The 53,825-nt window shown below is 69.0% G+C and carries 55 protein-coding genes (2 of these 55 cut by a window edge); 21 read left to right on the top strand and 34 right to left on the bottom strand.

The features are described from left to right. From AC07PA_RS03590 to AC07PA_RS03620, 7 genes are all read right to left on the bottom strand, one after another. A protein-coding gene (locus AC07PA_RS03590; RefSeq protein WP_494604215.1) for an alpha/beta fold hydrolase crosses the window boundary here: on the bottom strand, positions 1–469 show its 5' portion. Its footprint begins 281 nt before the window's first position; only the first 469 of its 750 coding nucleotides appear in the window; its start codon is at positions 467–469; the stop codon falls past the left edge of the window. Between the two features lie 53 nt (positions 470–522). Next, positions 523–1,647, bottom strand: coding sequence for a zinc-binding metallopeptidase family protein (locus tag AC07PA_RS03595; RefSeq protein ID WP_494604217.1), 1,125 nt, complete (start codon positions 1,645–1,647; stop codon positions 523–525). A gap of 295 nt (positions 1,648–1,942) precedes the next feature. Continuing rightward, complete coding sequence (locus AC07PA_RS03600) at positions 1,943–2,260, bottom strand: BON domain-containing protein (protein WP_494604219.1); 318 nt, start codon at positions 2,258–2,260, stop codon at positions 1,943–1,945. 123 nt (positions 2,261–2,383) lie between these two features. After that, complete coding sequence (locus AC07PA_RS03605) at positions 2,384–2,947, bottom strand: ferritin-like domain-containing protein (protein ID WP_494604221.1); 564 nt, start codon at positions 2,945–2,947, stop codon at positions 2,384–2,386. A 28-nt stretch (positions 2,948–2,975) separates the two neighbouring features. Continuing rightward, positions 2,976–3,365, bottom strand: a complete 390-nt coding sequence (locus tag AC07PA_RS03610) for a DUF883 domain-containing protein (RefSeq protein WP_145695635.1) — start codon at positions 3,363–3,365, stop codon at positions 2,976–2,978. Between the two features lie 55 nt (positions 3,366–3,420). After that, complete coding sequence (locus AC07PA_RS03615; RefSeq protein WP_007860309.1) at positions 3,421–3,585, bottom strand: DUF1328 domain-containing protein; 165 nt, start codon at positions 3,583–3,585, stop codon at positions 3,421–3,423. Positions 3,586–3,882: 297 nt separating this feature from the next. Continuing rightward, positions 3,883–5,247, bottom strand: a complete 1,365-nt coding sequence (locus tag AC07PA_RS03620) for a sensor histidine kinase (protein ID WP_494604224.1) — start codon at positions 5,245–5,247, stop codon at positions 3,883–3,885. Between the two features lie 123 nt (positions 5,248–5,370). On the opposite strand from AC07PA_RS03620, the gene AC07PA_RS03625 reads away from it, so the two are divergent. Then, entirely contained in the window at positions 5,371–6,003 is a 633-nt protein-coding gene (locus AC07PA_RS03625; RefSeq protein ID WP_007860319.1) for a response regulator, read from the top strand. A 118-nt stretch (positions 6,004–6,121) separates the two neighbouring features. Here the strand turns inward: AC07PA_RS03625 and AC07PA_RS03630 are convergent, their stop codons facing one another. The 4 genes from AC07PA_RS03630 to gpmA form a co-directional block, all read right to left on the bottom strand. Next, complete coding sequence (locus AC07PA_RS03630) at positions 6,122–6,538, bottom strand: response regulator (RefSeq protein ID WP_494604226.1); 417 nt, start codon at positions 6,536–6,538, stop codon at positions 6,122–6,124. A gap of 112 nt (positions 6,539–6,650) precedes the next feature. After that, positions 6,651–7,400 carry a HesA/MoeB/ThiF family protein gene (locus AC07PA_RS03635; protein WP_494604228.1) on the bottom strand — a complete coding sequence of 250 codons (750 nt, stop codon included), beginning with the start codon at positions 7,398–7,400 and terminating at the stop codon, positions 6,651–6,653. A gap of 143 nt (positions 7,401–7,543) precedes the next feature. Further along, on the bottom strand, positions 7,544–8,980 hold the full coding sequence (locus tag AC07PA_RS03640; protein WP_007860323.1) for a S41 family peptidase: 1,437 nt from the start codon (positions 8,978–8,980) through the stop codon (positions 7,544–7,546). 199 nt (positions 8,981–9,179) lie between these two features. Further along, positions 9,180–9,923 (bottom strand): 2,3-diphosphoglycerate-dependent phosphoglycerate mutase, encoded by a 744-nt coding sequence (gene gpmA / locus AC07PA_RS03645; RefSeq protein ID WP_007860325.1) that lies wholly within the window; start codon positions 9,921–9,923, stop codon positions 9,180–9,182. Between the two features lie 72 nt (positions 9,924–9,995). On the opposite strand from gpmA, the gene AC07PA_RS03650 reads away from it, so the two are divergent. The 4 genes from AC07PA_RS03650 to AC07PA_RS03665 all read left to right on the top strand — a co-directional run bounded on the left by AC07PA_RS03650 (position 9,996) and on the right by AC07PA_RS03665 (position 12,416). Continuing rightward, entirely contained in the window at positions 9,996–10,403 is a 408-nt protein-coding gene (locus tag AC07PA_RS03650; protein ID WP_145695631.1) for a rhodanese-like domain-containing protein, read from the top strand. Between the two features lie 90 nt (positions 10,404–10,493). Further along, positions 10,494–10,754 carry a glutaredoxin 3 gene (gene grxC, locus AC07PA_RS03655; protein WP_007860329.1) on the top strand — a complete coding sequence of 87 codons (261 nt, stop codon included), beginning with the start codon at positions 10,494–10,496 and terminating at the stop codon, positions 10,752–10,754. A 122-nt stretch (positions 10,755–10,876) separates the two neighbouring features. After that, positions 10,877–11,335 carry a protein-export chaperone SecB gene (gene secB / locus AC07PA_RS03660; protein ID WP_007860332.1) on the top strand — a complete coding sequence of 153 codons (459 nt, stop codon included), beginning with the start codon at positions 10,877–10,879 and terminating at the stop codon, positions 11,333–11,335. Positions 11,336–11,405: 70 nt separating this feature from the next. After that, positions 11,406–12,416, top strand: coding sequence for an NAD(P)H-dependent glycerol-3-phosphate dehydrogenase (locus tag AC07PA_RS03665; protein ID WP_007860334.1), 1,011 nt, complete (start codon positions 11,406–11,408; stop codon positions 12,414–12,416). Here AC07PA_RS03665 and AC07PA_RS03670 read toward each other — a convergent pair whose 3' ends face one another. Next, entirely contained in the window at positions 12,417–13,106 is a 690-nt protein-coding gene (locus AC07PA_RS03670) for an N-acyl amino acid synthase FeeM domain-containing protein (RefSeq protein ID WP_007860336.1), read from the bottom strand. 461 nt (positions 13,107–13,567) lie between these two features. Next, the gene (gene lysA / locus AC07PA_RS03675; protein WP_007860338.1) at positions 13,568–14,818 is read right to left on the bottom strand and encodes a diaminopimelate decarboxylase; all 1,251 of its coding nucleotides are present in this window, start codon (positions 14,816–14,818) and stop codon (positions 13,568–13,570) included. A gap of 108 nt (positions 14,819–14,926) precedes the next feature. Here lysA and AC07PA_RS03680 point away from each other — a divergent pair, with 108 nt between their 5' ends. Continuing rightward, on the top strand, positions 14,927–15,880 hold the full coding sequence (locus tag AC07PA_RS03680) for a LysR family transcriptional regulator (protein ID WP_494604233.1): 954 nt from the start codon (positions 14,927–14,929) through the stop codon (positions 15,878–15,880). Between the two features lie 388 nt (positions 15,881–16,268). Here the strand turns inward: AC07PA_RS03680 and panC are convergent, their stop codons facing one another. Both panC and panB read right to left on the bottom strand, forming a co-directional pair. Next, positions 16,269–17,111 carry a pantoate--beta-alanine ligase gene (gene panC / locus AC07PA_RS03685; protein WP_494604234.1) on the bottom strand — a complete coding sequence of 281 codons (843 nt, stop codon included), beginning with the start codon at positions 17,109–17,111 and terminating at the stop codon, positions 16,269–16,271. A gap of 73 nt (positions 17,112–17,184) precedes the next feature. Continuing rightward, complete coding sequence (gene panB, locus AC07PA_RS03690) at positions 17,185–18,066, bottom strand: 3-methyl-2-oxobutanoate hydroxymethyltransferase (RefSeq protein ID WP_007856408.1); 882 nt, start codon at positions 18,064–18,066, stop codon at positions 17,185–17,187. Positions 18,067–18,164: 98 nt separating this feature from the next. On the opposite strand from panB, the gene nadC reads away from it, so the two are divergent. The 4 genes from nadC (at position 18,165) to AC07PA_RS03710 (ending at position 23,349) form a co-directional block, all read left to right on the top strand. Next, positions 18,165–19,037, top strand: a complete 873-nt coding sequence (gene nadC / locus AC07PA_RS03695) for a carboxylating nicotinate-nucleotide diphosphorylase (protein ID WP_007856406.1) — start codon at positions 18,165–18,167, stop codon at positions 19,035–19,037. Then, on the top strand, positions 19,034–20,173 hold the full coding sequence (nadA, locus tag AC07PA_RS03700) for a quinolinate synthase NadA (protein ID WP_494604235.1): 1,140 nt from the start codon (positions 19,034–19,036) through the stop codon (positions 20,171–20,173). The genes nadC and nadA overlap by 4 nt, the downstream gene beginning before the upstream one ends. A 71-nt stretch (positions 20,174–20,244) precedes the next feature. Next, a complete protein-coding gene (locus AC07PA_RS03705; RefSeq protein WP_494604236.1) occupies positions 20,245–22,023 on the top strand; it encodes a chorismate-binding protein in 1,779 nt (592 codons plus the stop codon). 261 nt (positions 22,024–22,284) lie between these two features. Continuing rightward, positions 22,285–23,349: a porin gene (locus tag AC07PA_RS03710; RefSeq protein WP_494604237.1), complete on the top strand. Its 1,065-nt coding sequence runs from the start codon at positions 22,285–22,287 to the stop codon at positions 23,347–23,349. Positions 23,350–23,559: 210 nt separating this feature from the next. Here the strand turns inward: AC07PA_RS03710 and AC07PA_RS03715 are convergent, their stop codons facing one another. From AC07PA_RS03715 to AC07PA_RS03735, 5 genes are all read right to left on the bottom strand, one after another. Next, positions 23,560–23,919, bottom strand: coding sequence for a 5-carboxymethyl-2-hydroxymuconate Delta-isomerase (locus tag AC07PA_RS03715; RefSeq protein WP_494604238.1), 360 nt, complete (start codon positions 23,917–23,919; stop codon positions 23,560–23,562). A gap of 90 nt (positions 23,920–24,009) precedes the next feature. Continuing rightward, positions 24,010–24,942 carry an alpha/beta fold hydrolase gene (locus AC07PA_RS03720; RefSeq protein ID WP_494604239.1) on the bottom strand — a complete coding sequence of 311 codons (933 nt, stop codon included), beginning with the start codon at positions 24,940–24,942 and terminating at the stop codon, positions 24,010–24,012. Next, positions 24,930–25,325: an MAPEG family protein gene (locus AC07PA_RS03725; protein ID WP_494604240.1), complete on the bottom strand. Its 396-nt coding sequence runs from the start codon at positions 25,323–25,325 to the stop codon at positions 24,930–24,932. Before AC07PA_RS03725 ends, AC07PA_RS03720 begins: the two co-directional genes overlap by 13 nt. 115 nt (positions 25,326–25,440) lie before the next feature. Beyond that, a complete protein-coding gene (locus AC07PA_RS03730; RefSeq protein WP_494604241.1) occupies positions 25,441–27,228 on the bottom strand; it encodes an ATP-binding response regulator in 1,788 nt (595 codons plus the stop codon). Beyond that, positions 27,229–27,831 (bottom strand): response regulator transcription factor, encoded by a 603-nt coding sequence (locus AC07PA_RS03735; RefSeq protein ID WP_494604243.1) that lies wholly within the window; start codon positions 27,829–27,831, stop codon positions 27,229–27,231. 302 nt (positions 27,832–28,133) lie between these two features. Between AC07PA_RS03735 and AC07PA_RS03740 the strand changes: the two genes are divergently transcribed. Next, complete coding sequence (locus AC07PA_RS03740) at positions 28,134–28,892, top strand: carbonic anhydrase (protein WP_494604245.1); 759 nt, start codon at positions 28,134–28,136, stop codon at positions 28,890–28,892. Positions 28,893–28,948: 56 nt separating this feature from the next. Here the strand turns inward: AC07PA_RS03740 and bioF are convergent, their stop codons facing one another. The 9 genes from bioF to AC07PA_RS03785 form a co-directional block, all read right to left on the bottom strand. After that, positions 28,949–30,193 (bottom strand): 8-amino-7-oxononanoate synthase, encoded by a 1,245-nt coding sequence (gene bioF, locus AC07PA_RS03745; RefSeq protein WP_494604247.1) that lies wholly within the window; start codon positions 30,191–30,193, stop codon positions 28,949–28,951. Then, entirely contained in the window at positions 30,190–30,864 is a 675-nt protein-coding gene (gene bioD / locus AC07PA_RS03750; protein WP_494604249.1) for a dethiobiotin synthase, read from the bottom strand. Before bioD ends, bioF begins: the two co-directional genes overlap by 4 nt. Beyond that, positions 30,864–32,207, bottom strand: coding sequence for an adenosylmethionine--8-amino-7-oxononanoate transaminase (gene bioA / locus AC07PA_RS03755; RefSeq protein ID WP_494604720.1), 1,344 nt, complete (start codon positions 32,205–32,207; stop codon positions 30,864–30,866). Before bioA ends, bioD begins: the two co-directional genes overlap by 1 nt. Positions 32,208–32,212: 5 nt before the next feature. Beyond that, on the bottom strand, positions 32,213–32,593 hold the full coding sequence (gene panD, locus AC07PA_RS03760) for an aspartate 1-decarboxylase (protein ID WP_494604251.1): 381 nt from the start codon (positions 32,591–32,593) through the stop codon (positions 32,213–32,215). A 70-nt stretch (positions 32,594–32,663) separates the two neighbouring features. Beyond that, on the bottom strand, positions 32,664–33,038 hold the full coding sequence (locus AC07PA_RS03765) for a 6-carboxytetrahydropterin synthase (protein WP_007856389.1): 375 nt from the start codon (positions 33,036–33,038) through the stop codon (positions 32,664–32,666). Positions 33,039–33,062: 24 nt separating this feature from the next. Beyond that, a complete protein-coding gene (gene queE / locus AC07PA_RS03770; RefSeq protein ID WP_494604253.1) occupies positions 33,063–33,701 on the bottom strand; it encodes a 7-carboxy-7-deazaguanine synthase in 639 nt (212 codons plus the stop codon). Positions 33,702–33,713: 12 nt separating this feature from the next. After that, a complete protein-coding gene (gene nadB, locus AC07PA_RS03775; protein ID WP_494604255.1) occupies positions 33,714–35,303 on the bottom strand; it encodes an L-aspartate oxidase in 1,590 nt (529 codons plus the stop codon). A 64-nt stretch (positions 35,304–35,367) separates the two neighbouring features. Then, on the bottom strand, positions 35,368–36,213 hold the full coding sequence (locus AC07PA_RS03780; RefSeq protein ID WP_494604257.1) for a segregation and condensation protein A: 846 nt from the start codon (positions 36,211–36,213) through the stop codon (positions 35,368–35,370). 75 nt (positions 36,214–36,288) lie between these two features. Beyond that, entirely contained in the window at positions 36,289–36,495 is a 207-nt protein-coding gene (locus AC07PA_RS03785; protein WP_007861239.1) for a DUF3460 family protein, read from the bottom strand. Positions 36,496–36,537: 42 nt separating this feature from the next. Here AC07PA_RS03785 and AC07PA_RS03790 point away from each other — a divergent pair, with 42 nt between their 5' ends. Then, on the top strand, positions 36,538–37,050 hold the full coding sequence (locus AC07PA_RS03790; protein WP_007861248.1) for a hypothetical protein: 513 nt from the start codon (positions 36,538–36,540) through the stop codon (positions 37,048–37,050). A 7-nt stretch (positions 37,051–37,057) separates the two neighbouring features. Here the strand turns inward: AC07PA_RS03790 and AC07PA_RS03795 are convergent, their stop codons facing one another. Further along, a complete protein-coding gene (locus AC07PA_RS03795) occupies positions 37,058–38,716 on the bottom strand; it encodes a SulP family inorganic anion transporter (RefSeq protein WP_494604259.1) in 1,659 nt (552 codons plus the stop codon). 196 nt (positions 38,717–38,912) lie between these two features. Between AC07PA_RS03795 and AC07PA_RS03800 the strand changes: the two genes are divergently transcribed. Beyond that, positions 38,913–39,554 carry a YitT family protein gene (locus tag AC07PA_RS03800; RefSeq protein ID WP_494604261.1) on the top strand — a complete coding sequence of 214 codons (642 nt, stop codon included), beginning with the start codon at positions 38,913–38,915 and terminating at the stop codon, positions 39,552–39,554. 49 nt (positions 39,555–39,603) lie between these two features. On the opposite strand, the gene AC07PA_RS03805 is transcribed toward AC07PA_RS03800, so the two are convergent. After that, complete coding sequence (locus AC07PA_RS03805; protein WP_494604263.1) at positions 39,604–40,377, bottom strand: MipA/OmpV family protein; 774 nt, start codon at positions 40,375–40,377, stop codon at positions 39,604–39,606. A gap of 210 nt (positions 40,378–40,587) precedes the next feature. Here AC07PA_RS03805 and AC07PA_RS03810 point away from each other — a divergent pair, with 210 nt between their 5' ends. Genes AC07PA_RS03810 through AC07PA_RS03820 form a run of 3 tightly spaced genes read left to right on the top strand, consistent with a single transcriptional unit; the run spans position 40,588 to position 43,364 of the window. Continuing rightward, positions 40,588–41,247, top strand: a complete 660-nt coding sequence (locus AC07PA_RS03810) for a response regulator (protein WP_007861256.1) — start codon at positions 40,588–40,590, stop codon at positions 41,245–41,247. Next, positions 41,244–42,662, top strand: a complete 1,419-nt coding sequence (locus AC07PA_RS03815) for a sensor histidine kinase (RefSeq protein ID WP_494604265.1) — start codon at positions 41,244–41,246, stop codon at positions 42,660–42,662. The genes AC07PA_RS03810 and AC07PA_RS03815 overlap by 4 nt, the downstream gene beginning before the upstream one ends. Before the next feature lie 60 nt (positions 42,663–42,722). Beyond that, entirely contained in the window at positions 42,723–43,364 is a 642-nt protein-coding gene (locus AC07PA_RS03820) for a DUF2306 domain-containing protein (protein WP_494604267.1), read from the top strand. 3 nt (positions 43,365–43,367) lie between these two features. Here the strand turns inward: AC07PA_RS03820 and metG are convergent, their stop codons facing one another. Continuing rightward, complete coding sequence (gene metG / locus AC07PA_RS03825; RefSeq protein WP_145695600.1) at positions 43,368–45,473, bottom strand: methionine--tRNA ligase; 2,106 nt, start codon at positions 45,471–45,473, stop codon at positions 43,368–43,370. 111 nt (positions 45,474–45,584) lie between these two features. Here metG and AC07PA_RS03830 point away from each other — a divergent pair, with 111 nt between their 5' ends. Next, on the top strand, positions 45,585–46,724 hold the full coding sequence (locus AC07PA_RS03830) for an SMP-30/gluconolactonase/LRE family protein (protein WP_494604270.1): 1,140 nt from the start codon (positions 45,585–45,587) through the stop codon (positions 46,722–46,724). A gap of 31 nt (positions 46,725–46,755) precedes the next feature. Here AC07PA_RS03830 and AC07PA_RS03835 read toward each other — a convergent pair whose 3' ends face one another. Next, positions 46,756–48,006 carry a patatin-like phospholipase family protein gene (locus tag AC07PA_RS03835; RefSeq protein ID WP_494604272.1) on the bottom strand — a complete coding sequence of 417 codons (1,251 nt, stop codon included), beginning with the start codon at positions 48,004–48,006 and terminating at the stop codon, positions 46,756–46,758. 92 nt (positions 48,007–48,098) lie between these two features. Continuing rightward, entirely contained in the window at positions 48,099–48,674 is a 576-nt protein-coding gene (locus tag AC07PA_RS03840; RefSeq protein WP_494604274.1) for a restriction endonuclease, read from the bottom strand. A gap of 110 nt (positions 48,675–48,784) precedes the next feature. Between AC07PA_RS03840 and apbC the strand changes: the two genes are divergently transcribed. The 4 genes from apbC to AC07PA_RS03860 all read left to right on the top strand — a co-directional run. Continuing rightward, positions 48,785–49,876 (top strand): iron-sulfur cluster carrier protein ApbC, encoded by a 1,092-nt coding sequence (gene apbC, locus AC07PA_RS03845; RefSeq protein ID WP_494604276.1) that lies wholly within the window; start codon positions 48,785–48,787, stop codon positions 49,874–49,876. Between the two features lie 52 nt (positions 49,877–49,928). Then, on the top strand, positions 49,929–50,873 hold the full coding sequence (locus AC07PA_RS03850; protein WP_494604278.1) for a LysR substrate-binding domain-containing protein: 945 nt from the start codon (positions 49,929–49,931) through the stop codon (positions 50,871–50,873). A 196-nt stretch (positions 50,874–51,069) separates the two neighbouring features. Continuing rightward, a complete protein-coding gene (locus AC07PA_RS03855; protein ID WP_494604280.1) occupies positions 51,070–52,746 on the top strand; it encodes an OFA family MFS transporter in 1,677 nt (558 codons plus the stop codon). A gap of 136 nt (positions 52,747–52,882) precedes the next feature. Continuing rightward, positions 52,883–53,825, top strand: partial view of an FdhF/YdeP family oxidoreductase gene (locus AC07PA_RS03860; RefSeq protein ID WP_494604282.1) — the start only. It continues 1,394 nt past the right edge of the window; only the first 943 of its 2,337 coding nucleotides appear in the window; its start codon is at positions 52,883–52,885; its stop codon lies beyond the right edge, outside the window.

Below are 53,825 nucleotides of genomic sequence, written 5' to 3' on the forward strand. Positions count from 1 at the left end.
GCACGAAATCGAGGTAGTCCTGCACCAGGTCGGCGCGCGCTGCGCTCGTGGGGTGGAAGGCGAAGGCCACGTTGGGCTCGATCACCTCGCGCACGCGCCCCTGCTCGAACAGTGCGATCGCCGCTTCGCGCAGCGCCTGCATCTCGGCCGTCTCCGGCCGGGCCGTGGTGCCCAGCAAAGCCAGCCCGAGGACGCGGCCCGGGGCCTGCCGTGCGGCTTCCATGGCGACCATGCCACCCATCGAGGCGCCGCACAGCAGCAGGAAGCCGGGGTATTGTTCCAGCAGCAGGGCCGCCATGGCTTGCACGGTCGTGGCCTCGGGCCGGGTGTGCACCTCGGTGATCTCCGGGCGCAGGGCCGCAGGCAGTACAGCGCTCTGGAAGCGCCACATCGTCGCATCCCCCGCCAGGCCGGGAATGAGCAAAAGTTGCGGTGCGGGGCTGGGCGGTGGATTGCGGGTCATCGTCATCGTCTTCGGGTCGGTCTTCAGGTCGTCAGCGTCGGTGTGGCTTGGTCCGCGGGTCACTCCAGCGCACTGGTGGCCAGGTGGGGCGCACCGCTGTCGGCAGGCTGCTGCGCCTCCTGCACCAGGTCGTGCACGAAGCGCAGCTTGACCATGGCGCCGGACGACAGGGCAAACGGGTAGGCGTCGTCCTGCCCCAGGCTGCGGTTCAGGCTGTTGAGCAGCAAGGTCAGCGGCACCCATTGGCGCACCAGGTCCTGGAAGTCCGGATGGCTGGCTGCGAACGGGTCGGTCACGTGGTGGCGCAGGGCCATGTGGGGGTCGGGCACGGTCACGGCGGTCTGGTAGCTGGCGGCGGTCTCCAGCAGGTCCACCATGTGCAGGTAGTGGGCCCAGGTCTCGGCCCAGTCTTCCCACGGGTGGGCGGCGGCGTAGGCACTGACGTGGTTCAGGAACCAGTCGTTGCCGTTGCTGCCCTTGGCATAGTGCGCGTCGAGCGCTGCGGCATAGTCCTGGCGCTCGTCGCCGAACAGGTTGCGGAAGGCGTCGAGCCGCTGCCCGTCGCGCACCAGTTGGTCCCAGTAGAAGTGGCCAGACTCGTGGCGCAGGTGGCCGATGAGGGTGCGGTAGGGCTCGCCCAGGGCGATGCGCCGGCGCGCGCGCTCGTCGTCATCGGCCTCGGCGACGTTGAGGGTGATGGTGCCGCCCTGGTGGCCGGTGAGGATGGCCGGCCCGCCCAGCAGGTCCGCCAGGAACTCGAACACCGGGCCCGAGCGACCGGGCACCGGCTCCAGCCCCAGGCGCGCAAGGGTGTAGAACAGCTGGCGCTTGGCCCCCTCGATCTGCTTCCAGCGGCGCAGGTTGGCCAGGTCCGACAGATCGGGCAGCAGGCGCGTCTGCCGGCACGAGACGCACAGCTGGGCATAGTCGTTGGACGGCACCGCGAAGTTGCAGGCGTCGTAGGTGGTGTGGTTGTGGCACATGCGGTACAGCCGGCCGCTGTACTGCGCCGTGCCGCGTTCACCCAGGCGCCGCCACAGGTCGGGGCCATCCTGGGGCGCGGGCGTGAGAGCCGCCATCGTCAGCTGGTCTGGCAGGAAGGCCAGCGCGCTGCCACAGTGCAGGCATTGCACGCTGTCGAAAAACACCAGATGACCGCAATGGTCGCAATTGAATACCCGCATGGTGTGAGCTTAAACCCAGACGCTGCGCGGCAGTGGACTCATTGGAGGGTCTTCCATGCAAATGGAGCTACAAGCCATGCCGCAATGGCAAAAGCGGGCCATGCGGTGAGGCAGGGCCAGCTGATTGTTCCTGTCCTTTGCAATGGGCGTGGCCTATGCCAGCGCCCCCGCGCAAGGGCCGCCCCGCCGCGAAGGCGGCATATCCAGCGCTTGCGCTGGGGGCGTCCCCCTCCCAGATTGCGAAGCAATATGAGAGAGGGGTGAAGGCGCGCAGCGCCTCAGGGGGTGTCCCCTATTACGGACGGACTACGATGCTGTTGCGCACTTCGCGCACATGCTTGGTGTTGCGGGCGATGTTTTCGGCCTGGTTCTTTTCAGAGGCCGACTTGGCGAAGCCCGACAGCTGCACCGTGCCGTTGAGCGTTTCCACGCTGATCGAGGTGGCCGATACCGTCTTGTCTTCGGCCATCTTGGCCTTCACGGCGGTGGTGATGCCGGCGTCGTCGACATAGGCACCGACGGTCTGCTGGTCGCGCGCGACCGAGCATCCGGTGGAGGTGACGATGGTGATGCCGGCGACGGCGGCAAAAGCGAGGGCACGTGCGTATTTCATGATTTGTCCTTCTGGGTTGGTTGTTGGCAAACGCGGGTGCTTTTTTTCAAGTGCAGCCTGTCGGTCTTTTGCACCCTCCATGACCGGTAGGCTGTGGGATGCTGGAGCAGCGGGCGGGTAGGCCTATTGCTCCAGCAGGTCTTTCAGTTCATCGGCATGCTCTTCCTCGTCGGCCAGGATGCCTTCGAGCATGCGGCGCGTCGTGGGGTCCTTGTCGCCGATGAGATCGATCATCTGGCGGTAGGCCTCCACGGCCACACGCTCTGCAACCAGGTTGGCACGCACCATGGCCTTGAGGTCCGAGGAGGTGTCGTACTGCGCATGGCTGCGCGAGAGCAGGGTGTCAGGCGCAAAGTCGGGTTCGCCACCGAGCTGCACGATGCGCCGTGCAATCTGGTCAGCGTGGCCGGACTCTTCGTTGGCATGGACCATGAATTCACTGGCGATGGCCGGCGATGACAGGCCGTGGGCCGTGAAGTGGTGGCGCTTGTAGCGCAACACGCACACCAATTCGGTGGCCAGGGCGTCATTGAGCAGCGAGATGATGTCCTCGCGATGCTCCGCGAACGCGGGGGTGACAGCCCCGTCGTCCAGGTTGCTCGTGGCCGCGGCCTTGAGGGCTGACTCATCGAGCACCATCTTGCGAGCGCGCTGACCGTGGGGATCGTTATTGTTTTGGGTGTTCATGGCAAAGCCTGAAAGGGGACGGTACAGCTCAGTAGGCCCGGCGGCGCGAGGCCATCAAGATCAGGCTCGCCGTGAGTGCCCCAACTCCCGCTGCGATCAAGATGGACTTGCCCGGCTGCTCGGCCACGTACTTGCTGGTGGCATCGGCCACTTCCTGCACCTGGCGGCGGGCACGGGCGCTGGCGTCGGCGGCATAGTCGATGCTGCGGCTGGCCAGTTCCTGGGCGCGGGCGGCTAGGTCGTCGATGGCCGGGTCGGCCTCGCGGCGCAGGGCACGTACCTTGTTCTCGGCCTTGTCCAGCGAGTCGTTGGCGACGCTGCGCGTGGTTTGCACTGCGTCCTGAGCGCTTTGCAGCACGTCGTCGGCGAGGCTGCGGGCTCCTGCGGCAACCTTGTTGGTGGCGGTTTGGATGGTCATTGGGTCACTCCTTGGTGTAGACGATGGGATGTTCGGTCAGCTCGGTCCGGGGCACTCAGCCCCTTCGCAGCAGGCCCATGACGAAGGTGACGACAGCCATGATCACGAACACGAAGAACAGGATCTTGGCAATGCCCACGGCACCAGCGGCAATGCCGCCGAAGCCGAAGATGGCTGCGATCAGTGCGATGACCAGGAAAACGACGGCGTAGTGCAGCATGTGCTTCTCCTTGTTGGTGCCGGAAGTCCGGCGAGTGGTGGAGCGCCTTTCTTTTCTTGGCGCCTGGGTCCAATGTAGGGGGCCCCTGTCGGCTGGAATGCCGGTGGCCGGCGCGCCCATTTGTCGGTGCCCGGACGCCTGGTGTGTAGGACACGGGCTTGCGCAAGGGTGCTGGGCGCGCGCGTACCCGGCCAGGCCAAGGAACTCCAGGGTCCAGGCCGTGTGGTCTTTTGCGAAGGGAGATAGAGACTGCTGCAGCGGCCTCAGGCAGCGCAGCGGGTTGCCGGGTGGCTGTGCTCAGCCCTGCAGCGGCAGGATGGCCGAGACCAGCGCGCCGTTGCCTGGGCGCGAGGTGATGGTCAGGCGCCCGCCGGCGGCCTCCACGCGGTGGCGCATGCCGGCCAGGCCGTGGGACGAGGGGCTTACGCTGGCCGGATCGAAGCCCTGGCCATCGTCGCGCACCTGCACCGCCACATGCTTGGGGTGGCTGTGCACGGAGACCAGCACCTTCTGCGCCTTGGCGTACTTGCCGATGTTGGTCAGCGACTCCTGCACCAGCCGGTAGACGGTGAGCTGCGTGGGCTCGGGCAGCTGCACCGGCTCCAGGCTGGTTTCCACCTCGATGCCGGCGCGCTCGCCGTATTCGCGCGCGAGTATCTCGATGGCCGCGGTGAGCCCCAGGTTGGACAGGGACGAGGGGCGCAGGTCCTCGATGATGCGGCGCTTGAGCGCGATGCCGCTGTTGAGGGTTTCGGTCAGGTGCCGCAGGCGCTCGGCGATCTCGGGCACCTGGGTGTCGATCTTGGATTTGAGGCGCGCCACGTCGAGCTTGGCGGCCGTGAGCAGGGCGCCCAGTTCATCGTGCAGCTCGCGCGCCAGGTGGCCGCGCTCGTCCTCGCGCACCTGTTGCAGGTGGCTCGCCAGCTCGGACAGCGTGGCCGTGCGCTCGCGCACCAGGCCTTCGAGCCGGTCGCGCTCGCGCTCCAGCAGCAGTTGCTCGCGCAGGCTGAACTCCTGCAGCGCGGTGGCCTGGCGCAGGTACATGAAGAAGGCCAGCAGGCCGATGGCGGTGACCGTGGCGATGCCGATGCGCGACAGCATCAGCGAGCGCAGCACCTGCGCCTGTCCCTGCTTGACGACGACGGCACTGCGGTCGATGAGGGCCTGGGCATGCTTGCGGATGGCCTCCATGTTCTCCATGCCCACGTCGGTGTGCAGGATGAACTTCCAGGCATCTTCATTGCCCTGGCGGCGCAGCTTGAGGCTGAGCTCCATCTCGGCGAGCTTGCGCGAGATCTGGCGCGACAGCATGGACAGTTCCTGCATGTCGTCGGGCGAGTCGAGGAACTGGTTGCGCAGGTTATCGAGGTCCTGCTGCACGCTGGCCAGCGCCTTGTCGTAGGGCTCCAGGTAGCGGTCGTTGCCGGTGAGCAGGTAGCCGCGCTGGCCGGTCTCGGCATCCAGCATGCTTTGCAGCAAACGGTTCAGGGCGCCGTGCGTCACCTGGCCGTGCGCCATCTGCGTGACGGCGCCCTGCGAGCGCATGTGACCGACCTCGTTGATCCCCACCAGCACCATGGCCGCGAGCAGCGCCATGGGCAGGCTCAGGGCCATCTTTCGGACTTTGGGCAGCAAGTCCCTGGCGATCTCTTGCAAATTCATATGCGTTATTCTGGATAATGGCCACAGACCGGCCCATGGCGCTGCCCGAGGGTGGGTGATCGCAACGCAGGTGCATTCAACAAAAATTGGGAGTGGGCAGTCCCCTCCCTGAAAGAACGCTCAATGATCAAGATCGGCATTGTGGATGACCATGCAATTGTTCGCTCCGGACTGCGCCAGTTCCTGTCCGAGCACGTGGACCTGCGCGTGGAAGGCGAGGCCTCCAACGGCCGCGAAGCCATCGACCTGGTGCGCACCCATGAGATCGACGTGCTGCTGATGGACCTGTCCATGCCCGGCCAGAGCGGCCTGGACGCCCTGGCCATGCTGCGTGCCAAGGCGCCGGACATGGGTATTTTGATCCTCAGCGGCTACCCCGAAGAGCATTACGCGATCAACCTCATCCGCCAGGGCGCCAGCGGCTACCTGAACAAGGAGTGCGATCCCGCCGAGATCGTCGAGGCCATCCGCATCATTGCCCTGGGCAAGCGCTACCTGACACCGGCCGTGGCCGACCTGCTGGCCCAGCAGCTCAACCGCAAGGACGACGCCCCGCCGCACGAGCAGCTGTCGGAGCGCGAGTTCCAGGTGTTCCTCAAGCTGGCCAAGGGCGAGACGGCTGGCGACATCGCCAAGTCGCTGTCGCTGAGCGTGAAGACGGTGAGCACCTACCGCACGCGGCTGATGGAAAAGATGAGCCTCTCGTCCAACAGCGATCTGACCTACTACGCGCTGAAAAACCGCCTCATCGACTAAGCGCGCCACTGCCGCCCGGCGGCAGGCACGCCAAGGCGTGCATGCCGCAGCGGCCCTGCGCAGGCGGGCGCGGTTCTTCATCGGGAGGGGCGGGCAGGCTGGCGCAACGCCAGCGTACTCAATGGTCGCCGCGCAGGGGTATGCGGGCGATGTGGGCGGGGTGTACGCTGCCATGCTCTATGCAGTAGTCCACCAGGGCATCGATTTCATTGGATTTGTCGAACACCGCATCCACGCCCAGCTGGGCGCAGCGCATGCGGATGTCGGGGGTGGCATAGTTGCTCAGCACCACCATCTTCTGGTGCGGGGCACGGTCGCGGCAGGCAGCGAGCACGCCCAGGCCGCTGCCCTGGCGCAGGAACAAGTCGACGATGGCCAGGTCCCATTGTTCCTGGTGGCCGGTGAGCCAGCCCTTGCCCTCGTCCTCGGTCTCGGCCACGCCTACCGCCTCGACTGACGCCAGCTCTTCCAGGGTACCGATGAGGTTCTCCCGAATGGTGGCATTGTCTTCAACGATGTACGTGCGGAGTTTCACTACCTGATCCATAAGACGGCCGGTACAAGCAAACCCGGGCCTGGTTCTGAATTTAACCGAAGCGTGCCTGCCATTCTGACAGCAGCCGCGCGCGGCCAGCGTAGGAGGGCTCCTACGGTGACGCGCACACGCCACATCCCGGTGCGCGCTGCACGTGCATGGTGCTCCATTCCATCGAGCGGCCGTCCAGCATCATCAGCCGCCCGGCCAGCGTGGGGCCCACGCCGGTGATGAGTTTCAGGGCCTCGGCCGCCTGCATGGTGCCGATGATGCCCACAAGCGGCGCGAACACCCCCATGAGCGCGCAGCTGACCTCCTCGAACTCGGCGTCCGGCGGGAAGATGCAGGCATAGCAGGGCGCCTGGCCGCTGCGCGGGTCGATCACCGTGATCTGCCCGTCGAAGCGGATCGCCGCCCCGGCCACCAGCGGCACGCCGTGGCGCACGCAGGCCGCGTTCACCGCGTGGCGGGTGGCGTAGTTGTCGCTGCAGTCCAGCACCACGCTGGCGCCGGGCAGCAGCTGGTCGAGCAGGGCGGCATCGGCGCGGGCCTCGATCGCCCGGACCTCGACCTCGGGGTTGATGGCGGCAATCGCCTGCGCGGCCGACTGGACCTTGGGCGTGCCAACGCGCGCCGTGGTGTGCGCGATCTGGCGCTGCAGGTTGGTCAGGTCCACCGTGTCGTCGTCCACCAGGGTGATGCGCCCGATGCCGGCAGAACCCAGGTACAGTGCCGCCGGCGAGCCCAGGCCCCCGGCGCCGACGATGACGGCATGGGCGGCCAGCACGCGCTCCTGGCCCTCGATGCCGATCTCGTCGAGCAGGATGTGGCGCGAATAGCGCAGGAGCTGGTCATCGGTCATGGGGCGTCGTGCTCTGGGGGCGGGCTGCAGGTCGGGCTGCGATTGTGCGGGAGATTGCGTCCCGGTGGTGGCGGGCGTGAAAAAGGCCGGGCTCCCTGGGGAGACCGGCCTTGTGCGGGTGGGAGCTGTGCTCGGGGAAGAACTCAGTTTTCCTTCTTTTCTTCCTTGCGCTCGGTCAGCGTCTTGCTGACCAGCACGGGGCGGCCCTTGAGCTGGTTCAGGGCCTGCACGAGCTGGAAGTCCTTGTCGGTGCCGAATTCTGGCGGCTTGCGGTCGGCGGCCGGCTTCTTGGCTTCTTCTTCCAGGCGCTTGCGTGCCTCTTCGCGGGCCTTTTCACGGGCGGCATCCTTCTTTTCCTCGCCCTGGCCGCTGCCCAGGTGCTTGTCCAGGTCGGCCTCGCGCATGCGCAGGGCGGCGAACACATTGCCTTCCTCGGACTCGTCGATCATCACGTCGGGCACGATGCCCTTGGCCTGGATCGACTTGCCGCTCGGGGTGTAGTAGCGCGCCGTGGTCAGCTTGATGCCGGTGTCCGGGCCCAGGGGGCGCACAGTCTGCACCGAGCCCTTGCCGAAGGTCTGGCTGCCCATGATGGTGGCGCGCTTGTGGTCCTGCAGCGCGCCGGCCACGATCTCGCTGGCCGAGGCCGAGCCTTCGTTGACCAGCACCACCATGGGGACCGACTTGATGGCGGCCGGCAGGCGGCGCAGGGGGTCGCCCCCGCTGCGGCGCTGGTAGTACTCGGGCGCCGCCTTGTAGGTGGACTTGCTTTCGGCCAGCTGGCCGTTGGTCGTGACCACCGTGACGTTCTCGGGCAGGAAGGCGGCCGAGATGGCCACGGCCGCGTCGAGCAGGCCGCCCGGGTCGTTGCGCAGGTCGAGCACCAGGCCCTTCACGTTGGGGTCCTGCTTGTAGATCTCTTCGACCTTGCGCACGAAGTCGTCCACCGTGCGTTCCTGGAACTGCGACAGGCGAATCCAGCCATAGCCGGGCTCGATCACCTTGCCCTTGACGGACTGGGTCTTGATCTCTTCGCGCGTGATGGTCACCGGGAAGGTGCGGCTCTCGTCCTTGCGGAAGATCGTCAGCGTAACCTTGGTGTTGGGTTCGCCGCGCATGCGCTTGACGGCGTCGTTCAGGGCCAGGCCCTTGACGGCGGTCTCGTCGATCTGGGTGATCAGGTCGTTGGTCTTCAGGCCCGCGCGGAACGCGGGTGAGCCTTCGATGGGGGAGACCACCTTGATCAGCCCGTCTTCCTGGGTGATCTCGATGCCCACGCCCACGAAACGGCCGGAGGTGCCTTCGCGGAATTCCTTGAAGGACTTCTTGTCGAAATACTGGGAGTGCGGGTCCAGGCTGGCCACCATGCCGGAGATGGCATCGGTGATGAGCTTCTTGTCATCGACCGGCTCGACGTAGTCGGTCTTGACCAGGCCGAACACGGCCGACAGCTGCTGGATCTCTTCCAGCGGCAGGGGCGTCATGGCACCGCGCGCAACGGTCTGCAACGACACCGTGGTGAGCGCTCCAGCCACCACACCTACCGACACCCATCCTGCTATTTTGAGTTTGTGGCCCATAGAACACCTTTACCGCATCAATATACACCTGGGAAGCTGGCCGGATGCCTTTTTTACACGCCTGTGAAAACAAGCGTTTCAAAAAGGCCTCCGTCCACTTCTTAGAAGGGCCCAACCCGCCGCAGTTCCGCGCCGGGACTCGCTTTCGCAGGTCAGAAGGGGGCAATTGGCGGGCTTTACCCCCGCTTTACGCCGATTTCTAGGCCTTGCCTTGCGAAGCCACCGCCGCGGCGGCCTTGGCCGCTGCTTCAGCGTCACCCAGATAGTAGTGGCGGATGGGCTTGAGGCCCTCGTCCAGTTCGTATACCAGTGGAATCCCGTTGGGAATGTTCAGGCCCACGATCTCGTCGTCCGAGATGTTGTCCAGGTACTTGACCAGGGCGCGGATGGAGTTGCCGTGCGCCGCCACCACCACGCGCTTGCCGCCCTGGATGGCCGGGGCGATGGACTCGTTCCAGAACGGCAGCACGCGCGCCACGGTGTCCTTGAGGCACTCGGTCAGCGGCACCTGGCCGGCGTCCAGGCGGGCATAGCGCACGTCGCTGCGCTCGCTGCGCGGGTCGGTGGCTTCCAGCGCCGGCGGCGGCGTGTCGTAGCTGCGGCGCCAGACCAGCACCTGCGCATCGCCGTACTGCTTGGCCATGTCGGCCTTGTTCAGGCCCTGCAGGGCGCCGTAGTGGCGCTCGTTCAGGCGCCAGCTGTGCACCACGGGCAACCAGGTGCGGTCCATCTCGTCCAGGGTGTGCCACAGCGTGCGCGTGGCGCGCTTGAGCACGCTGGTGTAGGCCACGTCGAACTCGTACCCCTCGGCCTTGAGCAGGCGGCCGGCGTTCTTGGCCTGGTCCACGCCCGTGGGGGTCAGGTCCACGTCGGTCCAACCGGTGAAACGGTTTTCAAGGTTCCAGGTGGATTCGCCGTGGCGGATCAGTACGAGTTTGTGCATGGTTTCCCTTGGAGGAGCGGGTCAAAACCATACATTTTAGAATTGCACCGTTCGCCAACCCAAGGAATCTCCGTGAAATTCATTATCGACAACTGGTATCTGGTCTTCGTGGCACTGGCTTCGGGCAGCATGCTGATGTGGCCTTTGCTCAAGAACGCCAGTGGCGGTTCGCTCACCCCGGCCGGGGCCGTGCAGCTCATCAACCGCGAAAAAGCCGTCGTCATCGACGTCTGCGAGACCGAAGAGTTCGCTGCCGGCCACGTGGGGGGCGCCAAGAACATCCCGCTGAACCAGCTCGAAGAGCGCCTGGCCACCACGGTGAAGAACAAGGCCCTGCCGCTGGTGCTGGTATGCGCCACGGGCGCACGCGCCAACCGTGCCGTGGGCATTGCCAAGAAGCTCGGCTACGAGAACGTGCAGGCCATGGCCGGCGGCCTCAAGGCCTGGCGCGAGGCCAGCCTGCCCGTTGAAAAGGCCTGAAGCGCCCCGAGATGACAGGGGCGGGCGCCCGGCGCCTCCCCTCCATCGCTCCGTGGCAGCAGCGGCTGCCCCCTATGAAAGATGCCCACCATGCAACCCGTGAAGATGTACACCACCGCCGTCTGCCCCTACTGCATCCGTGCCAAGCAGATCCTCAAGTCCAAGGGCGTGGAGCAGATCGAGGAGATCCGCATCGACACCGATCCGTCGGCCCGCACCACCATGATGGAGATTACCGGGCGGCGCACCGTGCCGCAGATCTTCATCGGCGACACCCATGTCGGCGGCCACGACGACCTGGTGGCGCTGGACGGCCGCGGTGGCCTGATGCCGCTGCTCGGAGTCCAGTGATCGGCTAGGCCCGTCTTCGGGCGCTGCATAATGCAGCCCCATGTGCCCGCTGCGGGAGCCCTTCCCCGGCGGGTTTCGTTTTGTCACCCGCTCGTTGTTTGAGCACAAGAGACTTATCAACCATGGCCGACCAAGAAAATCCCGTTTTCCAGATCCAGCGCGTCTACCTCAAGGACATGTCGCTCGAGCAACCGAACTCCCCCGGCATCCTGCTGGAGCAGGAACAGCCCAGCGTGGACATCCAGCTGGGCGTGGAAGCCACTCCCGTGGCCGAAGGCATCTTCGAAGTCGCCGTGACCGCCACCGTGCAGACCAAGGTCAAGGACAAGACCGTGTTCCTGGTCGAAGCCAAGCAGGCCGGCATCTTCGAGATCCGCAACATCCCTGAAGACCAGATGGGCGCCATCATGGGCATCGCCTGCCCGCAGATCGTCTACCCCTACCTGCGCGGCAACGTGGCCGATCTGATCAACCGCGCCGGCTTCCCGCCCGTGCATCTGGCCGAAATCAACTTCCAGGCCATGTTCGAGCAGCAGCAAGCCCAGGCCGCGGGCAATCCGTCGCCCATCATCACGCAGTAAGCGTGGTTCGCGGGGGCGCAGCATGCCGTCCCCGCCGCTTGATCCTCCTCCAGGCGTTCCTTCCTCCACCATGAAAATCCTTGTTCTGGGCGCAGGCGCCTGGGGCTCTGCCGTGGCCATGAGCGCCGCGCAGCACCCTGCCGGCCACGCCGTCACGCTGTGGGCACGCGATGCGGCCCAGTGGGCTGCCATGCAGGCCGGGCGCGAGAATGCGCGCTACCTGCCGGGCATGGCCTTTCCGCCCACGCTGGCGCTGGCCACGGGGGACTTCGCTGCGCTGGCCGCTGCGGCCGACCTGGTCATCGTGGCCACGCCCATGTCGGCCCTGCGCGGCATGCTGCAGGCGCTGCACGCCTGCCCGGCCCCCGTGGCCTGGCTGTGCAAGGGTTTTGAATCGGTGGCCGGCGATGCGCCCGGCGGTTTCGGCCTGCTGGCGCACGAGGTGCGCACCGCAGTCGCGCCCCAGTTGCAGGCCGGTGCCCTGAGCGGCCCCAGCTTTGCCCAGGAAGTCGCCCGCGGCCAGCCCACGGCCCTGGTGGCGGCCAGCGGGCATGCCAGCGTGCGCGATGCCCTGGTGGCCGCCTTCCACAGCCCCAGCGTGCGCGTGTACGCCAACGAGGACATCGTCGGCGTGGAGGTGGGCGGTGCGGTGAAGAACGTGCTGTCCATCGCCACCGGCCTGTGCGACGGGCTGGAGTTGGGCCTCAATGCCCGTGCCGCGCTCATCACGCGCGGCCTGGCCGAGATGACGCGCCTGGGCCTGGCCCTGGGCGCGCGGGCTGATACCTTCATGGGCCTGTCGGGCCTGGGGGACCTGGTGCTGACCGCCACCGGCGACCTCTCGCGCAACCGCCGCGTGGGCCTGCTGCTGGCGCAGGGGCAGACCCTGGCCCAGGCCGTGGAATCGCTCGGCCACGTGGCCGAAGGCGTCTACAGCGCACGCACGGTGGCCCAGCGCGCCCGGCTGCTGGGCGTGGACATGCCCATCACCGATGCCGTGGTGGCCCTGCTCGATGGCCGGCTGCAGCCTGCCGAGGCGGTCGCCCAGCTCATGGGCCGCGATCCGCGCGGCGAGGCTTAGTCAGCTGCCGGCCGACAGGCGGCGCAGCAGCCCCTCTTCGTCGTCGGGGTGGAAGAAGTAGGGGTAGAAGCTGCGCTCCTGCGCCGACAGGCCGGGCCTGCCGCCGAATTGGTCGATCAGGCGGCGCCCCTTGTTTCCATCCATGTGCAGCAGCACGGCCGGGGCGCCCACGCGCTGGCACATGCGCGCCGATCCCACCGGGTCGAAGCGCAGCATGCGCATGTAGAACGGGGCATGGCGCGGGTTCACCTCGATCACGATGTCGGTCGCCCGGCGTGCGCGGAAGGCCACGATAAAGGCGATGTGGAAGATGGCACCCAGCACCTGCTTGGAGCGCACACCCGGGTCCATGGCGAGCTTGCCGATCTCGCAGATGCGGGCGCGGCGCTCGCGCAGGTCGCCGATGAACTCGGGGAACTGTTCCTCGGCCGCCAGGTGGCCATCGTCCAGGCGCACGGAGATGGTGCCCGCGGGCTGCCCGTCGATCTGCACCACCAGGCTGCTCAGGTCGAAGTCGTGCGTCAGCGTGGCCTGCATGCTGTAGCCCCGGCTGGCGTACATGCGCGCCAGCACGCCCTGGCCCTTGCGCGACAGGCGGATCTTGCAGCTCTTGGTCTCGGTGGTGCCCAGGCGGCTCAGGTACTCGCCCGGGTACTCCAGTTCGACGATGGTCCGTTCTTCGGCTTGCATGGCAGGCTTCTCCCGGTTCCTCCATGCCCTTGGTTCAGCCGCCCCAAGAGGGTGGGACCAGGCACGGAAATCCACCAGCCTAGCGGCGGCAGCGGCCATCGGCAAACATTAAACGGCAGGTAGCGACCAACGGCCGCGTGGCTTGCGCGAACGGCGCCGCGCAGTCAAAAAAAGCCGCATCCGCCTTGGGGCGGATGCGGCTTTGTGTGGTTGGCACGGTGCCCCTCGGGGCACGGTATCAAAGCACCCCGAACAGCATCAACAGCAGGACGAGGGACAGTGGGACGCCGAGCAGCCAGAGAATGATGGGCATGGTGATCTCCTTGGAAACGGGTGGAAGTGGATAAGTGACTTCACTGTATTCCCGCCCCCTGGCCTCGCTTGTCCTCCAACGCGGCGCCCGGGCGTAGGCCCGAGCCTACCGGCCTTGCAGGGGCAGGTGCCATGCCCCCGCGCGGTGTTTACAGCCCTTCTTCCAGCGCCAGCAACTCCTGCACCGTCTGGCGGCGGCGGATCAGGCGGGCCTGGCCGCCATCCTCCACCAGCACCTCGGCGATCAGCGGGCGCGTGTTGTAGTTGGAGGACATCGAGGCCCCGTAGGCGCCTGTGTCGTGGATCACCAGCAGGTCGCCCACGCGCGCTTCGGCCAGCTCACGCGGCAGCACCACGCCGCCATCGCCCTGGGTGAACACGTCGCCCGACTCGCACAGCGGCCCGGCCACCACGGTGGGGCGCGTGGTGGCGGTGCTGCTGCCATCCCTGCGCAGCACTTCCATGGCGTGGTAGCTGCCGTACATGGAGGGGCGCATCAGCTCGTTGAAGCCTGTGTCCAGCAGCACGAAGTGGTTGCTGCCGGCGTTCTTGGTGGCACGCACCTCGCCCAGCAGCACGCCCGACTCGGCCACCAGGAAGCGACCCGGCTCGATCTCCAGGCCCAGTGGGTGGCCGACGATGGCCTCGGCCTGCTGGCGCGCCGTGTTCCACAGGCCGTGGTAGTGCTGCGTGTCGATCACCGGATCGCCGCTGCGGTAGGGGATGGACAGGCCGCCGCCGGCCGAGATGGCGTGCAGGTCGTGCCCGGCCGCGTGGGCCGTGCGCACCAGTTCCACCATGGCGCCGCAGACCTCGGCCAGGTGGGCGTAGTCCACGCCCGAGCCGATGTGCATGTGCAGGCCGGTGAGTTGCAGGCCGTGCTGCGCGATGGCGGCCAGCGCAGCCGGCAGGTCGGTGTGCCAGATGCCGTGCTTGCTGTGCTCGCCGCCGGTGTTGGTCTTGTTGCTGTGGCCGTGGCCGAAGCCGGGGTTGATGCGCAGCCACACCGCATGGCCGGGCGATGCGACGCCCAACTGGTGCAGCATGTCGATGGAGCCGGCATTCACCGGCACGCGGTGCTCGACCACGCAGGCCAGCGTGTCGGCATCGAACAGGTCGGCCGTGAACACGATCTCCGAGGGCTCGCCACCGGCCTGGTAGCCCGCGGCCAGCGCGCGCAGGATCTCGCCGCGCGAGACCGCGTCCACCTTCACGCCCTGCTCGCGCATGAGCTTCAGGATGTGGATGTTGGAGCAGGCCTTCTGGGCAAAGCGCACGGTGTCGAAGTTGGACACCTGGGCGATTCGCTGGCGGATGGTGGCGGCGTCGTACACCCACAGCGGGGTGCCGAACTGCGCGGCCAGGGACTGCAGCTGGGTGGGGGAGAAGGGATTGGACATGCGAAAAGCTCCGGGGAATGCGGGGAATGGCCCGATCATGCCGCCCTCCAGTCATCCAGTCCAATGCTTGTTTTTGAGGGTCTATTCATTTTGGATATGCTTTGCGGCATGATCCACCCCCCTGATGACACCGCCCCGCCGCCGCGCATCGGCCACCGCCATATCGAGGTGTTCCGCGCCGTCATGCTGGCCGGCAGCGCCACCGGGGCCGCCGAGCTGCTGCACACCTCGCAGCCAACGGTGAGCCGCGAGCTGGCGCGCCTGGAGTCGCTGCTGGGCTACTCCCTGTTCGACCGCGTGCAGGGCCGGCTGCGCCCCCATGCCCGGGCCCTGGTGCTGTGGGAGGAGGTGCAGCGCTCCTGGCAGGGCCTGGACCGCGTGGTCGATCGGGCCGTGGCGCTGGGGCGCTCGGCCGATGCCGCGCAATCCCTGTCCGTGCTGTGCTTGCCCGCGCTGTCCCATGCCCTGCTGCCCGGTGCCGCCGCGCGAATGCGGGTGGAGCACCCGGGCGCCCGGGTCTCCGTCACACCCCAGGAACCGCCCTTGCTGGAAGAGTGGATGACGGCGCAGCGCTTCGACATGGCACTGAGCGAGCAGGTCTCCACCCCGCCCGGCACTCGCTCGCAGCGGCTGCTGACCTTGGACGAGGTGGCCGTGCTGCCTGCAGGCCATGCGCTCGCTGCAAGGCCCGTGCTGCAGCTGGCCGACTTTGCCGATCAGCCGTTCGTGAGCCTTTCGGCCGACGATCCGTACCGCCGCCAGATTGACACCCTGTTCGCCGAGGCCGGTGTGCTGCGGCAGATGCGCATGGAGACGCACAGCGCGGTGGCGGTGTGCGCGATGGTGCAGCGCCGGCTGGGGGTGGCCATCGTCAATCCGCTCACGGCGCTGGCCGTGGCGGGGCAGGGGGTGGTGGTGCGCAGGGTGGGGTTTTCGGTGCCGTTCAGTGTGAGCCTGGTGTTGCCGTTGTACCGGGCGGCGTTGGAGGAGGTGGGGTGGATGGTGGAGGCTTTGGAGGCGGAGGCTGGTGATTTGAAGGAGCGGCTTGGGCGGTTGGTTTAGTTGTTGTGTTGTTGTTGTTGTTGTTGTTGTTGTTGTTGTTGTTGTTGTTGCGGCGTGCCCCTGTTGAGGGCGGGAGCAGGGATGTGCGCCCGGCGGCGCAGTAACTTTCTCTTGCGTCGCCAAGAGGGTGTAGAAGTTGCCGATGCATCGCAGAGTCCCTCCACCCCGACGCCTCAACCATACAAGCATCGCAGGTTGCCCCCGTTCGCCCGTCAGGGCGTACGGGGGTCGCAGACTGGGGGTCGCCTTCTCTTTGGTGACTTTCTCTTGGGCGACGCAAGAGAAAGTTACTGCGCCGCCGGGCGCACATCCCGGCCTCCGCCCTTCAACCAGGCACGCAGCTCCATGAAGGACCCGCGACCAGAAACCAGGCACCAGCAACGCAACCTCAAAACTCCCAGTTATCAATCAACCGCGTCCCCCCCAACCGCGCCGCCCCCAACACCACCAACGCCCCCAGCGCATCCTGCTCCGTGGGGGCCTGCAAATCCACCCGCCGCCGCACCGTCAGGTAGTCCGGCTGCCACCCCCGCGCCCGCAAGCCATCCATCGCCTGCTGCTCCAGCTCCAACCCGCTCGATGGCTGCTGCCCCCAGCGCACAGCCAGCTGGCGCAAGGCCTGCGACAAGGCCACCGCCTCCTGCCGCTCCTGCAGTCCCAGGTAGCCGTTGCGCGAACTCAGGGCCAGGCCGTCGGGAGCGCGGGTCGTCTCTCCGGCCACCACGGTGATGGGCAGCGCAAACTGGCGCACCATCTGGCGAATCACCATCAACTGCTGGTAGTCCTTCTTGCCGAACACCGCCGTGCCGCCGCTCTGGCCCAGCACGCAGGCGAACAGCTTCATCACCACCGTGGCCACGCCCGTGAAGAACCCAGGGCGGAAATGGCCCTCCAGCATGTCGGCCAGGGCCGGGTCGGGGTGCACCTTGAAGGTCTGGGGTTCGGGGTACAGGTCGGCCTCGCGCGGGGCGAACAGCACCTTGCAGCCGGCAGCCTGCAGGCGGCTGCAGTCGGCCTCCCAGGTGCGCGGGTAGCTGTCGAAATCCTCGTGCGGCAAAAACTGCAGGCGGTTCACGAAGATGCTGGCCACGCTCACATCACCCAGCGGCAGCGCCTGTTCCACCAGGGCGATGTGGCCGTCGTGCAGGTTGCCCATGGTGGGCACGAAGGCCGGGCGGCGGTAGGGCGCCAGGGCCTGGCGCAGGTCGTCGAGGGTGTGGGCGATCAGCATGGAAAAAGCAGGAGTAAAAGGAGAGGGAGGCGAGAAGAAAACCAAAAACGGAGGGAGGGGAGGGGGCCGCCCGCTACCAGGCATGCAGGGCGTTGTCGGGAAAGCGCCCCTGCTTGACGGCCTGCACATAGGCCTCGATGGCGCCGCGCACGCTGCCGGCGTCCTGCATGAAGTTGTGGACGAACTTCGGGTTCTTGCCCAGGTTCATGCCCAGCATGTCGTGCAACACCAGCACCTGGCCGGCCGTGCCGTTGCCCGCTCCGATGCCGATGGTGTGGCAGTGCGCCAGCTCCCCGGTGAGGTCGGCGGCCAGCACCGCGGGCACCATCTCCAGCACCAGCATGGCGGCGCCGGCGTCCTGCAGCTCGTGCGCCTGCTTGCGCAGCGTGCGCGCGGCATCGTCGCCGCGGCCCTGCACGCGGTAGCCGCCCAGGGCGTGCACCGTCTGCGGCGTCAGGCCCAGGTGGGCGCAGACCGGCACGCCGCGCTGCACCAGGAACTCCACCGTCGGCGCGGTCCAGCCGCCGCCTTCGAGCTTGACCATGTGCGCGCCCGCCTGCATCAGCACGCAGGCGCTGCGCAGCGCCTGCTCGCGGCTTTCGGCATACGTGCCGTAGGGCAGATCGGCCACCAGCCAGGCCGTGCCCTGCACGCGGTGCAGGCCGCGCGCCACGCTGGCGGTGTGGTAGGCCATGGTGTCCAGTGTCACGCCCACGGTGCTGGGCAGGCCCTGGCAGACCATGCCCAGCGAATCGCCGACGAGGATGCATTCCACGCCCGCGGCATCGGCGACCGCCGCGAAGGTCGCATCGTAGGCCGTCAGCATGCACATCTTCTCGCCTGCCGCCCGCATCTGCGCCAGGCGCGGCAGGCTCAGGGGGCGGCGCTGGGGCAGCGGCGACGCCGGTGGCAGCGTGCCGTAGGGCGTGGCGGAGGAAGGCGTTGCATCGGTCATGGGGGTCCCCTGGACAAAATTGCGCGAGTGTAGGGCGTATGCCGCCGGGACAGCGGTGTCCCAAACCCCGGTTCCAGAAGCCGCTATGCTCGCGGCCCATGACCCATCCCAGCAACGATGAAAAAAGTGCCGAAGTGGCAGCCCTGGCCCGTGCAGACGTGGCCCGTGCCCTGGCAGAAGACGTGGGCAGCGGTGACCTGACCGCCGGCCTGATCGACCCTGCGCGCCGCGCCCGTGCGCGCATCCTGGCGCGCGAGGCCGCCGTGATCTGCGGTACGCCCTGGGTGGAGGCGGCCCTCACGGCCCTGGACCCCGGCGTGCAGCTCACCTGGCATGTGGCCGAGGGCCAGCGCTGCAACGCCGACCAGGTGGTGCTGGAGATCGAGGGCAGCGCGCGCGCGCTGCTCAGCGCCGAGCGCACGGCGCTCAATTTTCTGCAGTTGCTGTCGGCCGTGGCCACCAAGACGGCCACCTACGCCGACGTGGTGGCCGGCACGCGTGCGCGCATCGTGGACACGCGCAAGACCCTGCCCGGCCTGCGCCTGGCGCAGAAGTACGCGGTGCGCGTGGGCGGCGGCACCAACCACCGCATCGGCCTGCACGATGCGGTGCTGATCAAGGAAAACCACATTGCCGCGGCCGGTGGCGTCACCGCCGTGCTGCGCGCCGCGCAGCAGCAGGTGGGCGCGCGGGCCGCCTTCATCGAGATCGAGGTCGAGACGCTGGAGCAACTGGCCGAGGCGCTCGACGCAGGCGCCACCATGGTGCTGCTCGACAACATGCCCCTGCCCCTGCTGCGCGAGGCCGTGCGCACCAACGCGGGCCGCGCCGTCCTGGAAATATCGGGCGGCGTCACGCTCGATGGCCTGCGCGAACTGGCCGAGACCGGCGTGGACCGCATCTCCATCGGCACGCTGACCAAGGACGTCAAGGCCACCGACTTCTCGATGCGGCTGCAGGAGTTGTCATGAGCACCACGGCCACGCTGAACCGCATCGACGTCGAATACGACCAGCCGATCACGGTGCTGGAAGACGGCGGCGCTGTCTGCTCGACCAAACACGCCTGGGCCCGCGTACCGCCCGAGCCCTCGCAGGTTGAGCGCGCCGCGCTCAAGGAGCGCATCCGCCGCCTGCTCAAGGAGAAGAACGCGGTCATGGTCTCGCACTACTACGTGCACCCGGACCTGCAGGACCTGGCCGAGGAGACCGGCGGCCTGGTCAGCGATTCGCTGGAGATGGCGCGCTTCGGCCGCGACCATGCGGCGCAGACCCTGGTGGTCTCGGGCGTGCGCTTCATGGGCGAGACGGCGAAGATCCTCTCGCCCGAGAAGACCGTGCTCATGCCCGACCTCGACGCCACCTGCTCGCTCGACCTGGGCTGCCCGGTGGACGAATTCAGCGCCCTCTGCGATGCCCACCCCGACCGCACCGTGGTGGTGTATGCCAACACCAGCGCGGCCGTGAAGGCGCGGGCCGACTGGCTGGTCACGTCGAGCTGCGCGCTCGAGATCGTCGGCGCGCTCAAGGCGGCGGGCCACAAGATCCTGTGGGCGCCCGACCGCCACCTGGGGGCCTACATCCAGCGCGAGACCGGGGCCGACATGCTGTTCTGGAACGGCGCCTGCATCGTGCACCACGAGTTCAAGGCCTTCGAGCTCGAAGCGCTCAAGAAGGAACACCCCGGCGCCAAGGTGCTGGTACACCCCGAAAGCCCGGCCGACGTGGTGGCCCTGGCCGATGCGGTCGGCTCGACCTCGGCCATCCTCAAAGCCGCGCGCGAGATGGATGCGCGCGAGTTCATCGTCGCCACCGACAACGGCATGATGCACAAGCTGCGCACGCTCAACCCCGGCAAGACCTTCTACGAAGCCCCCACCGCCGGCAACAGCGCCACCTGCAAGAGCTGCGCGCACTGCCCCTGGATGGCGATGAACGGCCTGGCCGACGTGGCGCGGGTGCTGGAAACCGGTGCCAACGCGGTGCATGTGGATCCGGCGCTGATCCCGCGCGCACGCCAGCCCATCGACCGCATGCTGGCCTTCACGGCGGCGCTCAAGGGCGGCCAGCCCGTCCAGGGGCTGGTGCCGCACATCGGCGCGGCATAGGGCGTGTCATCAGTCATTTCACCCCCGCGAAATGACTGATGACACGCCCTAAGTCGACCCTTCCCCTCCGCATGCCGTCCCGCATCGATTTCACCCGCCCCCAGGAACCCGGCGCGCAGCGCCTGCGGCATGTGTTCGGCCCGCCGCGCGCGATGCTGGTGGCGCATGCGCTGCACGAGGTGCGTGGCGTGCTCGATGCCGTGCATGCGGCGGCGCAGGGCGGTGCCTGGTGCATCGGCTATGTGCGCTACGAAGCGGCGCCGGCCTTCGATGCCGCGCTCGCCACCCATGGCGCCGACGGGCCGCTGGCCTGGTTTGCCGTGCACGATGCGGCCCTGCCCTGGCCGCACGACGCACCAGAGCAGGGGCCTGCCGAAATTGCCTGGGCGGCCAGCCTCCCGCGCGGCGAGTTCGATGCCAGCCTGGCGCGCATCCAGCAGGCCATCGCCGATGGCGAGGTCTACCAGGTCAACTACACCGCGCCGCTGCAGGGCCATGCGCAGGGCAGCGCGCAGGCGCTGTTCGAGGCGCTGCACCGCACCCAGCCCGAGGGCTACTGCGCGCACATCGATGCGGGCGGCACCCAGGTGCTGTCGGTCTCGCCCGAACTGTTCTTCGACTGGACCAGCGATGCCGCGGGCGGTGACATCCTCGCCCGCCCGATGAAGGGCACGGCACCGCGCGGCGCCACGCCCGAGGCCGATGCCGCGCAGGCCGAGCACCTGCGCACGGCGCCCAAGGAGCGGGCCGAGAACGTGATGGTGGTGGACCTGCTGCGCAACGATCTCTCGCGCATCGCGCAGCCGCACAGCGTGCGCGTGCCGCGCTTGTTCCACACCCAGGCCTTGCCCACGGTGTGGCAGATGACTTCCGACGTGCACGCACGCACGCGCGCCGGCACCACGCTGACAGACGTGTTCGCGGCCCTGTTCCCCTGCGGCTCGGTCACGGGCGCGCCCAAGGTGCGCGCCATGCAGCTGATCCGCGAGCTGGAGCCTGCGCCGCGCGGCGTGTACTGCGGCGCCGTGGGCGTGGTGCGCCCGCACGGGCCACCGGGCCAGGGCGGCGTGGCCGCGACCTTCAACGTGCCCATCCGCACCGTGGTGCTGGCCCAGGGGCCCGATGCGGTGGCCGCCACCTGCGGCATCGGCAGCGGCATCACCTCGGGCGCCGGGGCCGAGGCCGAGTGGCACGAGTGGCGCCACAAGCGCGCCTTCGTGGAGCGTGCCAGTGCCGCGTTCGAGCTGCTCGAAACGCTGGCGCTGGTCGATGGGCAACTGCGCCACCGGGACGACCACCTGGCCCGCATGGCGGTCGCTGCCGCGCACTTCGGCTACCCCTGGGACCTGGCCCGCGTACAGGCCTGCCTGCAGGCGCTGGCGGTGCAGCACGCCAGCGGCGCCTGGCGCGTGCGCCTGTTGCTGGACAGCCGGGGCGCGCCACGCGCCGAAGCCTTTGCGCTGCAGCCCACGCCCACCCCTGTGCGCCTGCGCCTGGCCGACCGCGCCTTCGACGAGGCCGACAGCGAGTTCGTGCGCCACAAGACCACGCGCCGCGCGCACTACGCGGCGTTTGCACCCACCACACCCGGCGTGCTCGACACGGTGCTGTGGAACCGGGCGGGCGAGATCACCGAAGGCACCTTCGGCAATATCGCCCTGCGCCTGGACGGCCGCTGGGTCACGCCGCCGCTGGCCTGCGGCCTGCTGCCCGGCGTGGGACGTGCCGTGGCCCTGCGCGAGGGGCGCGTGGCCGAGGCCGTGGTGCGGCTCCAAGACCTGCCGCGCGTGAACGGCTGGGCCTTCATCAACAGCCTGCGCGGCTGGCTCGATGCGCAACTGCTGAGCTGAACCGCGGGGCGGGCACGCGCCGGCGCGCGCCGTGCACCCCACCCCCGCGCTCGGGCGCCTTTCCGTGCGTATACACCAGGCGGCGCAAGCGTTGCTATGCATGCTTATTTTTCGCTGGGTGTGCAAGGGTTTACCCCAGTACTGTCACACGGGCTTTTTCTAATGGACGCAGCTCCCCACCACGGGGCGCCGACCGGGGGGATGCGTGCCGTGCCGCATGCCATGCCCCGGTGATCTGCCCATATCGAAGAAGTGAACTCCATGAAACTCAAACTCATTGCCCTCGCGGCCCTGACCCTTGCTGCTGCCGCCGGTGCCCAGGCGCAGTCCAGCGTCACCCTGTTTGGCGTGGTCGATGCATCGCTGGTGCGCATGTCCAGCGACACCAACAGCGTCACCGGCCTGTCCAGCGGCGGCCAGTCCAGCAGCCGCCTGGGCTTTCGCGGCGTGGAAGACCTCGGGGGCGGCCTGAAGGCCGGCTTCTGGCTCGAAGGTGGCCTGGCCACGGACAACGGCACGGCCGCGGGCTTTCGCTTCGACCGCCGCTCCACCGTGAGCATCTCGGGTGGCTTCGGTGAAGTCCGCCTGGGCCGCGACAAGTCGCCCGCCTACCTGAACATCGAGACTTTCGATCCCTTCGGCGATTCCGGCGTGGGCGGCAACAACGGCGCCAACATGGTCGGCAGCGCCACCTCGGCCGCCGGCACGCCCGAAGGCAGCGCCCCCAAGCGCACCAGCAACGGCCTGAACTACCTGCTGCCCGAACTGGGCGGCTTCTACGGCCAGCTGCAGTACGCCCTGGGCGAGCAGCTGTCCAACCAGGTCAACGACCGCATGGGCAACTCCCTGGCCGTGCGCGCCGGCTATGCCAACGGCCCGCTGAACGTGGCCCTGGCCTTCGGCGAGACGCGCGGCGGTGCCGCCACTGCCAACGCGGTCGACTACAAGTCCAGCAACGTCGGCGTGTCCTACAGCTTCGGCGTGGTCAAGCCCATGGCCCTGTTCGCCACCGAGCGTGGCAACGGCCGCCGCGTGGACATGTACACCTTGGGCGCCACGGTGCCGCTGGGCGTAGGCGAGCTGCGTGCCTCGTACGTCAACTTCAAGCGCAAGGACGTGAACAACGCCGACTCGCAGAAGTTCGCCATCGGCTACGGCCACAACCTGTCCAAGCGCACGCAGCTGTACGCCACCGTGGCGCGCATCAGCAACGACCGCGCTGCCACGCGCGGCCTGGCCGTGTCGTCCTCGTCGCTGGGCAGCCCGACCATCGGTGCCGGCAACGACGTGACCGGCTACGAGTTCGGCGTGCGCCACACGTTCTGACGGAGGCTAGGGGCCGGACCACCTGTTGCAGCGGGTGGCCCGGTTCCAGGTCCGTGCTGTGCGCCTTCCACCTGGTGGGGATGCGAGGGGGGCGCAGCACGGACTTTTCCTCCGCGACAGGAACGACAAAGCCGCCCAGGGCCATGCCCTGGGCGGCTTTGTCGTTGGGGGCTGCCCGGCAGGGCAGGTGCCATGAACCTGAACAGGTTCCTACAGCTTTTCCTTGGCGTACGAGCCGCGGTCCATGTCCACGATCTCCACGCTCAGCTGCACCAGCACGCCCTGGGGCTTGGGCGTGAGCTGGCGCAGCACGCCGGCGATCAGGTCCGACAGCTCCTTCTTGGCCTCGGGCGTGCGGCCCGAGAGCACGCGCAGCTGCGCATGCACGAAGGCGCGCTGCGCCGGTGCGGTGCCGATCTCGAAACTGTCGGCCACCACGAAGCGGGTCTTGAGGTCCAGCTCGTCCAGCACCTGGGGGTGGGCGCACAGCGCGGCATTGAGCGCGGTCAGCGCTTCGGCCTCGGGGTAGTGCGGCAGGTTGCCGGAGTACTCGACGATGAGATGGGGCATGGTGGTTCCACGAAAAATCGGTGCACCCGGCCGGTGGCCGGTGCGGTGAGCGAAGACGCCGCAGGTGTGCGCGGCGCAGGGCCCGCCAGTTTATCGGCTTATCGGGAGGGCGTCGGCGTCGTCCGGTGCAAGCCCCACCGGTGCCTCGATGGACTGCAGGAAGCCATGCAGCGCGCGCAGCATGGCCATGGGGGCCTCGATCTGCGGCCAGTGGCCGATGCCGTCGAGCGCCACCACGTCCGCATGCGGCACCACCTCGCGGTAGCGCCGGGCCATGTGGGCGCCCGAGTTGGGGTCGGCGCTGCCGTTGATCAGGCGCACGGGCACGGCCCGGGCCACCAGCGGCGCCACCAGGCGATCGCGCAGGGCCATGCGCTCGATGTAGAAACGCCCCAGCTGGTGCGAAATGCGCCGCCCCTGGCCATGGTTGAGCAGGGCCCAGAAGTCATTGAGCAGCCCGGCCGCGGGCTGCGTGCGCGGCCCGAACAGGCCCGCCACCGTGCGCTCGAATGCACGCCGCGGAATGCGCGGTCCCACCCACCGGCCCAGCGGGGACGAGAGCAGGTGCTGTATCGGGCGCGGTGCGTACGCCTCGGGGCACACGCCGCCATTGAGCAATACCAGCGATTCGATGCGGCAGCCCGCCTGCGGCTGCTCCAGACGGCGCGCCAGCATCTCCTGCGCGACGCTCACCCCCAGGTCGTGGGCGATGATGTGGCAGCTTTCCACGCCCTGTTGCGCGAGCAGGGCGTCGAGCAGATCGGCATGGTCCTGCAGGCGGTAGGCGTGCTCTGGCGGCTTGTCCGAAAAGCCCATGCCCAGCAGGTCGGGGGCGATCACGTGGTAGCGCGCCGCCAGCGCGTTCCACACGCCATGCCAGTCGTAGGAACTCGTGGGGTAGCCATGGACCAGCAGCAAGCTGCTGCCCCGGCCCGCCTCGGCAACGAAGAGGCGCTGGCCGCGCACGGTGATGAACCGGCCCTGGCCGTGCCAGTGCCGCAGGGCGGGGGTCAGCTGGTCCATGCCGCGCGCACCAGGAGCAGGGTGGCCGCCAGCTGGCACAGCAGGGTCAGCGCATGGGCTGCCTGGCGCCAGGGCAGGCGGCGACCGAAGGCCGCCGTGCAATAGAGCAGGCGCGCCAGCACGAACACGCTGCAGACCGCGGCCAGGGTGGTGGGCCCGGTGCCGCCGGCCTGTACGAGCGCCAGCAGCAGCAGGCCGAACAGCAGCGACTGCTCCAGCGTGTTGCCGTGCGTGCGCACCGCCACGGCCAGGTCCTTGTGCCCGCCATCGCCCCAGGTCTGGCGGTGGTGCATGCGCAGGCGCGAGACCTGCAGGGACAGGGCGGTGAGCAGCAGGGCCAGTGCCGCCAGGGTGGCCGATGCGATCGTGAGGGATGGAGGCATTGGGTGCAAGGGTGCGAACCGTGACAAGGATTCGCCCAAGCTTAGAAAGCCCGTGTCCTGCTGCCAATAGCACCAAAGGGCAGGTGGGGTGGTGGTCCTGGCCGCACCACCGGGCTCACGCGGCCGCGTGGCTTTGCAGGAAGGCGCGCAGCTTCATGGGTGCGATCGGCTTGGGCAGCAGCGGCAGGCCGGCGGCTGCGGCGCGGGCCTGCAGGTCGGGGGTGGCCTCGGCAGTGACCAGCAGGGCCGGCACGGCATGGCCGATGGCGCTGCGCAGGGCCGCGATGGCGTCGAACCCGTCTATGCCCTGCGGCAGGTGCCAGTCCACCACCAGGGCGTCGGGCTGCGCATGCGCAGGCCACGGCTGCTGCAGCGCCTCCTGCAGGCTGGCCGCCGCCGTGACCTCGCAGCCCCAGCCCTGCAACACCTCGGTGAGGGCCCTGCGCGAGCCCGCGTCGTCCTCCAGCACCAGCACCCGCTGCGCGGCCGGCGCGGGCGGCGGCCGCGGCCTGGCATCCTGAGGGGCTGCCGTAGCCATCGGCAGGCTTGCGGGCACGGCCGGCGCTTCGGGCGCCAGCGGCAGGCGCAGGGCGAAGCGGCTGCCCTGGCCGGGCTGCGACTGCACGCCCAGTTCCAGGCCGAGCAGGGCGCACAGGCGCCTGGCCGTCGCCAGCCCCAGGCCCAGCCCCTGGTCGCGCTCGCGCCCCGGGTGGCCGACCTGGTAGTGCTCGTCGAAGATGTGGGGCAGCTCGGCGGCATCGATGCCCACGCCCGAGTCCTCCACGCTCACCTCCACCAGGGCGCCGTGCATGCTGGCCTGCAGCCGCACGAAGCCTGCCGGCGTGTAGCGGATGGCGTTGGAGACCAGGTTGGACAGCACCCGTGCCAGCAGGGCGCGGTCGCCCTGCACGTGCACGCTGCCGGGCTGCACGCTGAACACCAGGCCCTTGGCCTGGGCCTGCACCGCGAAGGTGCCCGCCAGCTCGTCGAACAGCGACTGCAGCGCAAAGCGCGTCGGGCGGGGCGTGATGGAGCGGGCGTCCAGCCGCGACAGCTCCAGCAGACCTTCCACCAGCGCGCTCATGCTCGCCGCGCATTCCATCAGGGTGGCGGTCAGGTATTCGACCCGTTCGCGTGGTGCGGGCTGCTGCAGCGTGTAGGCCAGCAACTGCATGGCGTTGAGCGGCTGGCGCAGGTCGTGGCCCACGGCGGCGAGGAACTGCGCCTTGGAGGCGTGGGCTGCCTCGGCCTCCTGGCGCGCCAGCCGCGTGGCCTCGTTCTCGCGCTGCAATGCGGCAATCAGCTCCTGGCGCTCGTGCTGCTGGGCGGCCGCCTGCGCGATGGTGCGGGCCTGGGCCCGTCCGGCATGCCAGACATACAGCCCCATCAGCACGGCACCCAGCGCCAACAGGGTGTGCAGCGGCTGCGCCACGAACAGGTCGCGCGCCGCCAGCGGGCCGAACACGCCCGCCGCATAGGCCGCCAGCGCGGGCAGGTGGTGGGCCAGGTGGGCCACGCTGCCCAGCACCACGGCGGCCAGGCCGATGTGCAGGGCCACCTCGGCCACCAGGTTGGCGGGCGCCAGCAGCACCCAGCTGCCGATGCCCCAGGCCAGGGCCTGTGCCAGTGCGCTCACCACCACCCAGCGTGCCCAGAAGGCGGGGCGCGCGCCGGGTGCCGCGGGGCTGCGGCGGTAGGCCATGCCCAGGGCGATGCGCAGGCCGCGCACAGCCACAAACGCCGCCAGCCAGAGCGCAATGGCGGTGGCCGGCACCTCGCGCCAGAACAGCACGCTCAGGAAAAAGGCCTCCACCACGCCCACCAGCGCGGACAGGGGCGCGCCCCGGTACAGCGTGTCCAGCGCCTGGGCGTCGGGCGGCGCGCCGGGTGCCACTGCGGCCATCTAGAGCAGCCCTTTCTCGCGCGCCAGCGCCACCAGGTGCGTGCGATTGCGTGCCTGCAATGCGCCGAGCAGCGCCGTGACATGCAGCTTGACGGTGCGCTCGGCAATGCCCAGCACCTGCGCAATGCGCTTGTTGGGCTGGCCCTGGGCCACCAGCAGCAGCACTTCCATCTGCCGCGCCGTGGGGCCTGCCGACCCATCCGCGGCTGCCGCGGGCAGCGGGCCGAACACCAGCCCCCCGGCTGCGACGGTGGCCAGTGCGGCGGCCATGGCGTGCACGGGCTGCGACTTGCCGAGGAAGCCGCTGGCACCCGCGTCCCGCGCGGCCGCCTGCAGGGCCGGGTCCTCGTCGCCCGAGATCAGCACCCGGGCCACCAGCGGGAACTGCCGGGCAAAAAGCGCCAGCCCCTGCAGCCCGCTGCGGGCTCCCAGGCGCTGGTCGAGCAGCACGATGTCCAGCCCCGGCCGGCTGGCGGCGGCCTGCAGGCCCGCGTCCAGCGTGGCGGCGGTGTCCACCTGGGCGCCCGGCCAGGCATGGGCCAGCGCATGGGCAAAGCCGACGCAGAACAGGGGGTGGTCGTCCACCAGCAGGAGATGGGGCATGGAGCGGATTGTGTGACAGGCCAAGGCGGATGCGGCATGGGGTGGCCGTGCGCTGGTGCCGCCCTTTATGGTTGACTTGGGGCAAGGGGCTCTCCCCTTCGGGGTTCTCCAACCAGGCGTTGCTGTACAGAATCGCGGCAGCCTGGTGCGGTCTCCAGGCTGGCTGCGCACGCCTCTTTGCGTTGTTGTTTCACCACCCTCCTTCCGCCTGCCCGCCCGTTTTCGATTGGACAACGCCGAAGGTGCGCGTGCGCGTGCCCCGGGCGGCAGCGGTGTCTACCACCCTCGTCTTCAATATAACCATGACACACCAGAAATTGATTCGACGCGTGACCTTTGCCTGCCTTGCGCTGTGTGCCACCCTGGCGAATGCCCAGGGCCCGCACGCGCACTGGGAGTACAAGGGCAAGCATGGCGCAGCCCATTGGGGCGCGCTCGAACAGGGCTTCGAGGCCTGCGCGCGCGGCAGCACCCAAAGCCCGATCGACATCCGCAAGACCGTGAAGGAGGCCTTGCCGGCGCTCGACTTCCAGTACGCCGCCGGGGCACCCACCATCCTCAACAACGGCCACACCGTGCAGGTCAACGTGCCCGCCGGCAGCAAGCTGGTGGTGGATGGCAAGGCGCTGGAACTGTTGCAGTTCCATTTCCATACCCCGAGCGAAGAGGCCCTGGGCGGCAAGCGTGCCGCCATGGTGGCGCATTTCGTGCACAAGGCCGAGGACGGTGGCCTGGGCGTGGTGGCCGTGCTGCTCCAGCCGGGCAGCAAGAAGAACGAGGCCTGGGAGCCGATCTTCGCGCATCTGCCGCGCGTGGGTGAGCAGGTCACGGTGGACGGCCTGGCGCTGCAGCCCGCCGCCCTGCTGCCGGAGAAACGGGGCTACTACAGCTTCGCCGGCTCGCTGACCACGCCTCCCTGCTCGGAAGGTGTGCAGTGGATGGTGCTCAAGGAACCCGTCAAGCTCAGCGCGCAGCAGATCAAGGCCTTCCGCAAGGTCTACAGCGCCAATGCGCGGCCGCTGCAGCCGCTCAATGGGCGGGTGGTCAAGGAAAGCACCTGATCTGACAGGCAGTCCCGTGCAGCCCTGGGCTGCACGGGCTTTGAACCATGTAGGTTTTAGACCGTGGCGGGAGCGCCGCTGCCTGGCGCAGCCGCCGCCATGCACCCTGCCGCGTGCCGTTGCAGCGCCTGCAGCAGCAGATCGACGTCTTCTGCGGTGTGCGCGGACGACAGCGCAATGCGCAGCCGCGCCGTGCCGGCCGGCACCGTCGGCGGGCGGATCGCGGGCACCCACAGGCCCTCTGCGCGCAGGCTTTCCATCACCGCCAGCGCGGCCTCGTTGCTGCCGATCACCAGCGCCTGCACGGCGGTGTCCGAGGGCAGCAGGTGCCAGCCCACTGCGGCCGGCAGGGCGGCCAGCCCGCTGCGCAGCTGCGCGATGCGCGCGCCGAGCTGCTGGCGCCGGTCATCGGCCGCCGCGATCAGCCCCAGGCTCTTGCTCAGGGCGCTGGCCAGCAGCGGCGGGGCGGCCGTGGCGAAGATGTAGGTGCGGGTCTTCTGCAGCAGCCATTCGATCAGCGCGGCATCGCCCGCCACGAAGGCCCCGGCCACGCCGGCGGCCTTGCCCAGCGTCGCCATGTACAGCACCCGGCGCGATGCGGCGGCCCCGGTGAGGCCGGCCTGCGCCAGGCTGCCGCGCCCCTGTGGCCCCAGCACGCCGAAGCCATGGGCGTCGTCGAGCAGCAGCAGGGCATCGAAGCGCTCGCACAGCGCCAGCAGCGCCGGGATGTCGATGAGGTCGCCGTCCATGCTGAACACGGCGTCGCTGACCACCAGCTTGCGCCGCGCGGGGCTGGCCGCCAGGGCCGCCTCCAGCGCCGCCAGGTCGGCATGCGGGTAGCGGTGGATGGTGGCGCGCGACAGGCGTGCACCGTCGATCAGGCAGGCGTGGTTGAGCGCGTCGGAGAACAGCGCATCGCCGTCGCCCACCAGCGCCGGGATGATGCCGGTGTTGGTGGCATAGCCGGCGTAGAAGTACAGAGCGCGCGGCAGTTGCACGAAGGCGGCCAGCTCCTGCTCCAGCGCCGCGTTGGCGGCACTGTGCCCGCTGACCAGGGGCGAGCCGCCCGAACCCACGCCAAAGCGGTGCGTGGCCTCGCGCGCGGCCTCGGCCAGCGCCGGGTGGCCGGCCAGACCCAGGTAGTCGTTGCTGCAAAAGGCCAGCATGGGCTGCCCGTCCACCAGCAGCCGGGCGCCGCCCGCAGGCTGTACCACGCGGCGGCGGCGCAGCAGGTGGGCGCGCTCGATGTCCGCCAGCCGCGCCGGAATCTCGTCGAGCCAGGAGGCTGCCGGCGCGTTCATTGCCAGTCCCCGGGCAGTTCGAAGACCAGGCTGCGCGCCTCGGGTACGGCCTGGTGCGGCACCTCGGCCAGCAAGGGCGCCTGCAGCCGCGCGCGCAGGTAGGCGATGTTCTCGTCCGCGGCCAGCATCGCGGGGTCCACGCGGTTGGCCACCCAGCCGGCCAGCGTGAGGCCGCGCGCGCGCACGGCCTCGGCCGTCAGCAGCGCATGGTTCAGGCAGCCCAGGCGCAGGCCCACCACCAACACCACGGGCAGCGCCAGGGCACAGGCCAGGTCGGCGCCGGTCGTGGTGTCCGACAGCGGTACGTGAAAGCCTCCGGCACCTTCGACCACCACCGCATCGGCCTCGGCCGCCAGGGCCTGGTAGCTGCGCACGATGGCCGCGATGTCGATCTGCACGCCCGCGCGTGCCGCCGCGATGTGGGGAGACAGCGGGTCGGGCAGCAGCACCGGGTTGTCCAGCGCCGCCGGCACGGCCACGGTGGACGCCGCGCGCAGCGCGATGGCGTCTTCGCTGGCCCAGTCGCCGTCCCAGGGCACGACGCCCGCGGCCACCGGCTTCATGCCGACCACGCGGCGGTGGTGCCGTGCCAGCGCGTGCAGCAGGCCCGCGGACACCAGCGTCTTGCCCACGCCGGTATCGGTACCGGTCACAAAACATGCGATCGCCATCAGCAGGTCTCCTCGTTCAGGGTGGCATCGAGCGCGCCGAGCGCGCCGCTGGCCAGGCAGTCGATGGCCTCGCCATCGAGCACATAGGGCGGCATGGCATACAGCGTGTTGCCGATGGGGCGCAGCACCAGGCCGCCGGCCATGGCGTGCTGGTGGTAGCGGCGCGAAAAGTCGGGCAGGGTGGTTGCGATGTCCCAGGCCCAGACCATGCCCAGGCGGCGCGCATGGCGCACGCGCGGGTGGCGGGCCAGGGGCGCGCAGGCGGTGTCGATGCGCTGCGCCAGGGCCTGGTTGGCGTTCAGCGCATCCAGCTGGTCGAACAGCTCCAGCGTGGCCAGGGCCGCGCGGCAGGCCAGCGGGTTGCCGGTGTACGAGTGCGAGTGCAGAAAGCCGCGCGCCACCTCGTCGGCATAGAAGGCCTGGTAGACCGTGTCCGTGGTCAGCACCGCCGACAGCGGCAAGGTGCCGCCCGTGAGGCCCTTGGACAGACAGATGAAGTCGGGCCGGATGCCGGCCTGCTGGTGCGCGAACATGCTGCCCGTGCGGCCGAAGCCGGTGGCGATCTCGTCCACCACCAGGTGCACCTCGTAGCGGTCGCACAGCGCGCGCGCCAGGCGCAGGTATTCGGGGTCGTGCAGGGCCATGCCGGCCGCGCACTGCACCAGGGGCTCCACGATGAGCGCGGCGGTGTCGGCATGGTGCTCGGCCAGCCAGGCCTCGAGCGCGGCGGCGCTGCGCCGGGCCACGTCCGCGGGTGTCTCGCCCGGTGCTGCGGCGCGCGCATCGGGGCTGGGCACGGTGGCGGCCAGGCGCACCAGCGGGGCATAAGCCTCGCGGAACAGCGCGATGTCGGTCACCGCCAGCGCCCCCACGGTCTCGCCGTGGTAGCCACCGGCCAGGCCCACGAAGCGGCTCTTGCCCGGGCGGCCCGTGTTGCGCCAGTAGTGGGCGCTCATCTTCAGCGCGATCTCGGTGGCGGCCGCGCCGTCGCTGCCATAGAACGCGTGGCCCAGGCCCGTGAGTGCGCCCAGGCGCTCCGACAGTTCGACCACCGGGGCGTGCGTGAAGCCGGCCAGCATCACATGGTCCAGCCGCTCCATCTGGTCGGCGAGCGCGGCCTTGATGTGCGGGTGGCTGTGGCCGAAGAGGTTGACCCACCAGGAGCTGATGCCATCGAGGTAGCGCCGGCCATCGGTGCCGTAGAGCCAGGGGCCTTGCGCGCGGGCGATGGCCACGGGCGGCTGGGCCTCGTGCCGCTTCATCTGCGTGCAGGGGTGCCAGACATGGGCCAGGCTGCGGGCGACCAGGCCCCCGCCAGTGGTGGTCGGTGCAGCGGCTGCCATCGTGCTCACAGCGCCTGTGTGGGAACGGCGTGGCGCAGCGCGGTCTGGCGGTTGTGCCCGTCCACGAACACCAGTTGCGGCACGTGGCCGGCCACCTGCTCCTCGTGCACCTGGGCAAAGGCGGCAATGATGACCAGGTCGCCCTGGCTGGCGCGGCGCGCGGCCGAGCCGTTCACCGAAATCATGCCGCTGCCGCGCTGGCCCTTGATGGCATAGGTGACGAAGCGCTCGCCGTTGTTGATGTTCCAGATGTGGATCTGCTCGTTCTCGGCGATGTTGGCTGCATCGAGCAGGTCTTCGTCGATGGCGCACGAGCCCTCGTAGTGCAGCTCGCACTGGGTCACGGCCACGCGGTGGATCTTGGATTTGAGCAGGGTGCGGAACATCGGGCTTCTTCCTCGGGTTGAAGTCAGGGAGGTGTTGGCAGGCGCCTGCCAGGCAGGCGTGAGCGGGAGCTCAGGGCGGTGTGAAGTCGAGCGCGCAGCTGTCGCCCAGGGCCTCGCGCCACACGCGCACGCGGCTCACGCGCGGGCGCAGCTCGGCAGGCAGGGCCTGGGCGATGAACAGGCACAGGTTTTCGAGCGTGGGAATGCCCAGGCCGGGCACCTCGTCGAGCATGTGGTGGTCGAGCTGCTCGCGCACCACGTCCAGCCCCCGGCGCAGCAGGCCCAGGTCCAGCACCATGCCGGTGGCGGGGTCGCGCGGGCCGCTGAGCGAGACCTCGGCGTGGTAGGTGTGGCCGTGGATGCGGCGGCTGCCTTCCGCCTCGATCTCGCGGCGCAGGGTGTGGGCCGCGTCGAAGAAGAAGCGCTGGGAAATCGTGAACTGCATGGCAGGAAGAAGAGGAGCAGGGGACTAGCGGATGCCGCTGATCTTGTGGGTCTGCAGGCTCAGCCGCCAGGCGGGCTGCTCCATGCAGGTGGCGATGCACAGGGCGATGTGGGCGGCCTGGTCGGGCCCGTCCATGGGCTGCAGGAAGCGCTGGGCGAACTGCCCGGTGGCGGCAATGGCCGCCAGGTCCATGCCGGCCTGGGGCCAGACGAGCTTGAGTTCCTGGCCCTGCTGCTGCACCCAGGGTGCGCCGGCCTTGGGGCTCACGCACAGCCAGTCGATGCCCGGCGGCGCGGCCACGCTGCCGTTGGTCTCCACGGCAATGCGAAAGCGCCGCGCGTGCAGGGCCTCGATCAGCGCCGCATCCACCTGCAGCAGGGGCTCGCCACCGGTGAGCACCACCAGGCGGTGATCGGCATCGTGGGCGGACCACTGGGCGGCAATGCGCTCGGCCAGGGCATCGGCATCGGCGAACTTGCCGCCCAGGGTGCCGTCGGTGCCCACGAAGTCGGTGTCGCAGAAACGGCAGATGGCGCTGGCGCGGTCGGCCTCGCGGCCACTCCACAGGTTGCAGCCCGCAAAGCGGCAGAACACGGCGGGCATGCCTGCCTGCCCGCCCTCGCCCTGCAGGGTGTAGAAGATTTCCTTGACGCTGTAGGTCATGGGTTCAGGCCCTCAGGCCACCGGTGGCACCAGGATTGTAGGCGCGGCGGGGGCGGCCAGCTCGGGGTAGTCGCGGCTGAAGTGCAGGCCCCGGCTCTCGCGGCGCATCTGTGCGCTGCGCACGATGAGCTCGGCCACCTGCACCAGGTTGCGCAGCTCCAGCAGGTCGCGCGTGACGTGGAAGTGCGAGTAGAACTCGTGGATCTCGCCCTGCAGCAGCGCGATGCGGTGGGCCGCGCGGTCCAGGCGTTTGTTGGTGCGCACGATGCCCACGTAGTCCCACATGAAGCGGCGCAGCTCGTCCCAGTTGTGCGAGATGACCACGCACTCGTCGGCGTCGGTCACGCGGCTGTCGTCCCACTGCGGCAGCGTGGGCAGTTCCACTGCGGGGGCCGCAGCGATGGCCTGTGCGGCCGCGCGTGCGAACACCATGCATTCGACCAGCGAGTTGCTCGCCAGGCGGTTGGCGCCGTGCAGGCCGGTGCAGGCCGTCTCGCCGATGGCGAACAGGCCGGGCAGGTCGGTGCGTCCCGCCAGGTCGGTGAGCACGCCGCCGCAGGTGTAATGCGCGGCCGGCACCACGGGAATGGGTTCCTTGGTGATGTCGATCCCGAGCTCGGCGCAGCGCGCCAGGATGTTGGGAAAGTGCTCCTGCAGGAAGGCCGGGCTCTGGTGCGAGATATCGAGGTGCACGCAATCGAGGCCATGGCGCTTCATCTCGTAGTCGATGGCGCGGGCTACCACGTCGCGCGGCGCCAGTTCGGCGCGCTCGTCGTGCTGGGGCATGAAGCGCGTGCCGCCGGCCGCTGCGGGCAGCTTGAGCAGGCCGCCCTCGCCGCGCACGGCCTCGGTGATCAGGAACGACTTGGCGTGCGGGTGGTACAGGCAGGTCGGGTGGAACTGGATGAACTCCAGGTTCGCCACGCGGCAGCCCGCGCGCCAGGCGGCCGCGATGCCGTCGCCCGTGGCGGTGTCGGGGTTGGTGGTGTACAGGTAGACCTTGCCGGCGCCGCCCGTGGCCAGGATGGTCTGCGGCGCGCGGAAGGTGATGACCTCGTCGGTGGCTTCGTCGAGGGCATACAGGCCCAGGCACCGGTCGGCTCCCTTGGCGCCGAGCTTGCGCGCGCTGATCAGGTCCACCAGCGTGTGCTGCTCGAACAGGGTGATGCCCGGCGTGGCGCGTACCACGTCGATCAGGGTGCGCTGCACGGCCGCGCCCGTGGCATCGGTGGCGTGCACGATGCGCCGCGCACTGTGGCCGCCTTCGCGCGTGAGGTGCAGGGCGCCGTCCTCCAGCGAAAACGGCACGCCCAGCTGCTGCAGCCAGGCAATGGCCTCGGGCGCGTTCTCCACCACGAAGCGCGTGGCGGCCAGGTCGCACAGGCCGGCGCCGGCCACCAGGGTGTCGTCCACGTGGGCGCCGAAGCTGTCCCCGTCGGCCAGCACGGCGGCGATGCCGCCCTGGGCCCAGCCGCTGGCACCGTCGTGCAAGTGGCGCTTGGTGATCACGGCCACGCGGTGCGTGGGCGCCAGGTGCAGGGCCGCGGAGAGACCGGCGAGGCCGCTGCCTACGATGAGAACGTCGAAGTCGTGAGATGCCATGGCTTGCAGGGGTGAATGGAGGCCATGGCCGCCCGCCATGGCCGAAATCAGGCGGTGGTCGTCGTCAGGCGGGGGTGTACGCCAGGCGCACGTAGATGGGCGCGAAGGCCTCGGCCTGGGTGATTTCGATCAGGGTTTCCTTGGCGAGCTCCAGCAAGGCGATGAAGGTCACCACCAGCACGGTGCTGCCGCGCTCGGGCTCGAAAAGCTCTTCGAACTCCACGAAGCGGCGGCCCTGCAGCGTCTTGAGCACCATGCTCATGTACTCGCGCACCGAGAGTTCCTCGCGCGTGATCTTGTGGTGCTGCACCAGCTTGGCACGCTTCATGATGTCGCGCCAGGCCTCCTGCAACTCCACCACGTGCACGTCGGGAAAGCGCGGCTGCAGGCTCTGCTCGATGTAGACCTGGGCCTTGAGGAAGTCGCGCCCGTACTGCGGCAGCTGCGACAGGCGCATGCCGGCCATCTTCATCTGCTCGTACTCAAGCAGGCGGCGCACCAGCTCGGCCCGGGGGTCCACAGGCTCCTCGCCCTCGGCCTGCTTCTTGGGCGGCAGCAGCATGCGCGACTTGATCTCGATCAGCATCGCCGCCATCAGCAGGTACTCGGCGGCCAGCTCCAGGTTGCGGCTGCGGATCTCCTCCACATACGCCAGGTACTGCTTGGTCACCCCCACCATGGGGATGTCCAGGATGTTGAAGTTCTGCTTGCGGATCAGGTACAGCAGCAGGTCCAGCGGCCCTTCGAAGGCTTCGAGGAAGACCTCGAGCGCGTCCGGCGGGATGTACAGGTCGTTGGGCAGGGCGAACAGCGGCTCGCCGTACAGGCGCGCCAGGGCAACCTGGTCCACCACGTCGGGCATGCCCTGGTCCTGGACTGCGGCATCGGCTTCGCTCGCGCTGCTGCTCATCAATTGCTATGAAATAAAGAGCTTCAAACGCTTTGTGAAAAAGCGTTGGAGGCCGTTTTCATGCCGATAACCCGCTCAGTCGGCGTTGGTCTGGTAGACGTAGGGCTTTTGCTCGACCTGGCCTTCTCGGTACTCGCCCCAGATCTTGCGGTCCACCTGCTTGTCCCACAGCAGGGCGCGGCCTGCCACCTGCTGGGCGTCGAGCTCGGGCCGGCTCGCCTTGAGCTGGTTGATGAACTGCGTGGTGTCGGATTGGTAATCGGGGCGGCGGAAAATGGACATGGACTGGTAACCTCTTTTCCCTGATTTTACCGGGATGACCCCATGCCCCCATTTTTTCGTGCCCTGGCAGCTGCCATCACCACCCTGGCGCTGCTCGCCGCCGCCGGCTGCGACCCCCAGCGCATCAGCGAGCTGCAGCCCGGCGTGTCCACCGAGGCGGACGTGCGCGACCGCTTCGGCGTGCCCGAAAACACCTGGAACGAGGCCGACGGCAGCCGTACCTTCGAATACAACCGCCAGCCGGCCGGCCAGGTCAACTACATGATCGCCATCGGGGCCGACGGCAAGCTGATCGCCGTGCGCCAGGTGCTCACACCCGAGAACTTCGCCCGGGTGCAGCCCGGCATGGGCATGGACGCCGTGCGCCGCCTGCTGGGCAAGGCCGCCAAGGTGTCGCCGTACCCGCTCAAGGACGAGATCCATGTGCAGTGGCGCTTTGCCAACGCGCGCAACGAGTCGCAGGTGTTCACCGTGGTCCAGGGGCCGGGCGCGAAGGTGCTGCGCACCGAGACCGGGCCTGATCTGGATGCACCGGAGCTGAAGGGCGGAAAGTAAGTAGCTGCTATTGCTGTGCGCCGGGCTGTGCGGCCAGCCGGTCGGCGAAGCCCGAGCGCTCCATCAGCGAGCGCGGCTGTTCGTGCAGGTGCACGATGTGCAGGGTTCCGCCGCGCTGCTCCACCGCCTTGAGCACCTGGCCGAGGGCATCCAGGCCGGTGGTGTCGAGCGCCACCAGCTCGCTCGCGTCCAGCACCAGGCCCACGCCCGCGGGGCCGGCCTCCACGGCCTGCACGATGGGGTCGATCTTGGCAGCCGCGCCGAAGAACAGGGCGCCGTGCAGGCGCCAGGTCTGGGGCGCCCGCCCCGGCGTGGCCGCGGCGGCAGGCGGTTGCAGTTCGGCCTTGAACAGCCCGCTCATGCGCCGCACGAACAGGGCGCAGGCCATGAACAGGCCCACTTCCACCGCCACCGTGAGGTCGAACACGACAGTGAGGAAGAAGGTGCCCAGCATCAGCAGCCGGTAGTGGTTGCTGAACTGGCGCAGGCGCACGAACTCGTGCCACTCGCCCATGTTCCAGGCCACGAACAGCAAGATGCCCGCCAGCACTGCCAGCGGGATGTGCAGTGCCAGCGGGGCCGCGGCCAGCACGATCAGCGCCAGCGTGGCGGCATGCACGATGCCGGCCACCGGCGAGGTCGCGCCCGAGCGGATGTTGGTCACCGTGCGCGCAATGGTGCCCGTGGCCGGCATGCCGCCGAAGAAGGGCACGACCAGGTTGGCCACACCCTGGGCCATGAGCTCCTGGTTGGGGTCGTGCTTGCGGTGGTGGCTGTCGGTGGCCAACTGGTCGGCCACGCGCGCGCACAGCAGTGATTCGATGGCGCCCAGCAGGGCGATGGTGAGCGTGGGCGTGACCAGGAGGCGCACCGTCTCCCACGAGAAGTCGGGCAGCTCGAAGGCCGGCAGGCCCTGCGGAATGCCGCCAAAGCGCGAGCCGATGGTCTCCACCGGGAATTCGAGCGCCCAGGCCAGCAGGCTCAGCGTGACCAGGGCCACCACGGGCGCGGGCACGCGCGCAAAGCTGTGCACGCTGTAGCCATCCATGAGCCGCACCACGGGCGAGCCCTTCATGAACAGCCGTGGCCACACGAACAGGCCCACCACGCACACGGCGCCCAGGCCGAAGGCATAGGGGTTGAAGCTGCCGATGTGTCGCGCCAGCGTGGCCACCTGCGAGAAGAAGTCGCCCGGCATGCGCGCGATGGACAGGCCCAGCCAGTCCTTGAGCTGCGATAGCGCGATCAGCACGGCGATGCCGTTGGTGAAGCCGATGACGATGCTCACGGGCACGAAGCGCACCAGCGTGCCCAGCCGGAACAGGCCCAGCAGCACCAGCAGCACGCCCGCGCAGGCGGTGGAAATGAGCAGGTTGGCCACGCCATAGCGCTCGACGATGCCGTAGACGATGACGATGAAGGCCCCCGCGGGCCCGCCGATCTGCACGTTGGTGCCGCCCAGCGCCGAGATCAGGAAGCCGGCGATGATGGCCGTCCACAGCCCTGCGCCCGGCGGCAGGCCGCTGGCGATCGCAAAGGCCATGGCCAGGGGCAGGGCCACGATGCCCACGGTGATGCCCGCGCCGACATCGGCCAGGCAGCGGCTGCGGTTGTAGCCGCTCAGGGCATCGATCAGCCGCGGGTGGAAGGCGAAGGACAGCTGCATGGCAAGGAGGGCACCAGTGTATTCCCCGGCACCGCAGGCGCAATACCGGACCACGGTGCCGCAGAGGGATGGAAGGTGCCGGGGGGCAAGCATTTCCTGTGCCGGCCCCTGGCATGGCGCGGTTCTGGCGCAGTGCTTGCTTGTTCTCGTGCCATCTCCACTGTCCGATGACCGCTGTATGCTGATGGACCGACCCATGCCCGATCCTTCCCCTTCACCCCTCCTCGACCCCGACACGCCCGAGTCGCTGCGCCACGGCACCTACGAGGACGCACAGGCCATCTTCGCGGGCACGCTGTTCGTGGCCATGGCGCTCATGCTGTTCAACCAGGCCGGCCTGCTGGTGGGGGGCACGGCAGGCATCGCCTTCCTGGTGCACTACATCACCGGGGTGTCGTTCGGCAAGCTGTTCTTCCTCGTGAACCTGCCGTTCTACTGGTTCGCCTGGACGCGCATGGGGCGCGAGTTCACGCTCAAGACCTTTGTCTCGGTGGCGCTGCTCTCGGGCCTGACCGAGCTGTTCCCGCACGTCATGCACGTGGACTACCTCAACCCGCTGTTCGCCTCGCTGCTCGGCGGGCTGCTGCTGGGCACGGGCTGCCTGTTCCTGGCGCGCCACCGCTCCAGCCTGGGCGGCGCCACGGTGCTCTCGCTGTACATGCAGGACCGCTACGGCATCCGCGCCGGCAAGGTGCAGATGGGCATCGACGGCGCCGTGGTGCTGATGGCGCTGTTCATCGTGCCGCCGGAGCGGGTTGCGTACTCGGTGCTCGCGGTGCTGGTGATGAGCGGCTTTTTGTGGATCAGCCACCGGCCGGGCCGCTACGTCGGGCACTAAGACACTGTTCGCGATCCCCTGCGAGATCGCGCACAGGTTCTTGTGCCGCTCAGAACCGGTACAGATAGCCCGCCGTCACGGCCGGCTGGCTGGACCGGTTGACCAGCGGGCTGTCCTTGATGGCGCTGCCCAGGCGCGTGACGCCCATGTCCACGAACACCCATTGCCGCGGCGCCAGCGTGTAGCCCAGGCGCACGCCGGCCTGCAGGTTCACGGCCGAGCTGCCCTCGTAGGCCGGGCGGCCGAGGCGGGCCTCGCTGGCCTGCACGCCGTAGTAGTAGTCCACGGTCTTGCGGTCCTGCTGCTGCAGCGCCAGGCGCGGCGTCACATCCCAGGCGCCGAGCTGGAAGCGGCGCTCGGCCTTGAGCGTGAACTGGCGCCCCTTGCTGTGTCCCGAGGCATCGGCCAGCAGTTCGGCCGAGAGCTGCACCGGCCCGGTGTCCCAGGTCGCGGCGGCGCCTAGCCACAGGCTGCCCTTGCGCTCGTGCATGCCGGCCAGCCAGGGTGAGTCCTCGGCCTCGTAGCCCTCGAAACCGAAGCGCGAGCGCAGCCGCAGGCCCACCGGGCCCAGCGAGGGCAGCTTGAAATCCACCCCGGGACCCGCGATGTGGATCCAGCGGTTCTCGTAGGTCAGCAGGGGCAGGGGTTGCAGCTTGTCGTCGAAATCGCGGTAGGGCTTGCGGTCGGCGCTGACGGCCAGGCCCAGGCCCCAGCTGGAGGCGCCTGCCTCCTGCGCCTGGGCGCTGGCTGGCGCCAGCAAGGGCAGCGTGGCGGCCAGTGCCGCCAGAAGGTGGATCGATGAATGCGGGAGGCGAATCGTCATGGTCTCAATTTCCACAAGAAGAAAAGGATGCGGGGCAGGGCGGACCTGCGTGGACAGGGGGCCGCAGCGGTGGTAGCTTTGCCGCGGCAGGCCGGTGGACTGTAGGAAGGCTTTCTTAGCCTGCCGTTAGCCACCCTGCATGGCGCTGCTCACGGCCGGCTAAGAATCCCGCGCTAGGCTTGCGCTGCCCCATTTCCCGAGGAGACCCCGTTGCGCGCATTGCTGGTGGAAGACGACGACATGATCGGGCGCGGCCTCACGCACGCGCTCAAGGGCGCGGGCTGGTCGGTGGACTGGGTGCGCAATGGCGAACTGGCCCACAGCGCCCTGGCCGATGGCGACTACAGCTGCGTGCTGCTGGACCTGGGCCTGCCCGGGCTGGACGGCACCGAGGTGCTGCGCCGCGCGCGCTCGCGCGGCGACCTCACGCCGGTGGTGGTGCTCACGGCGCGCGATGGGGTCGAGGACCGCGTGCTCGGGCTCGATACCGGGGCCGACGACTATCTGCTCAAGCCCTTCGAGATGACCGAGCTGCTGGCGCGCATGCGCGCCGTGGTGCGCCGGCGCAGCGGCGCCGCCCAGTCGCTGCTGGGCAACGGTGCCGTGCAGCTGGACCTGGCCACGCGCGAGGTGCTGCAGGATGGCGTGCGCGGCGCGCTCACGGCGCGCGAATTCGCGCTCTTGCATGCGCTGCTCGAGCGGCCCGGGGCCATCCTTTCGCGTGAGCAGCTCGAGAACCGCATCTACGGCTGGGGCGAGGAGGTCAGCAGCAATGCCGTGGACGTGCTGATCCACGGCATGCGCCGCAAGCTCGGGCCCGACGCCATCCGCAACGTGCGCGGCCTGGGCTGGCGGGTGGCGGCGCCATGAAAGGCGCGGTGCCCGAGGAGGCTCCCCGCTGGTACCGACCCCGCTCGCTGCGCGGGCAGATCGTGCTGTGGCTGGCGCCCTGGATCCTGGCGGGCGCCGTGGTGGCCGGCGGGGCCTTCTGGGCCAGCTACAGCGCGCTGATCCACACCTTCATGCAGTACCAGATGGAGATACTGGCGCGCTCGCACCTGTCCGGCGGGCCGGTGCGGGCAGGCCCGGCAGAGGCTGCGGTCGAGCCGCTGCCCCTGCTCAGCCGCACCAACATCGTGGAATGGGGCGCCTTCGTGGTGCAGGTCTGGTCGGCTGATGGGCGCCTGCTCGCCACCTCCGGCCCCGACATCGGCGTGCCCCTGCAGGCCGCGCCCGGCCACCAGCGCCTGCGCACCAGCGATGCCTGGGCACCGGGGTGGCGTGTCTACTCCACCCCCGCGGCCGGGCAGCACCTGCACCGCGTGCAGGTGCTGCAAAGCGAGCAGTTCCTGCAGGAAGAGGTGGCCGTGCGCACCCTGTACGCCATCGTGCCCCTGGCCCTGCTGGTGCCCGCGCTGCTGTTCACGCTGTGGCGGGTGGTGGGGCGTGCGTCGCGCTCGCTGCGCACCGTGGCCGACGAGGTGGCGCAGCGCAACGACCGCAGCCTGGGCGCCATTCCCATGGGCCGCGTGCCCGAGGAGATCGTGCCGCTGGTCGGCTCGTTCAATGCCCTGCTGGAGCGGCTGGACGAGGCCTTTGCCGCCCAGCGCCGCTTCGTGCAGGACGCCGCGCACGAGCTGCGCACCCCCATGGCCGCCATGGCGCTGCAGATGGAGAACCTGCAGCCGCTACTGCCCCCGGGCGAGGCGCGGCAGCAGTTCGCCCAGCTCGATGCCGGCATGCGCCGCGCCCGGCACCTGATCGGCCAGCTGCTGCGGCTCTCGCGCCAGGAGGCGCCGGCGTCCATGGGGCTGGCGGCCGAGCCGGTGGACATCACGGCCCTGCTGCGCGAAAGCGTGGGCCAGCTCATGCCGCTGGCGGACCAGCGGCGCATCGAGGTGGGCTTCAGCGGTGCCTGCGCCGTGCGTGTCGATGCCGTGGCCAGCGACCTGCGCAGCGTGTTCGACAACCTGCTGGACAACGCGCTGCGCTACACGCCCGAGGGCGGTAGCGTCGAGGTGCGGCTGCACCCGCTGGCGGGTGGCCCGGTGGTGGACATCGTCGACACCGGGCCCGGCATACCGCCCGAGCTGCTGGAGCGGGTGTTCGACCGCTTCTTTCGCGTGCCCGGTGCTGCCGCCGACGGCAGCGGCCTGGGCCTGGCCATCACCCGGGCCGCGGCGCTGCGCCATGGGCTGCGGGTGGAGCTGCGGGCGCGGGACGACGGGCTGGGGGGCCTGGTGGCCAGGGTGCACCTTGCTCATGCGGGTGTAAGCCAGGGCTAATACGGGCCTGAGTCGCGCTGCCTAGAGTGGATGGACTCCCATCCCTTCAAGGTTCTCGCGATGAAGACACGCCTCTTTTCCTCCCCCGCCCTGGCCTGGTCCTGGGCCCTGCTGGCGCTGTCGGCGCTGGCCATCGGCCTCTTTTCGCTGCGCTATGCGCTGCCCGGCATGCCCTTGCCGTCGGACCTGCCCAGCCTCGCCCTGTCGCCCCGGCCTTTCGTCGTGCATGCGGTCAGCGCCTCGCTGGCGCTGGTGCTCGGGCCGCTGCAGTTCGTGCCGGCCTGGCGCGCGCGCTTTCCGGCCCTGCACCGCTGGGTGGGGCGTGCCTATGTGCTGTCGATTGCCGTGGCCTGGCTGTCGTCGCTGCCGCTGGCCGTGAACGCCATGACGGGCGCGGTGGCCGCCACCGGCTTCATTGCGCTGGGCCTGGCGTGGATGGTGACGACCGGCATGGGCCTGGCGCGCGCGCTGCAGCGGCGCTTTGCCGAGCACCGGCGCTGGATGGTGCGCAGCTTTGCGCTCACGGCAGCCGCCATCACGCTGCGCATCTACCTGGGTGCCAGCATGGCGGCCCAGGTGGACGAAGCGCTGTCCTACCCCTTCATCGCCTGGCTGTGCTGGGTGCCCAATGCGCTCGTGGCCGAGTGGTACCTGCGGCGCAAAGGCGGGGCGCAGCGCCCGCAGGCGCTGCAGTTCCAGTAAGGCTCAGCGCACGCGCATGCCCGGCGTGGCGCCCGGCCAGGGGTTGAGCACGTAGATGCCGGGGTGGGCTTTCTCGTCGCCATGGCTGGCGGCCAGCACCATGCCTTCGGAGACACCGAACTTCATCTTGCGCGGTGCCAGGTTGGCCACCATCACCGTGTGCTTGCCGATCAGCTCGGCCGGCTGGTAGGCGCTGGCGATGCCGCTGAAGACATTGCGCGTGCGGCCCTCGCCCACGTCCAGCGTCAGGCGCAGCAGCTTGGTCGAGCCTTCGACGGGCTCGCAGTTCACGATCAGCGCGATGCGCAGGTCGATCTTGGTGAAGTCGTCGATGCCGATGGTCGGCGCCAGCTCTTCGCCGCCGGGGGCCGCCACTTCGGGGGCTGCGGCTTCCGGCTGGGCCGGGGCTTCGAACAGCGCATCGAGCTGCTCGGGCGCCACGCGCTGCATCAGGTGCTGGTAGGGGGCGATGGCCTGCACGTCGCCGGCCACGGCCCAGCGCTGCATGTCGCTGCCGACAAAGCCTTCCACCGCGCGGGCCAGGCCCGGCAGCACGGGCGCCAGATAGCGTGTGAGCACCGCAAAGGTGTTGATCAGCACCGAGCACACCTGGTGCAGGGCCTCGTTGTTGGCGGCGTCCTTGGCCAGGTCCCAGGGCTTGTTCTGGTCCACGTAGGCGTTGACCCGGTCGGCCAGCAGCATGATTTCGCGCGTGGCCTTGCCGAACTCGCGCGCCTCGTACAGCTGTGCCAGGCCGTCGCCTGCGCTGCGCACCTCGGCCAGCAGGGCCGCGCCGTCGGTGCCGAACTGCGTGGTGAGCTTGCCGTCGAAGCGCTTGGTCAAAAAGCCCGCCGCGCGGCTGGCGATGTTGACGAACTTGCCGATCAGGTCGCTGTTCACGCGGGCCATGAAGTCATCGGCGTTGAAGTCGATGTCCTCATTGCGGTTGGACAGCTTGGCCGCCAGGTAGTAGCGCAGCCACTCGGGGTTCATGCCCAGGCCCAGGTACTTGAGCGGGTCCAGCCCGGTGCCGCGGCTCTTGCTCATCTTCTCGCCGTTGTTGACGGTGAGGAAGCCGTGCACGAACACGTTGTCGGGCGTCTTGCGGCCGGAAAAGTGCAGCATCGCGGGCCAGAACAGCGTGTGGAAGGTCACGATGTCCTTGCCGATGAAGTGGTACTGCTCGGTGTCGGGCGCAGCCATGTATTCGTCGAAGCTGCGGGTGTCTCCGTGCTTGTCCTTGGGGCCGCCCTTGTCGAACCAGTTCTTGAGCGAGGCCAGGTAGCCCACGGGTGCGTCGAGCCACACGTAGAAGTACTTGCCCGGTGCGTCGGGGATCTCGATGCCGAAGTAGGGCGCGTCGCGCGAGATGTCCCAGTCGCCCAGGCCTTCGCTGGTGGTGCCGTCCGGGTTGGTGCGGACGGTGAACCACTCCTTGATCTTGTTGGCCACCTCGGGCTGCAGCTTGCCGTCCTGGGTCCAGTTTTCGAGGAACTCCACGCAGCGCGGGTCCGAGAGCTTGAAGAAGAAGTGCTCCGAACTCTTGAGCTCGGGCTTGACGCCCGACAGGGCCGAGAACGGGTTGATCAGGTCGGTGGGCGCGTAGACCGAGCCGCAGACCTCGCAGTTGTCGCCGTACTGGTCCTTGGCGTGGCACTTGGGGCACTCGCCCTTGATGAAGCGATCGGGCAGGAACATGTTCTTCTCGGGGTCGAAGAACTGCTCGATGGTGCGGGTCTCGATCAGCGAGCCGTCGGCGCGGTCGCGCAGGTCGCGGTAGATCTGGCGCGCCAGGTCGTGGTTTTCCGGGCCATCGGTGCTGTGCCAGTTGTCGAAGCTGATGTGAAAGCCGTCCAGGTACTGCTTGCGGCCGGCGGCGATGTCGGCCACGAACTGCTGGGGTGTCTTGCCGGCCTTCTCGGCCGCGATCATGATCGGCGCGCCGTGCGTGTCGTCGGCACCGACGAAGTTGACCGCGTTGCCCTGCATGCGCTGGAACCGCACCCAGATGTCGGCCTGGATGTACTCCATGATGTGGCCGATGTGGAAGTTGCCATTGGCATAGGGCAGGGCGGTGGTGACGAAGAGCTTGCGTGCGGATGACGTCATGGGTCGTACTTTCTCAGGCGGAACCCGCGATTTTAGGCGCTCGGAGCCATCCTTTGCCCCGGCAGGGGCAGATGCCACAATGCGCGCCATCCAGAACAACAGGGGGACAGCATGGCCAAAGTGCGCTGGGGCAGGTGGGGAGCAGGGGTGGCAATTGCCGTGCTGGCGGGGGCGGCTTACCTGGCCTGGTGGCCGGTGCCGATCGCGCCGGTGGCCTGGAGCGCGCCTGCCGCGCCCGACTACCAGGGCGTGCATGCGCCCAACCAGCGCCTGGCCGGGCTGCGCATGATCGACCTGAAAGGCGAGATCGGCCCCGAGCACATTGCGCTGGGCAAGGACGGCAGGCTCTACACCACGGTGCTGAGCGGCAACATCCTGCGCATGAACTCCGATGGCTCAGGCCAGGAAGTGTTTGCCAACACCGGCGGGCGCGTGCTGGGCTTCGACTTCGACGCGGCGGGCAACCTGGTCGCGGCCGATGCGGTCAAGGGCCTGCTGTCCATCGCCCCCGATGGCAAAGTCAGCCTGCTCACCGACCAGGTGGGCCCCGGCGACCCCATCCGCTATGCCGACGGCGTGGTGGTGGCCCAAAGCGGCAAGATGTACCTGAGCGACGCCTCCACCCGCTTTGCGCCCCGGGACTGGGGCGGCACCTTCGAGGCCAGCGTGCTCGACATCCTGGAGCAGGCCAGCACCGGCCGCGTGCTCGAATACGACCCCGCCACGCGCGCCACGCGCGTGGTGGCCCGGGGCATCAGCTTTGCCAACGGCGTGGCGCTGAGCCAGGACGAAAAAAGCCTGTTCGTCAACGAAACCGGCAAGTACCGGGTGTGGAAGATCGCCGTGGATGCCAACGGGCTGGACATCGGCAGTGCCCAGCCGGGCCCGCAGGCCCGGGTGCTGCTCGACAACCTGCCCGGCTACCCCGACAACCTCATGCGCGGGCGGGACGGGCGGATCTGGCTGGGCTTTGCCAAGCCGCGCGGCGCCGCCATCGACAACATGGCCAGCAAGCCCTGGCTGCGCAGCCTGACCCTGCGCCTGCCGCGTGCGCTGTGGCCCATTCCCAAGCCCTATGGCCATGTGATCGCCTTCACCGACGAGGGCCAGGTCGTGGCCGACCTGCAGGACCCGGCGGGCGCCTACCCCGAGACCACGGCCATCACCGAAACGGCGGACCGGCTGTATGTGCAGAGCCTGCACGCGCATGGCCTGGGCTGGCTGCCCAGGGACGTTCTCAAGGCGCCGTAGCGGACTTGCGCGGCGGCCAGCGGCCCCGCAATCAGCTGTGCATGAGCGTCTTCACCTCGGCGCCGGTATCCGTCCAGCCGAAGAACTTGCACACCTCGGCGCGCATGGCCAGCGTGTCCTCGCGGCCCAGGGCCATGAGTTCGCGCGTGTAGCCCGACTCGAACAGCAGGTAGCTGGCCAGGGCCGCGCCGCGCACGTCGGCCATGTTGGAGGTGACGCCCAGGGCGCCGAGCATGGCGCGCACGGGGGTGGGCAGGTTGCCCACGTGGCGCGCGGCCACGGCGTCCAGGCGCTGCGAGGGGGCGATCACCAAGAGCTCGATGGGGCGCAGCGCGCTCTTGGCGCGCACCTCGGGCGGGATCAGCGAGAGCGTCTGGTTCACGCGCTGCACGCGCTCCACGTCCACCGAGAGTGCATCGAGGAAGATGTTGGACAGCGCGTGCCCGGCGATCTGCGCCAACGAGGGGTAGGTCGGCGTGGGGTTGGCCGAGGCATCGCCCTTGGGTTCGTGCATGCGGCCGGCGCCCACTACCAGGATGCGCTCGGCCCCCAGGTGGATGGCCGGCGCGATCGGTGCCGACTGGCGCATGGAGCCGTCGCCGAAGAACTCCATGTGGTCCCCCATGCTGATGGCCTTGGCCGGGAACACGAAGGGAATCGCCGAGGAGGCCAGCAGGTGCTCGTGCGTGATGCGGTCGCGGGCCGCCTTGCGCTGCGAGCGCACCCAGGGCTGCAGCGGGGCGTCGCTCTCGAAGAAGGTCACGTGCTCCCCCGAGCTGTAGCTCGACGCCGTGACGGCCAGGGCCTTGAGGTGGCCTTTTTTCAGCAGGCGCGGCAGGCGCACAAGCGGCACCATCTTGACCAGCAGTTTTTCGAGCGGCGCATTGTCCAGCAGCGAGCGCGGGCGCATGCGCCGCCAGCGCGCCAGGGCCCAGCCCAGCGACAGCAGCGACAGCCAGCGTGCACCGCTGCGCAGCACGCTCAGCGAGTCCGCCCGGTACACCTGGTGCGCATGGAAGTCGCGCCAGACGCGCGCGATGCGGCGCACAGCGCGGTCGAAATGGTCGGCCCCGCAGGCCAGCGCCGCCGCATTGATGGCGCCGGCCGAGGTGCCGGTGATGATGGGAAAGGGGTTGGGCTCATTGCCCGCGCCACAGGCCAGGCGCAGGTCGGCAATGGCTTCGAGCACGCCCACCTGGTAGGCCGCCCGGGCGCCGCCGCCCGTCAGCAGAAGGCCCGTGATGGGAGGGGCTGGTGGGGCAGGGCTGTCGGGTGGGTGCATCGGCGCGTGCGTGGGAGCTTTATCGGCAGTGCCAAGTGTGCTGCGTTGCGGGAGGCCCGCCACATGGGGAAACCCGCATGGCGGGGGGCGGGTCAGGCCTTGGCGAGAAGGAGGGAGGCGACGCCCGGGCCCTGCAGCACGGTGATGCCGTTGTCGCGCGCGAAGAGGCGGGCGTTGTCGGAGAGCTGGCCCTGGGTCATCACGTAGATGCCGCTTAAGGCCCCCTCGGCCTGCATGGCGGCATGCAGCTCGCGCACCGGCTCGATGCCATGGGTGGCGGCCTTCCAGCGTTTGGCACTGACCAGGGTGGCCTGGCCGCCCTTGGCCACGCGCAGGTCCACGGGGCCTGCCTTGGGCTTTTCCACCGTGCAGCCATCGCGCACCCAGGCGGCCTCCAGCGCATCGGCAAACTGGCGCCAGGGCATGCTGTTCACGGCGCCCAGCATTTCCTCGACCTTGGCGGGGCTCGGCGCCCGCAGCTGGCGCCAGGCCGCAATGCAGCCCACGACGAAGATCGGCAGCGTGCCCACGGCGCCGACATAGGCGTACTCGCGCGGCAGCAGGGCGCCGGCGCCCAGTGCGATCACCCCCACCACCAGGAAGCTGACCCACCAGGGCGAGCGCAGCAGCACGGCAAACAGGGATTTCTCGGCCATCTTGAATTTCACGGGGGGCTTTCGGGAGTCGGTGACAGAAGGGGGGAAGACGCGCATTGTCCCGCACTTGGATCGGGGAAGTTCCTCTTCGATAGACTACCTCCCCCACAGGAGTTAATTGCATGGCAGTCACCGAACAGGGCCTTCTGGCCGCACTTTCCAGCGTACAAGACCCGCACACGGGCAAGGACTATGTCAGCACGCGTGCGCTGCGCAATGTGCAGATCAGCGGCGGCGACGTGGCCTTCGAGGTGGAACTCGGCTACCCGGCCAGGAGCCTGGTGCCCGAGCTGCGCCGCAGCCTGGTGGCCGCGGCCAAGGGCGTGGCCGGGGTGGACAACGTCTCGGTCAACATCACCACCAAGGTGGTGGCCCACGCCGTGCAGCGTGGCGTGCAGCTGCTGCCCCAGGTGAAGAACATCATTGCCGTGGCCTCGGGCAAGGGTGGGGTGGGCAAGAGCACCACGGCGGCCAACCTGGCCCTGGCCCTGGCGGCCGAGGGCGCCAGCGTCGGCGTGCTCGACGCCGACATCTACGGCCCGAGCCAGCCGATGATGCTGGGCATCAGCCGCCGCCCCGAGAGCGAGGACGGCAAGACCATGGAGCCGCTGGAGAACTACGGCGTGCAGGTCATGTCCATCGGCTTCCTGGTCGACCAGGACGAAGCCATGATCTGGCGCGGCCCCATGGCCACGCAGGCGCTGGAGCAGCTGCTGCGCCAGACCAACTGGAAGGACCTCGATTACCTGATCATCGACATGCCGCCCGGCACCGGCGACATCCAGCTCACGCTGTCCCAGCGCGTGCCCATGACCGGCGCGGTGATCGTCACCACGCCGCAGGACATCGCCCTGCTGGATGCCAAGAAGGGCATCAAGATGTTCGAGAAGGTGGGCGTGCCTATCCTGGGCATCGTCGAGAACATGGCCGTGCACGTGTGCAGCAACTGCGGCCACGTGGAGCACATCTTCGGCGCCGATGGCGGCAAGAAGATGGCGGCCGACTACGGCATGGACTACCTGGGCGCGCTGCCGCTGGACATGCAGATCCGCCTGCAGGCCGACAGCGGCAAACCCACCGTGGTGGCCGACCCCGATGGTGACGTGGCGCAGATCTACAAGAGGGTGGCGCGCACCGTGGCCGTGAAGATCGCCCAGCAGGCCAAGGACTTCTCGTCCAAGTTCCCGACCATCTCGGTCAGCAAGGACACCTGAGCGTGCGCCCGCGCAAGGCCCGGCAACCGGGCGGTGAAGGGGCGGCGCGGCGATGAACCTGCTGGCCGCCATGCGCTACCTCGTCTCCCTGGACGAGCACCGCCATTTCGGCCGGGCGGCGCAGGCCTGCCACATCACCCAGCCGGCGCTGTCGAACGCGCTCAGGGCGCTGGAGGAGGAGTTCGGCGTCGTCATCGTGCAGCGGGCACGCTCCTACGTGGGCCTGACCCACGAAGGCGAGGCCGTGCTGGCCACGGCGCAGCGCATGCTGCGCGACAACGAGGTCCTGCGCCAGGAGCTGCGCAGCACGGAGATCGCGCCGCAGGGGCGCCTGCGCATGGCCTCCACGCCCACCGCGGTGCCAATCCTCTCGCGCTTTGCCGCCCTGCTGCAGGCGCGCCACCCGGGCATCCTGCCCGTGGTGTTGTCCATGAGTTCGCAGGAGCTCGAGCAGCGGCTCGAAGATTTGTCGCTGGACCTGGCCGTGGGCTACAGCGAGCGCATGCAGGCCAAGCGCGTGAACCTGCGCTCCTGGCCGCAGTGCAACGAGCACTACTACCTGCTGCGCCGCGCGCGCACGCCCGACCCGGACCGCCTGCGCATCGGCCCCCCCATGCGCTGGAAGGACGCGGGCCAGCTGCCGCTGTGCCTGCTCACCCCCGACATGCACAACCGCTTCATCATCGACGAGGCCTTGCGCGAGGCGGGCACGCCGGTGCCGCCGGCCATCGAGACCAACTCGGTGCTGACCCTGGTGCTGTCCGTGCTCTCGGGCGAGGTGTGCAGCGTGCTGCCGGGCGCCATGGTGGCCGCCGCGCGCAGCGAGCGTGGCCTGGAGGCCCTGCCCCTGGTCGCACCCGAGGTGCGCACCCCCATCGGCTTCATGACCCAGCGCGGCCCGCGCGTGTCCCGGGCGCTCGAAGCGGCTCTGGAACTGCTGGACCTGCCTGCCTGGCGCGACCATGTGGCGGAACATTGCGGAGAGTTGAAGGACTGATCCTCCTTCGAGATCTTTCCTGCCATCCCTTTGGCTGGGCTGAGACTGATTTCCATTCGCGTCATTCAATTGTTGAATCGCAGCATGTGCCGATTCAATTTGACGCTATGGCACTCCTGTCCGGACACTCCGCTCGGCGCATTTGACCTGCGTCAAGAAAAAAAGCGCTTGCGCACCATCCAAGGAGAGAGAACACATGACAGCTTCATCAGCGGGCGCCGTTCTGGCGCCCGGGGCCATGCCATCCCCCGGGTTCCTCGACAAGGAACGCATCATTGCCGCACCGGGCTTCAACCGGTGGCTGGTGCCCCCGGCCGCCCTGGCGATCCACCTGTGCATCGGCATGGCCTATGGCTTCTCGGTGTTCTGGCTGCCGCTGTCCAAGGCCCTGGCCACGGCCGGCACGGGCGCGGCCTGCGCCAAGGACATGAGCTTCTTCGCCGAGCTGTTCGCCAGCGGCTGCGACTGGCGTGTGGCCACGCTGGGCTGGATGTACACCCTGTTCTTCGTCTTCCTGGGCTGCTCGGCCGCCATCTGGGGCGGCTGGCTGGAGCGTGCCGGCCCGCGCAAGGCCGGCGTGGTCTCGGCCGTGTGCTGGTGCGGCGGCATGCTGCTGTCGGCGCTGGGCATCCACCTGCACCAGTTCTGGCTCATGATCCTGGGCTCGGGCGTGATCGGGGGCATCGGGCTCGGGCTCGGCTACATCTCCCCCGTGTCCACGCTGATCAAGTGGTTCCCCGACCGGCGCGGCATGGCCACCGGCATGGCCATCATGGGCTTTGGCGGCGGCGCGATGATCGGCTCGCCCCTGGCGGTGGACCTGATGAAGAACTTCTCCAGCCCCACCGACGTGGGCGTGATGCAGACCTTCGTGGTCATGGCGCTGGTGTACTTCGTGTTCATGATGGCCGGTGCACTGGGCTACCGCGTGCCGCCCACGGGCTGGAAGCCCGCCGGCTGGACGCCGCCACCCCCCTCGGCCAACGCCATGATCACCCAGCGCCACGTGCACGTGAAGCGCGTCTGGGGCATCCCGCAGTTCTGGCTCATCTGGGTCGTGCTGTGCATGAACGTGAGCGCCGGCATCGGCGTGATCGGCATGGCCTCGCCCATGCTGCAGGAAGTCTTCGGCGGCGGCCTGATCGGCGTGTCGCAGAAGTTCGGTGAGCTCGACAAGGCCCAGCTGGCCGCCATCGCGGCCGTGGCCGGCGGCTTCACGGCGCTGCTGTCGCTGTTCAACATCGGCGGCCGCTTCTTCTGGGCCAGCCTGTCCGACAAGTTCGGCCGCAAGATGACCTATGTGATCTTCTTCGTGCTCGGCGGCCTGATGTACGCCAGCATCCCGAGCTCGGCCGGTGCCGGCAGCAAGCTGTTGTTCGTGGGCGCCTTCTGCGTGATCCTGTCGATGTACGGCGGCGGCTTCGCCACGGTGCCGGCCTACCTGGCCGACCTGTTCGGCACGCAGTTCGTGGGCGCCATCCACGGCCGCCTGCTGACGGCCTGGGCCACGGCCGGCATCCTGGGCCCGGTCGTCGTGAACTACATGCGCGAATACCAACTGGGCCTGGGCCTGCCGCGCGAACAGGTGTACAACCAGACCATGTACATCCTGGTGGGCATGCTGGTCATCGGCCTCATCGCCAACCTCCTGGTACGCCCGCTGGCCGACAAATGGTTCATGAGCGACGAGGAGCTGGCCCACGAGAAGAAGCTGGCCCACGAAAAGAGCGTGGCGGCCGAAGTCGGCGGCGGCCCCGGCAGCGGCGGCACGACCAGCCCCGCGGTGGTGGCCTTCGCCTGGCTGGCAGTGGGCCTGCCGCTCATCTGGGGCATCTACAAGACCCTGGTGAGCGCCGCCAAGTTTTTCCAGTAAGGAAGCGGATGGCACGGGGCCGGGGGCGGCACGAAGCGCCCCGGGCCGCCATGACCATGCCCCCTGCAGGGCAGGGGGCCGGGAACGCCCGGCGCATGGCACAGTCCAAGCAGGGGCGCCCGTCCAGGAGACCATGATGAAGCAAGAAAAGATCGAGTTCTACAAAGGCCCGGCCGGCGGCTGGGGCGCGCTCAACAGCGTCAAGAATGCGCTGCTGCGCCAGGACATTCCCCTGAAGGGCGCCAAGACGTTGCTCTCGGCCAACCAGCCCGATGGCTTCGACTGCCCGGGCTGTGCCTGGCCCGACCGCAACCATGCCTCCACCTTCGAGTTCTGCGAGAACGGCGTCAAGGCCGTGGCTGCCGAGGCCACGGCCCGGCGCGCCGGCCCCAGCCTGTTCGCCCAGTACACCGTGGCCGAGCTGGCCGAGCAGAGCGATTTCTGGCTCGAAGACCAGGGCCGGCTCACGCAGCCCATGGCCTACCATGCGCCCAGCGACCAGTACCGCCCGATCTCCTGGGACGATGCCTTCGCGCTGATCGCGCGCCACCTGAACGCGCTGCCCGATCCGAACCAGGCCATCTTCTACACCTCGGGCCGGGCCAGCAACGAGGCCGCCTTCCTGTACCAGCTGTTCGTGCGCCAGTACGGCACGAACAACTTCCCCGACTGCTCGAACATGTGCCACGAGCCCAGCGGCAGCGGCATGCGCCCGCAGATCGGCGTGGGCAAGGGCACGGTGACCCTGCACGACTTCGAGTGCGCCGACGCGATCTTCATCTTCGGCCAGAACCCGGGCACCAACCACCCGCGCATGCTCGGCGAGCTGCGCGAGGCGCACAAGCGCGGCGCGCGCATCGTGAGCTTCAACCCCCTGCGCGAGCGCGGGCTGGAGCGCTTTGCCGACCCGCAGGACAAGCTGGAGATGGCCACCTTCGGCTCCACGCCCATCAGCACGCACTACTTCCAGCTGCGCGTGGGCGGCGACCTGCCCGCCGTCAAGGGCATGATGAAGCATGTGCTGGAGCAGGAGGACGCCCGCGGCGGCGTGCTCGACCACGCCTTCATTGCCGAGCACA

It is taken from the genome of Acidovorax sp. GW821-FHT09B03 (assembly GCF_059418305.1).

What these genes read in the sequence shown, in the direction of transcription:
- apbC (WP_494604276.1), top strand. Translation starts at nt 48,785, where the DNA reads ATGGCAGTCACCGAACAGGGCCTTCTGGCCGCACTTTCCAGCGTACAA.
- nadC (WP_007856406.1), top strand. Translation starts at nt 18,165, where the DNA reads ATGACCCATCCCAGCAACGATGAAAAAAGTGCCGAAGTGGCAGCCCTG.
- AC07PA_RS03735 (WP_494604243.1), bottom strand. Translation starts at nt 27,831, where the DNA reads ATGCCCCATCTCCTGCTGGTGGACGACCACCCCCTGTTCTGCGTCGGC.
- AC07PA_RS03625 (WP_007860319.1), top strand. Translation starts at nt 5,371, where the DNA reads ATGATCAAGATCGGCATTGTGGATGACCATGCAATTGTTCGCTCCGGA.
- AC07PA_RS03620 (WP_494604224.1), bottom strand. Translation starts at nt 5,247, where the DNA reads ATGAATTTGCAAGAGATCGCCAGGGACTTGCTGCCCAAAGTCCGAAAG.
- AC07PA_RS03820 (WP_494604267.1), top strand. Translation starts at nt 42,723, where the DNA reads ATGAAGACACGCCTCTTTTCCTCCCCCGCCCTGGCCTGGTCCTGGGCC.
- bioA (WP_494604720.1), bottom strand. Translation starts at nt 32,207, where the DNA reads ATGGCAGCCGCTGCACCGACCACCACTGGCGGGGGCCTGGTCGCCCGC.
- AC07PA_RS03635 (WP_494604228.1), bottom strand. Translation starts at nt 7,400, where the DNA reads ATGACCGATGACCAGCTCCTGCGCTATTCGCGCCACATCCTGCTCGAC.
- AC07PA_RS03740 (WP_494604245.1), top strand. Translation starts at nt 28,134, where the DNA reads ATGACACACCAGAAATTGATTCGACGCGTGACCTTTGCCTGCCTTGCG.
- AC07PA_RS03805 (WP_494604263.1), bottom strand. Translation starts at nt 40,377, where the DNA reads ATGACGATTCGCCTCCCGCATTCATCGATCCACCTTCTGGCGGCACTG.
- queE (WP_494604253.1), bottom strand. Translation starts at nt 33,701, where the DNA reads ATGACCTACAGCGTCAAGGAAATCTTCTACACCCTGCAGGGCGAGGGC.
- AC07PA_RS03800 (WP_494604261.1), top strand. Translation starts at nt 38,913, where the DNA reads ATGCCCGATCCTTCCCCTTCACCCCTCCTCGACCCCGACACGCCCGAG.
- bioF (WP_494604247.1), bottom strand. Translation starts at nt 30,193, where the DNA reads ATGAACGCGCCGGCAGCCTCCTGGCTCGACGAGATTCCGGCGCGGCTG.
- AC07PA_RS03640 (WP_007860323.1), bottom strand. Translation starts at nt 8,980, where the DNA reads ATGGGCCACAAACTCAAAATAGCAGGATGGGTGTCGGTAGGTGTGGTG.
- AC07PA_RS03830 (WP_494604270.1), top strand. Translation starts at nt 45,585, where the DNA reads ATGGCCAAAGTGCGCTGGGGCAGGTGGGGAGCAGGGGTGGCAATTGCC.
- gpmA (WP_007860325.1), bottom strand. Translation starts at nt 9,923, where the DNA reads ATGCACAAACTCGTACTGATCCGCCACGGCGAATCCACCTGGAACCTT.
- AC07PA_RS03710 (WP_494604237.1), top strand. Translation starts at nt 22,285, where the DNA reads ATGAAACTCAAACTCATTGCCCTCGCGGCCCTGACCCTTGCTGCTGCC.
- AC07PA_RS03605 (WP_494604221.1), bottom strand. Translation starts at nt 2,947, where the DNA reads ATGAACACCCAAAACAATAACGATCCCCACGGTCAGCGCGCTCGCAAG.
- AC07PA_RS03780 (WP_494604257.1), bottom strand. Translation starts at nt 36,213, where the DNA reads ATGAGCAGCAGCGCGAGCGAAGCCGATGCCGCAGTCCAGGACCAGGGC.
- AC07PA_RS03610 (WP_145695635.1), bottom strand. Translation starts at nt 3,365, where the DNA reads ATGACCATCCAAACCGCCACCAACAAGGTTGCCGCAGGAGCCCGCAGC.
- grxC (WP_007860329.1), top strand. Translation starts at nt 10,494, where the DNA reads ATGCAACCCGTGAAGATGTACACCACCGCCGTCTGCCCCTACTGCATC.
- AC07PA_RS03790 (WP_007861248.1), top strand. Translation starts at nt 36,538, where the DNA reads ATGCCCCCATTTTTTCGTGCCCTGGCAGCTGCCATCACCACCCTGGCG.
- AC07PA_RS03680 (WP_494604233.1), top strand. Translation starts at nt 14,927, where the DNA reads ATGATCCACCCCCCTGATGACACCGCCCCGCCGCCGCGCATCGGCCAC.
- AC07PA_RS03725 (WP_494604240.1), bottom strand. Translation starts at nt 25,325, where the DNA reads ATGCCTCCATCCCTCACGATCGCATCGGCCACCCTGGCGGCACTGGCC.
- metG (WP_145695600.1), bottom strand. Translation starts at nt 45,473, where the DNA reads ATGACGTCATCCGCACGCAAGCTCTTCGTCACCACCGCCCTGCCCTAT.
- AC07PA_RS03665 (WP_007860334.1), top strand. Translation starts at nt 11,406, where the DNA reads ATGAAAATCCTTGTTCTGGGCGCAGGCGCCTGGGGCTCTGCCGTGGCC.
- secB (WP_007860332.1), top strand. Translation starts at nt 10,877, where the DNA reads ATGGCCGACCAAGAAAATCCCGTTTTCCAGATCCAGCGCGTCTACCTC.
- AC07PA_RS03765 (WP_007856389.1), bottom strand. Translation starts at nt 33,038, where the DNA reads ATGCAGTTCACGATTTCCCAGCGCTTCTTCTTCGACGCGGCCCACACC.
- AC07PA_RS03670 (WP_007860336.1), bottom strand. Translation starts at nt 13,106, where the DNA reads ATGCAAGCCGAAGAACGGACCATCGTCGAACTGGAGTACCCGGGCGAG.
- bioD (WP_494604249.1), bottom strand. Translation starts at nt 30,864, where the DNA reads ATGGCGATCGCATGTTTTGTGACCGGTACCGATACCGGCGTGGGCAAG.
- AC07PA_RS03795 (WP_494604259.1), bottom strand. Translation starts at nt 38,716, where the DNA reads ATGCAGCTGTCCTTCGCCTTCCACCCGCGGCTGATCGATGCCCTGAGC.
- AC07PA_RS03715 (WP_494604238.1), bottom strand. Translation starts at nt 23,919, where the DNA reads ATGCCCCATCTCATCGTCGAGTACTCCGGCAACCTGCCGCACTACCCC.
- AC07PA_RS03785 (WP_007861239.1), bottom strand. Translation starts at nt 36,495, where the DNA reads ATGTCCATTTTCCGCCGCCCCGATTACCAATCCGACACCACGCAGTTC.
- AC07PA_RS03850 (WP_494604278.1), top strand. Translation starts at nt 49,929, where the DNA reads ATGAACCTGCTGGCCGCCATGCGCTACCTCGTCTCCCTGGACGAGCAC.
- AC07PA_RS03815 (WP_494604265.1), top strand. Translation starts at nt 41,244, where the DNA reads ATGAAAGGCGCGGTGCCCGAGGAGGCTCCCCGCTGGTACCGACCCCGC.
- panB (WP_007856408.1), bottom strand. Translation starts at nt 18,066, where the DNA reads ATGACCGATGCAACGCCTTCCTCCGCCACGCCCTACGGCACGCTGCCA.
- lysA (WP_007860338.1), bottom strand. Translation starts at nt 14,818, where the DNA reads ATGTCCAATCCCTTCTCCCCCACCCAGCTGCAGTCCCTGGCCGCGCAG.
- AC07PA_RS03600 (WP_494604219.1), bottom strand. Translation starts at nt 2,260, where the DNA reads ATGAAATACGCACGTGCCCTCGCTTTTGCCGCCGTCGCCGGCATCACC.
- AC07PA_RS03615 (WP_007860309.1), bottom strand. Translation starts at nt 3,585, where the DNA reads ATGCTGCACTACGCCGTCGTTTTCCTGGTCATCGCACTGATCGCAGCC.
- AC07PA_RS03730 (WP_494604241.1), bottom strand. Translation starts at nt 27,228, where the DNA reads ATGGCCGCAGTGGCACCCGGCGCGCCGCCCGACGCCCAGGCGCTGGAC.
- AC07PA_RS03855 (WP_494604280.1), top strand. Translation starts at nt 51,070, where the DNA reads ATGACAGCTTCATCAGCGGGCGCCGTTCTGGCGCCCGGGGCCATGCCA.
- AC07PA_RS03705 (WP_494604236.1), top strand. Translation starts at nt 20,245, where the DNA reads ATGCCGTCCCGCATCGATTTCACCCGCCCCCAGGAACCCGGCGCGCAG.
- AC07PA_RS03720 (WP_494604239.1), bottom strand. Translation starts at nt 24,942, where the DNA reads ATGGACCAGCTGACCCCCGCCCTGCGGCACTGGCACGGCCAGGGCCGG.
- AC07PA_RS03595 (WP_494604217.1), bottom strand. Translation starts at nt 1,647, where the DNA reads ATGCGGGTATTCAATTGCGACCATTGCGGTCATCTGGTGTTTTTCGAC.
- nadB (WP_494604255.1), bottom strand. Translation starts at nt 35,303, where the DNA reads ATGGCATCTCACGACTTCGACGTTCTCATCGTAGGCAGCGGCCTCGCC.
- panC (WP_494604234.1), bottom strand. Translation starts at nt 17,111, where the DNA reads ATGCTGATCGCCCACACCCTCGACGACCTGCGCCAGGCCCTGGCGCCC.
- panD (WP_494604251.1), bottom strand. Translation starts at nt 32,593, where the DNA reads ATGTTCCGCACCCTGCTCAAATCCAAGATCCACCGCGTGGCCGTGACC.
- nadA (WP_494604235.1), top strand. Translation starts at nt 19,034, where the DNA reads ATGAGCACCACGGCCACGCTGAACCGCATCGACGTCGAATACGACCAG.
- AC07PA_RS03835 (WP_494604272.1), bottom strand. Translation starts at nt 48,006, where the DNA reads ATGCACCCACCCGACAGCCCTGCCCCACCAGCCCCTCCCATCACGGGC.